42 protein-coding genes, 3 tRNA genes and 1 pseudogene (1 of these 46 running past the window's edge) are annotated in these 57,671 nt (G+C 71.8%); 24 read left to right on the forward strand and 22 right to left on the reverse strand.

What is annotated here, in order from left to right; all coding sequences use genetic code 11:
• The first annotated feature begins 206 nt into the window (after positions 1-206).
• From ACIRFL_RS27010 to ACIRFL_RS27030, 5 genes are all read left to right on the forward strand, one after another.
• Positions 207-611, forward strand: a complete 405-nt coding sequence (locus ACIRFL_RS27010; RefSeq protein WP_404033373.1) for a hypothetical protein — start codon at positions 207-209, stop codon at positions 609-611.
• Between the two features lie 326 nt (positions 612-937).
• Positions 938-1,351, forward strand: a complete 414-nt coding sequence (locus ACIRFL_RS27015; RefSeq protein WP_404033376.1) for an NUDIX hydrolase — start codon at positions 938-940, stop codon at positions 1,349-1,351.
• 484 nt (positions 1,352-1,835) lie between these two features.
• The gene (locus ACIRFL_RS27020) at positions 1,836-2,180 is read left to right on the forward strand and encodes a hypothetical protein (RefSeq protein WP_404033379.1); all 345 of its coding nucleotides are present in this window, start codon (positions 1,836-1,838) and stop codon (positions 2,178-2,180) included.
• 85 nt (positions 2,181-2,265) lie between these two features.
• Positions 2,266-2,949: an ABC transporter ATP-binding protein gene (locus tag ACIRFL_RS27025; RefSeq protein ID WP_404033382.1), complete on the forward strand. Its 684-nt coding sequence runs from the start codon at positions 2,266-2,268 to the stop codon at positions 2,947-2,949.
• Complete coding sequence (locus tag ACIRFL_RS27030) at positions 2,949-5,108, forward strand: permease (RefSeq protein WP_404033385.1); 2,160 nt, start codon at positions 2,949-2,951, stop codon at positions 5,106-5,108. The genes ACIRFL_RS27025 and ACIRFL_RS27030 overlap by 1 nt, the downstream gene beginning before the upstream one ends.
• Before the next feature lie 98 nt (positions 5,109-5,206).
• Here ACIRFL_RS27030 and ACIRFL_RS27035 read toward each other — a convergent pair whose 3' ends face one another.
• The 3 genes from ACIRFL_RS27035 to ACIRFL_RS27045 all read right to left on the reverse strand — a co-directional run bounded on the left by ACIRFL_RS27035 (position 5,207) and on the right by ACIRFL_RS27045 (position 8,193).
• Positions 5,207-5,800, reverse strand: coding sequence for a DUF4291 domain-containing protein (locus tag ACIRFL_RS27035; protein WP_404033387.1), 594 nt, complete (start codon positions 5,798-5,800; stop codon positions 5,207-5,209).
• A gap of 243 nt (positions 5,801-6,043) precedes the next feature.
• Positions 6,044-7,900, reverse strand: a complete 1,857-nt coding sequence (locus tag ACIRFL_RS27040) for a DEAD/DEAH box helicase (RefSeq protein ID WP_404033390.1) — start codon at positions 7,898-7,900, stop codon at positions 6,044-6,046.
• An 89-nt stretch (positions 7,901-7,989) separates the two neighbouring features.
• The gene (locus ACIRFL_RS27045; RefSeq protein ID WP_059194910.1) at positions 7,990-8,193 is read right to left on the reverse strand and encodes a cold-shock protein; all 204 of its coding nucleotides are present in this window, start codon (positions 8,191-8,193) and stop codon (positions 7,990-7,992) included.
• A 281-nt stretch (positions 8,194-8,474) separates the two neighbouring features.
• Here ACIRFL_RS27045 and ACIRFL_RS27050 point away from each other — a divergent pair, with 281 nt between their 5' ends.
• Together ACIRFL_RS27050 and ACIRFL_RS27055 are read left to right on the forward strand one after the other, a co-directional pair.
• Positions 8,475-11,252, forward strand: coding sequence for an SdrD B-like domain-containing protein (locus ACIRFL_RS27050; RefSeq protein WP_404033394.1), 2,778 nt, complete (start codon positions 8,475-8,477; stop codon positions 11,250-11,252).
• A gap of 247 nt (positions 11,253-11,499) precedes the next feature.
• Positions 11,500-14,418, forward strand: coding sequence for a SpoIIE family protein phosphatase (locus ACIRFL_RS27055; protein ID WP_404033397.1), 2,919 nt, complete (start codon positions 11,500-11,502; stop codon positions 14,416-14,418).
• Between the two features lie 32 nt (positions 14,419-14,450).
• Here ACIRFL_RS27055 and ACIRFL_RS27060 read toward each other — a convergent pair whose 3' ends face one another.
• On the reverse strand, positions 14,451-15,128 hold the full coding sequence (locus tag ACIRFL_RS27060) for a vancomycin high temperature exclusion protein (protein WP_404033399.1): 678 nt from the start codon (positions 15,126-15,128) through the stop codon (positions 14,451-14,453).
• Positions 15,129-15,305: 177 nt separating this feature from the next.
• Here ACIRFL_RS27060 and ACIRFL_RS27065 point away from each other — a divergent pair, with 177 nt between their 5' ends.
• The 5 genes from ACIRFL_RS27065 to ACIRFL_RS27085 all read left to right on the forward strand — a co-directional run bounded on the left by ACIRFL_RS27065 (position 15,306) and on the right by ACIRFL_RS27085 (position 22,400).
• The gene (locus tag ACIRFL_RS27065) at positions 15,306-16,175 is read left to right on the forward strand and encodes a sirohydrochlorin chelatase (RefSeq protein WP_404033402.1); all 870 of its coding nucleotides are present in this window, start codon (positions 15,306-15,308) and stop codon (positions 16,173-16,175) included.
• 128 nt (positions 16,176-16,303) lie between these two features.
• Positions 16,304-17,575, forward strand: a complete 1,272-nt coding sequence (locus ACIRFL_RS27070; RefSeq protein WP_404033405.1) for a deoxyguanosinetriphosphate triphosphohydrolase — start codon at positions 16,304-16,306, stop codon at positions 17,573-17,575.
• A 133-nt stretch (positions 17,576-17,708) separates the two neighbouring features.
• Positions 17,709-18,971 carry an NAD(P)/FAD-dependent oxidoreductase gene (locus tag ACIRFL_RS27075; RefSeq protein ID WP_404033408.1) on the forward strand — a complete coding sequence of 421 codons (1,263 nt, stop codon included), beginning with the start codon at positions 17,709-17,711 and terminating at the stop codon, positions 18,969-18,971.
• Positions 18,972-19,121: 150 nt separating this feature from the next.
• The gene (gene dnaG, locus ACIRFL_RS27080; protein WP_404033411.1) at positions 19,122-21,026 is read left to right on the forward strand and encodes a DNA primase; all 1,905 of its coding nucleotides are present in this window, start codon (positions 19,122-19,124) and stop codon (positions 21,024-21,026) included.
• A 90-nt stretch (positions 21,027-21,116) separates the two neighbouring features.
• The gene (locus tag ACIRFL_RS27085; RefSeq protein WP_404033414.1) at positions 21,117-22,400 is read left to right on the forward strand and encodes an RNA polymerase sigma factor; all 1,284 of its coding nucleotides are present in this window, start codon (positions 21,117-21,119) and stop codon (positions 22,398-22,400) included.
• Between the two features lie 305 nt (positions 22,401-22,705).
• Here the strand turns inward: ACIRFL_RS27085 and ACIRFL_RS27090 are convergent, their stop codons facing one another.
• The 4 genes from ACIRFL_RS27090 to ACIRFL_RS27105 form a co-directional block, all read right to left on the reverse strand.
• Positions 22,706-24,634, reverse strand: coding sequence for an ABC transporter ATP-binding protein (locus tag ACIRFL_RS27090; protein WP_404033416.1), 1,929 nt, complete (start codon positions 24,632-24,634; stop codon positions 22,706-22,708).
• Positions 24,634-26,367: an ABC transporter ATP-binding protein gene (locus ACIRFL_RS27095; RefSeq protein ID WP_404033418.1), complete on the reverse strand. Its 1,734-nt coding sequence runs from the start codon at positions 26,365-26,367 to the stop codon at positions 24,634-24,636. The genes ACIRFL_RS27090 and ACIRFL_RS27095 overlap by 1 nt, the downstream gene beginning before the upstream one ends.
• A 198-nt stretch (positions 26,368-26,565) precedes the next feature.
• Positions 26,566-28,017, reverse strand: a complete 1,452-nt coding sequence (locus tag ACIRFL_RS27100; protein WP_404033420.1) for an FGGY family carbohydrate kinase — start codon at positions 28,015-28,017, stop codon at positions 26,566-26,568.
• 101 nt (positions 28,018-28,118) lie between these two features.
• A complete protein-coding gene (locus tag ACIRFL_RS27105) occupies positions 28,119-28,424 on the reverse strand; it encodes a YtxH domain-containing protein (protein WP_404033422.1) in 306 nt (101 codons plus the stop codon).
• A 160-nt stretch (positions 28,425-28,584) separates the two neighbouring features.
• Here ACIRFL_RS27105 and ACIRFL_RS27110 point away from each other — a divergent pair.
• The 4 genes from ACIRFL_RS27110 to ACIRFL_RS27125 all read left to right on the forward strand — a co-directional run bounded on the left by ACIRFL_RS27110 (position 28,585) and on the right by ACIRFL_RS27125 (position 29,996).
• Positions 28,585-28,657, forward strand: a tRNA-Asn gene (locus ACIRFL_RS27110).
• A 5-nt stretch (positions 28,658-28,662) separates the two neighbouring features.
• Positions 28,663-28,735 (forward strand) — tRNA-Asn (locus ACIRFL_RS27115).
• Between the two features lie 178 nt (positions 28,736-28,913).
• Positions 28,914-28,987 (forward strand) — tRNA-Ile (locus ACIRFL_RS27120).
• Between the two features lie 685 nt (positions 28,988-29,672).
• Positions 29,673-29,996 carry a hypothetical protein gene (locus ACIRFL_RS27125; RefSeq protein WP_404033424.1) on the forward strand — a complete coding sequence of 108 codons (324 nt, stop codon included), beginning with the start codon at positions 29,673-29,675 and terminating at the stop codon, positions 29,994-29,996.
• Positions 29,997-30,141: 145 nt separating this feature from the next.
• On the opposite strand, the gene ACIRFL_RS27130 is transcribed toward ACIRFL_RS27125, so the two are convergent.
• The 3 genes and pseudogenes from ACIRFL_RS27130 to ACIRFL_RS27140 form a co-directional block, all read right to left on the reverse strand.
• Positions 30,142-30,657 (reverse strand): hypothetical protein, encoded by a 516-nt coding sequence (locus ACIRFL_RS27130; RefSeq protein ID WP_404033426.1) that lies wholly within the window; start codon positions 30,655-30,657, stop codon positions 30,142-30,144.
• Positions 30,658-31,006: 349 nt separating this feature from the next.
• Positions 31,007-31,197: pseudogene (locus ACIRFL_RS27135) on the reverse strand (histidine kinase); the annotation flags it as partial.
• A gap of 23 nt (positions 31,198-31,220) precedes the next feature.
• On the reverse strand, positions 31,221-32,258 hold the full coding sequence (locus ACIRFL_RS27140; RefSeq protein WP_404033428.1) for a rod shape-determining protein: 1,038 nt from the start codon (positions 32,256-32,258) through the stop codon (positions 31,221-31,223).
• A gap of 486 nt (positions 32,259-32,744) precedes the next feature.
• Between ACIRFL_RS27140 and ACIRFL_RS27145 the strand changes: the two genes are divergently transcribed.
• Positions 32,745-36,356, forward strand: coding sequence for a S8 family serine peptidase (locus ACIRFL_RS27145; RefSeq protein ID WP_404033430.1), 3,612 nt, complete (start codon positions 32,745-32,747; stop codon positions 36,354-36,356).
• 157 nt (positions 36,357-36,513) lie between these two features.
• Here the strand turns inward: ACIRFL_RS27145 and ACIRFL_RS27150 are convergent, their stop codons facing one another.
• Positions 36,514-37,950: an acyl-CoA synthetase gene (locus ACIRFL_RS27150; protein ID WP_404033432.1), complete on the reverse strand. Its 1,437-nt coding sequence runs from the start codon at positions 37,948-37,950 to the stop codon at positions 36,514-36,516.
• Between the two features lie 131 nt (positions 37,951-38,081).
• Complete coding sequence (locus ACIRFL_RS27155; RefSeq protein ID WP_404033524.1) at positions 38,082-39,143, reverse strand: MerR family transcriptional regulator; 1,062 nt, start codon at positions 39,141-39,143, stop codon at positions 38,082-38,084.
• Between the two features lie 153 nt (positions 39,144-39,296).
• On the opposite strand from ACIRFL_RS27155, the gene ACIRFL_RS27160 reads away from it, so the two are divergent.
• The gene (locus ACIRFL_RS27160) at positions 39,297-40,169 is read left to right on the forward strand and encodes a RimK family alpha-L-glutamate ligase (RefSeq protein WP_404033434.1); all 873 of its coding nucleotides are present in this window, start codon (positions 39,297-39,299) and stop codon (positions 40,167-40,169) included.
• 85 nt (positions 40,170-40,254) lie between these two features.
• Here the strand turns inward: ACIRFL_RS27160 and ACIRFL_RS27165 are convergent, their stop codons facing one another.
• A complete protein-coding gene (locus ACIRFL_RS27165; RefSeq protein ID WP_404033436.1) occupies positions 40,255-40,863 on the reverse strand; it encodes a hypothetical protein in 609 nt (202 codons plus the stop codon).
• Positions 40,864-40,988: 125 nt separating this feature from the next.
• Here ACIRFL_RS27165 and ACIRFL_RS27170 point away from each other — a divergent pair, with 125 nt between their 5' ends.
• Both ACIRFL_RS27170 and ACIRFL_RS27175 read left to right on the forward strand, forming a co-directional pair.
• Positions 40,989-41,762, forward strand: a complete 774-nt coding sequence (locus ACIRFL_RS27170) for an IclR family transcriptional regulator (RefSeq protein ID WP_404033438.1) — start codon at positions 40,989-40,991, stop codon at positions 41,760-41,762.
• Positions 41,759-42,604 carry an SMP-30/gluconolactonase/LRE family protein gene (locus ACIRFL_RS27175; protein ID WP_404033440.1) on the forward strand — a complete coding sequence of 282 codons (846 nt, stop codon included), beginning with the start codon at positions 41,759-41,761 and terminating at the stop codon, positions 42,602-42,604. Before ACIRFL_RS27170 ends, ACIRFL_RS27175 begins: the two co-directional genes overlap by 4 nt.
• A 121-nt stretch (positions 42,605-42,725) precedes the next feature.
• On the opposite strand, the gene ACIRFL_RS27180 is transcribed toward ACIRFL_RS27175, so the two are convergent.
• The 5 genes from ACIRFL_RS27180 to ACIRFL_RS27200 all read right to left on the reverse strand — a co-directional run bounded on the left by ACIRFL_RS27180 (position 42,726) and on the right by ACIRFL_RS27200 (position 48,283).
• Positions 42,726-44,123, reverse strand: coding sequence for an FAD-dependent oxidoreductase (locus ACIRFL_RS27180; protein ID WP_404033442.1), 1,398 nt, complete (start codon positions 44,121-44,123; stop codon positions 42,726-42,728).
• Complete coding sequence (locus tag ACIRFL_RS27185) at positions 44,116-45,342, reverse strand: MAB_1171c family putative transporter (protein WP_404033444.1); 1,227 nt, start codon at positions 45,340-45,342, stop codon at positions 44,116-44,118. Before ACIRFL_RS27185 ends, ACIRFL_RS27180 begins: the two co-directional genes overlap by 8 nt.
• Complete coding sequence (locus tag ACIRFL_RS27190) at positions 45,339-45,938, reverse strand: toxin-antitoxin system, toxin component family protein (RefSeq protein ID WP_404033446.1); 600 nt, start codon at positions 45,936-45,938, stop codon at positions 45,339-45,341. The genes ACIRFL_RS27185 and ACIRFL_RS27190 overlap by 4 nt, the downstream gene beginning before the upstream one ends.
• A gap of 513 nt (positions 45,939-46,451) precedes the next feature.
• A complete protein-coding gene (locus ACIRFL_RS27195) occupies positions 46,452-47,030 on the reverse strand; it encodes a GNAT family N-acetyltransferase (protein WP_404033448.1) in 579 nt (192 codons plus the stop codon).
• On the reverse strand, positions 47,027-48,283 hold the full coding sequence (locus ACIRFL_RS27200) for an XRE family transcriptional regulator (protein WP_404033450.1): 1,257 nt from the start codon (positions 48,281-48,283) through the stop codon (positions 47,027-47,029). The genes ACIRFL_RS27195 and ACIRFL_RS27200 overlap by 4 nt, the downstream gene beginning before the upstream one ends.
• Positions 48,284-48,635: 352 nt before the next feature.
• Between ACIRFL_RS27200 and ACIRFL_RS27205 the strand changes: the two genes are divergently transcribed.
• The 3 genes from ACIRFL_RS27205 (at position 48,636) to ACIRFL_RS27215 (ending at position 50,946) form a co-directional block, all read left to right on the forward strand.
• Positions 48,636-49,322: a hypothetical protein gene (locus tag ACIRFL_RS27205; RefSeq protein ID WP_404033452.1), complete on the forward strand. Its 687-nt coding sequence runs from the start codon at positions 48,636-48,638 to the stop codon at positions 49,320-49,322.
• A 133-nt stretch (positions 49,323-49,455) separates the two neighbouring features.
• Entirely contained in the window at positions 49,456-50,685 is a 1,230-nt protein-coding gene (gene fxlM, locus ACIRFL_RS27210) for a methyltransferase, FxLD system (RefSeq protein WP_404033454.1), read from the forward strand.
• A gap of 66 nt (positions 50,686-50,751) precedes the next feature.
• On the forward strand, positions 50,752-50,946 hold the full coding sequence (locus ACIRFL_RS27215; protein ID WP_404033456.1) for an FxLD family lanthipeptide: 195 nt from the start codon (positions 50,752-50,754) through the stop codon (positions 50,944-50,946).
• A gap of 12 nt (positions 50,947-50,958) precedes the next feature.
• Here the strand turns inward: ACIRFL_RS27215 and ACIRFL_RS27220 are convergent, their stop codons facing one another.
• A complete protein-coding gene (locus ACIRFL_RS27220) occupies positions 50,959-53,958 on the reverse strand; it encodes a beta-galactosidase (protein WP_404033458.1) in 3,000 nt (999 codons plus the stop codon).
• 74 nt (positions 53,959-54,032) lie between these two features.
• On the opposite strand from ACIRFL_RS27220, the gene ACIRFL_RS27225 reads away from it, so the two are divergent.
• On the forward strand, positions 54,033-54,491 hold the full coding sequence (locus ACIRFL_RS27225; protein ID WP_404033460.1) for an RrF2 family transcriptional regulator: 459 nt from the start codon (positions 54,033-54,035) through the stop codon (positions 54,489-54,491).
• Positions 54,492-55,164: 673 nt separating this feature from the next.
• Here the strand turns inward: ACIRFL_RS27225 and ACIRFL_RS27230 are convergent.
• On the reverse strand, positions 55,165-57,207 hold the full coding sequence (locus ACIRFL_RS27230) for a pyridoxal phosphate-dependent aminotransferase (protein WP_404033462.1): 2,043 nt from the start codon (positions 57,205-57,207) through the stop codon (positions 55,165-55,167).
• 160 nt (positions 57,208-57,367) lie between these two features.
• On the reverse strand, positions 57,368-57,671 hold the end of the coding sequence (locus ACIRFL_RS27235) for an aldose epimerase family protein (protein WP_404033464.1). 839 nt of this gene lie beyond the right edge of the window; the window shows 304 of its 1,143 coding nt (coding positions 840-1,143); its start codon lies off the right edge, out of view; it ends in the stop codon at positions 57,368-57,370.

Genomic DNA, 57,671 nt, shown 5'->3' on the forward strand with positions numbered 1-57,671 from the left:
CGGACAGAACAGCCGGAGGACAGCCCAGCAGGGCGTCAGTCAGTGCCCGAGCCACGACTACCGGAACCTGAGTATCAGCATCAATGTCAGTGCCGTTGAACCGCAGCCGCCGTGCCATGTCGCCTCCTCGGGACGGGGGTGGCCGCAACCAGCATCACCGTGTGCGCGGGTCCCCTTCAACAGCGTGTCAGACCCGGCCGGGCGGGATGATCCTGGCAACCGTAGGCGGCTGGCTCGCGGCCTCCGAGCTTGCGCGGCTGACGGTCCACGACGACGGGACGGCATCGGGGCCCGTGCTGGGCGGCCAGGTCAGCTTCATGCTCGCGCGCCCGCACCTGCCGCCGCCGCTCGGTCTCCTGCCGGACCTCGGCGCGGGCACGGAGCGCGAGGCCGTCGTCGGGGCCGACGTCCTGGACGACTGGACGACGCGGTTCGTCGTACAGGCCGCCGTCCCCGATGCGCAGCGTCTCACCCTGGAGATGGACGGGCGGCAGCAACACGTCCTGGTCGACGTCGAGTCCGGCTCCTGGGCCGCGCTGTGCGAGGAGAACGGCCGTTGGATCGTGCGACAGGACGGTGAGGTCGCGCTCTGGGACGTGGCCGAGGAGTAGCTGGGGCGCTGGCATGCCGTCGGAAGCCCGGCGGAGTTCACGATCACCGTCACGGCGGACGGGCAGACATGCCACTGGTAGGCCGGCTCCTCCCAGTGGGGCGGGGGCGTGGGGAGGGTGTGGTCGCGGGGTGCAACCCGGTGCCCGCACGGGACGTAACACGGTCGACGCACGCAAACTCTCCGACGACTTCACCTTCACTCTCAAACGAACAGCGACGTGGTTGAGAACGTAGATGTGGCCTGGGCACCGAAGAATGCGGTGGGCCGCTTCATTTCCGCCGACACGATCTACCCGCCGATCCCGGCGGCACTGGAGGAAGACGCATGACCGAGCAGACGACAGAAGAGCGACCGGGCATCGCAGCCGCGATCGTGGTCCGGGACGGTGCCGTGCTCATGGTCCGCCGCCGGGTCGCGGAAGGTCAGCTGTCGTGGCAGTTCCCCGCGGGCGAGATCGAGCAAGGCGAGAGCCCTGAGCAAGCGGCAGTGCGGGAGACCTTCGAAGAAGTCGGCATGACCGTGACCGCGCTCAAACTGCTCGGAGAACGGGTCCACCCCAAGACTGGTCGCAGCATGTCGTACGTGGCCTGCGCCGTAGAGTCTGGGGCCCCCTACGTCGCCGACGAGGAAGAGCTGGCTGAAGTCACGTGGGTCCAACATCCCCAGATTCCCGAGTACGTGCCGTACGGCCTCTTCGCTCCGGTGCAGGCTTACCTTGACGCCGCGCTGATCAGATAGCCTCCCCGCTTTGACCGGTCGCCACCTCAGGCTGCCCGATGCGCGGCGTGGGGAGGGTGTGGTCGCGGGAGTGTAACCGGGGGGCTCTGTGCGGCAAGGGCCGTACCGCTCAGAATCACGCTACCGATCGATTCTCGTCGACAAGCAGTTTGCTGCCTCAGCGGGCCCCCGTGGTCGCGCAGTCGAGACCGGCGCAGGCTCGTGTTCCGTTTTGACTCAGCACAGCAACTGCGGCAAGACGGGCGGCAATTCATCGCTTGTTCCGGTTCCTGCAACTCTCAGCGTCAGTCACCGGGCCGCCATGTCAAACAGGCATGACGCCCAGGACGACATTGAGTCTTCTCCTCGTAACTCGCATGCCTCCTGGACGTCACCCATGCGATTGTTGTGACAACTGGGGCTACAACACAGGGCCGTGACATCAACGCCGCGTCACGGACAACTCGGCTTGTGCGCCAGCCAGATGACCAGGAGGGGAACAGAAATGAACAGAGTCAGATTCATCGCCGCCACGCTGCTCACCGCGGCGCTCGCGGTACCGACGGCCACAGCCGTCGCCGCTGACGCCTATGGGGGCGGCGCTCACGCCTGGTCGCCGGCAGGCGGTGACAGCGGGAAGATATCCGTCAAGGACAACAGCAGTGACGGGGATCCGGTGAAGGCCGAGTACTACCGGGAGGCCAGCCCGGACACGAAGCGGACTTTGTGGAATCACAGCGGGCCGGGCACCACCGCAACTTCCGGCGACGGGTCCAGGATCTACAAGTTCAAGGCGTGCGACGAGAACTACGGCGACCCGGACGACTGCTCCGGCTGGGTCATACCGTAACCCGGTCCGCCACGGATGTTTTTGCCGCATCAGCCCGACCGGGCTGGTGCGGCGCTCTCCTTTCTGACACAAGAGGCCAGATTCTGTGAAACAAAGTGATTCCGCCGGGCTCCGGGTGAGCGGCCTGTGCTATCAGGTCGGGGGACGAACCCTCCTCGACACCGTCAACCTGTCCGTCGCATCCGGCGAGTCGGTTGCGGTGACCGGCCCCAGCGGGTCCGGCAAGTCGACGCTCCTCATGTGCGTCCTCGGGCTGATCAAGCCACAGGCGGGCACGATCACCGCCGGGGGCCGGGAGATCACCGGGCTCGGGTCGGCGCAGCTCGCACAGGTGCGGCGGGAAACCCTGGGCATGGTGTTCCAGTTCGGCGAACTCCTTCCCGAACTCAGCCCGGTGGAGAACGTGGCCCTGCCGGTCCTGCTGAACGGCGGCCGCCACCAGGACGCCTACCGGCGCGCGGAAGAACTCCTCGGTGAACTCGGCGTCCCCACCGGATCCACCCCCACCGGGATGCTCTCCGGCGGCGAGCGCCAGCGGACCGCCGTGGCCCGCGCCCTGATCACCGAGCCTGCCGTCCTTCTGGCCGACGAACCCACCGGGGCCCTTGACCCCGAGGCCAAAGAGGGAGTCGCCCACCTGCTGTTCACCGCCGCCCGCGACCGGGGCTGTGCGCTGCTCCTCGTCACGCACGACCCCTCGGTGGCCGGACGGGCCGACCGCCGCCATGAGCTGCAGGGCGGAATCCTGGCCGAAGCGGGAGCCCTCTGATGCTCACGCGCATGCGTACCGCGGGCACACTGCTCAGGATCGGCCTCGCCGCGGGCCGCTCCAGCCCCGGCGACCGCCTGCGCTGGTGGGGCCTGTTCGGCGCGGCCCTCGCCGTCGCCTTCGCCACCCTGGCCACCGTGGCCACGCTCGCCACGTATGACGGCCGCGAGAGCCGGGCAGACGCCCGAGGAGCGGTGTTCACCGACAGCAGGCATGCCGCACTGCTGTACCGGGAGGGCGCCGACGCCATCGGCAGCCGCCCTGTCTCCGTCGTGTTCCTCCACCCCCTCACGCCCGAAGCCCCCGTTCCCGCCGGCGTGCCCCGCTGGCCCGAACCGGGCGAGGTGTTGCTCTCACCCGAACTCCTGCGTACCGGAGACTCGGAGGGGATCCGCACCCGGTACGGATCGTTCGCCGGAACCATCACCGCCGACGGCCTGGTCTCCCCGTCCGAACGGCTCGCCTACGTCCGGGTCGAGGACGCTCCTCCGAAGGACGATCACCGATGGCGACCGGTAGCCGCTTTCGGAAGCGGCGGAGGAGCCACAGGAGAAATGATCGACCAAGCTCCTGTCACGTCTCCCCTCACCGCGATGTGGGCCCTGGCCGGAGTGCCCGCCGTCGCCCTGACCGTGATCAGCGCGCGGGTCGGCTCCCGCGCGCGTGATCGGCGCAGCAGCCTGCTGCAAGCCCTTGGCGGGACATGGCGGCACCGGATGATCGTCAACATCGGCGAAGCGGCGCTGCCTGCGGCGCTGGGTACCCTCGTCGCGCTCATCCCGTACGCCGTCGCCTCCATGCTGGACATCCGCCTGGCACCCACCGGATACGTCCTCGACCACCGCGACGTATCGGGCGCATGGCCCAGCGCCGTCGCAGCGGCGGCCGTCTCCCTCTGCGCGGTTCTGGGCCTGGTCGTGGCCACGCACCGTGTCCACCGGGACGGCAGATCCACGCGCCCGACCTCGTTCACGTCCCACGTTCCCGCCTGGCGCCTGCTGGCCTGCGGAGCCGGTCTCGCACTGGTCCTGACCAGTCAGTACGTTCCCCGCAAAGCCCAACTGATCGTGTTCACCTTCGGAACCGTCATCATGTGGGCATTCCTGTCCTCCGTCGTCGCCCTCGGCACCCGCCACCTGGGCGCCTGGCTCGCCGACAACGGCAGACGCCGGGGTCATGCCGGACGCATGATCGGCGGACGGTGGACACATGCGCATCCCGGTGTCATCGTTCGACTCGCGCTGGCCATGGTGATCGGCATCGGGATCGTCGCCCAGATGCAGGTGTGGACCAGCAGGCTCGGAGAGCACTCACAAGCGGCGATCGCCACACACCAGCGGGTCAAGGACACCGTGATCGAGCTGAACACCAGCAGCATGACCGCGGCACAGATCGACCGATTCCGTGCCTCCCTTCCCCCCGGATCGCTCCTGCTGACCCGCACCACGCACGATCCAGGACCGCCCGAAGAGCCGTGGGTGTCGATCGAGGGATCCTGTCAGGACCTGCGCGCGCTGCACGTCGCCTGCACCGGCGACACGAAGACCGCGGCAGCACGCAGCGCTCAGGTGGACGAACTGCGCCGCTGGTACGGCGACATCAGGTTCACGCAAGCCTCCCGGATCGCGGTGAAGGCGGACGGCGCCCAGTCCCTCCTCGTCGTGACCCCCACCCCAGGGCATCTCGCCGCGGTCAAGCAAGCCGCATACACGCTCCCCAACCCTTCCGTTCAGGTCACCGAACTGGGTGGTACCTGGCTGGGGTCCTCGCGCACCCGTCTTCCCCACTGGATCCAGCTGTTCGGCATCACCGGCATCCTCTTCCTGCTCGTAGCCGGGGCCGTGAGCGCGGCAGCGGAGTTCGTACGGATCCGCCACGCCCTCGCCCCGCTGTCCGTCCTGACGGGCCGGCGCCGTGTGTTCCGGTCGGTGAGTTCATGGCACCTGACCGTCCCGTTGCTCATCTCCACTGTGGTGGCCGGGGCCGTGACCGCATGGCATTCGGTGTTCTTCATCGCTCTCGTACGGGAGGGCTCCGTGTCCTGGACCGTGCTGGCAGCCGGCATCGCGACATGTGCCGTGGTCTCGCTCGCCGTCGGATTCCTCGGCGCACGCGCAGCGGCACGAGAGGCCGACCAGTGGAGGCCGGCAGCCGACTAAGCGCTCCGCCGGCTGGGCCGCGTTGTGCCGTCGGTCGTCTACGGCAGCGTCGTGGCCGGTCGCGCAGTTCCCCGCGCCCCTTCGGGGCGCTGTCGGGCTCATTGGCGGAGATGAGACAGGGCCCCTTCCTTCACCGGGTAGGGACGTTCGCGGGGCAGGAGTTGCCGCGCGGCGTCCAGGTCTCCGGCCTGTACATGGGCATGGATGGTGCGGGCGAGCGATGTGAAGTCGGTGATGGAGACGGTCCACTCATCGGCGTAGAGACGTGCGGCTTCACCGGCGAGGCCGAGTTGGAGCGACCGGTGGGCAAGGGGCCGAAGGCGCAGGTCGCGTTCGGGGTCCCACTGCACCCGGGCCGGGGCTCGCTTCAACTGGCGCTTCCACGTGGCGCGGTCGGCATGGAGCCCATGCTCGTAGTGGGACAGGCAGGCGTGTTCCAGCGCCCACTCGAAGCCTTCACGCGAGATCTCGATGGCGAGGACGGTCTCCTGTCCTTCTTTCGCCCCCCACCCACAGCGGTACATCATCCACAGGAACGACGGCTTGATCCATGTCATCCGGTCCCGCTGCCACAGGGTCGGGAAACGGCCCTCCTGAGCGGCGGGCAGACCGATTTCCGGCGCGTACGCCTGGTAGACGGTGACCGTGGAGTCCGTGTGCAGGGCTCGAATCTGGTATTTGGGTTCTGCCACGGGGACCAGGGTGGGCACACCGCTGCGCGCGCGCCATCGAATTACCCCGCTCGTAGCGGCGGGGCAAGCGACAGTGTTCCGTGAGTCAGGCCGTTGGGGCGGTCCCGCGCCAGAAGGCTCGCGATGAGGTCCTTTTGCGGATGGTCCACCCGGACCGCCGCCCGCCGGTGGGCACCGCAGGACGTCGAGTCGCCGCCGGCCATGCTTCGGTCGATCGGGGCCCGAGGTTGCCGGACCCCGGGTCTAGGAGGCGGAGTTGCGGCGGCCCGATCCGCGGGCGGTCTTGCCGGGGGCGGCACCGGTCGCCGTACCGGCCGAGGACTGGCGCCCAGAGCCGCGGCCCTGCGCCCCGGCGGCGCCGGTCGTCGCCCCACCGGAACCCGCCCGGCGGGCAGCGCGGCGCCCGCCGTTCGTGGACGTGCCGGCGGAGGCGGTCCCACCGGTCGTGGTCCCGCCCGATCCCGCCCGGCGGGCAGCGCGACGCCCGTCGGCCGCGGACGTGCCGGCAGAAGCTGCCGTCCCGGCGGCACCGCTCGCCGCCCCACCGGATCCCGCCCGGCGGGCAGCGCGGCTCCCGCCGTTCGTGGATGTGCCGGCGGAGGCCGGCGTCCCGGCTGCGCCGCCGGAGGCTGTCGGTTTGGATCGGCGGTCGGCGCCCCGGGCGCCCGTTCCGGTGGCGGCGCCCGCCCCCGGGGACCCGGAGCCGCGGCGGCGGGCGGAGCGGCTGCCGGGCTCGGTGTTGGATTTGCGGGCGGGGCGGGGCGCCGGGTCCGCCGGCTGGGGGACCTCGATGGTGACGGCCACGCCGGACGGCTCACGGGCGCCGGTGATGGTGGCGAGTTCCGCGTCGCTCGATGTGATGCGGGCCGTCTGTGGCCGGATGCCCGCGTCGGACATGAGCCGGGTGACGTCCCGTTTCTGCTCGGGCAGGACCAGCGTGACCACGCTGCCGGAGCCGCCGGCGCGTGCCGTGCGGCCGCCCCGGTGGAGGTAGTCCTTGTGGTCGGCCGGGGGATCGACGTTCACCACGAGGTCGAGGTCGTCGATGTGTATGCCCCGGGCCGCGACGTTCGTCGCCACCAGCGCGGTGACCTGGCCGTTCTTGAACTGCTCCAGGGTGCGGTTGCGCTGCGGCTGGGAGCGGCCCCCGTGCAGCGCCGCCGCGCGGACGCCGACGGCCAGCAGGCGCTTGGCGAGCCGATCGGCCGACCTCTTGGTGTCGAGGAAGAGGATGACCCGGCCGTCACGGGCCGCGATGCGCGTGGTGACCGCCTTCTTGTCGGTCTCGTCCTGGAGGTGCAGCACATGGTGTTCCATGGTGGTCACCGCCCCCGCCGACGGGTCGACGGAGTGCACCACGGGGTCGGTCAGGAACTGCTGCACCAGACGGTCGATGGTGCGGTCCAGGGTGGCCGAGAAGAGCATGCGCTGCCCGTCGGACCGCACTTGCCGGATCAGCTTGGTGATCTGCGGCAGGAAACCCATGTCGGTCATCTGGTCGGCTTCGTCCAGCACGGTGATGCGTACGTCGCCGAGCACGCAGTCCCCGCGCTCCACAAGGTCGTTGAGCCTTCCGGGGCTCGCCACGACCACCTCGGCGCCGCGCCGCAGCGCACCGGCCTGCTTGGTGATGGACAGCCCGCCGACCACGGTGGCAAGCCGCAGGTTCACCGCTGCCGCATACGGGGTCAGCGCGTCCGTCACCTGCTGGGCGAGTTCACGGGTGGGCACCAGCACCAGGGCGAGGGGCGCCTTGGGCTCCGCGCGCAGTCCCGCCGTACGGGCCAGCAGTGCGAGCCCGAACGCGAGGGTCTTGCCGGAGCCGGTGCGCCCCCGTGCGAGTACGTCACGGCCGGCGAGCGAGTTGGGCAGGGTGGCGGCCTGGATGGGGAAGGGGGTGGTCACGCCCTGCGCGGTCAGGGTCGTCAGCAGTCCCGCGGGCATGTCGAGACCGGCGAAGTCCTCGACGGCGGGGAGCGCGGGTGTCGTGCTTTCCGGCAGCCGGAACTCCCTCGGTGACGACGCGGACGGCCGGGGCGATGACGCGGACGGCCGGGGCGACGAGGCGCGCCGGTTCGGCTTCTGGGGTCTGCGGGACATGCAGGGTTCTGCCTTCCTGAAAACAGCACAAACCGGGGTCTGCACCATGACGGTGCGGACCCCGGTGAGAGCGGATACGCGTCCGGCGATCAGGCGGGGACGATGTTCTCCGCCTGCGGGCCCTTCTGGCCCTGCGTGACGTCGAACGAGACCCGCTGGCCCTCCTGAAGCTCACGGAAGCCCTGGCTCTGGATGTTCGAGTAGTGAGCGAAGACGTCGGGGCCGCCGCCGTCCTGCTCGATGAACCCGAAACCCTTTTCGGCGTTGAACCACTTCACGGTTCCCTGTGCCATGTCCTTCTCCTTCTGTAGGCAGAGGGCCCATCCGGAGGTGCCGGAAACGAACAATGCGCCTGCAGGAGAAACATTCCCGTCAGGCGCACATGGGTTCATGGGTACCACAACTGCAACACCGAGACCGTAGCACAGCTCCGCGCCCAAAGGAGCCGGTGAACTCGCCCGTTCGGCTTATCCGCTCGTCATGTAAGGGATGCGTGAAGATCCTACAACTGCGTCATGGTGTGCGAGCGAGTTCGCTCCGGACGCCCATCTATTGGCGAGGAAAGGAACGGGTAGTGGATCAGCGGCAACGCCGGCGGTGGTCCGGCGGCATGTCCTTGGCCCTGTCGGCCGCCTTATCGGCATCACTCGCGGCGACGGGGGTGGTCACGGCGGTGTCCCCGGCGGTGGCCGACTCCGGGGACGGTGACGCGACCATCCGGGTCGTGCGCGAGGTGAACGCGAACGGCAAGTGGGACCAGGTGCTCGAACCGGGCATGGCCGGGGTCACGGTCGTACTGACCGACGACGCCGGGCGGTCGATCACCGGGACCACGCAGGCGGACGGCACGGTGAAGCTCACACCGGGCAACAGCCTGGGTGGCGGCAAGTACCGGGTCGAGGTGAAGAACCCCGACCCGAAGGTGCTCTACCCCGGGTTCGCCTCGGCGCGGCCCAACCTGATCGATCCGACGGTGCTGTCGTCGAACGTGGAGTTCGTGGACCTGTCGGGTGGCAAGAACGTGGAGATCACCACCTCGTTCTGGTCCCCGGAGGACTACTGCCAGAAGAACGCGCCCCTGGTCGCCGCCTGTCAGAACCCCACGATCCCGCCGCCGAACCCGACGCCGCCGAGCAGGCGCACCCTGACGCAGATCCCGTTCAACGCCCGCGGCGTCCAGATGCCGTCCGAGGATCCGCCCAACGCTGACCAGTCGAAGGCGCTGGCCACGGAGGCCCAGACCGGCACGGTGTGGGGCCTGGGCTACAACAAGGTGAACAAGAACCTGTTCTCCGCCGCCTACGCCAAGCGGGGCTCGGCCTACGGCCCGGGCGGTCCCGGCGCGATCTATGTGACCCAGCCCGACGGGCAGACCCGGGTGTGGGCCACGGTCCCCAACGCCGGCGCCACCCAGCACCACCCGGACGTCAACATGGACGTGGCGTTCAACCCCGTGGTGGGCAAGGAGTCGCTGGGCGACCTGGACGTCAGTTCGGACGGCAAGGACCTGTACGTCATCAACCTGCACGACCGCAGGCTCTACCGCTACGACGCCACACAGGCCACCGCCGCCAAGGAGAAGGCGTCCTACCCCATCCCCAACCCGGGCTGCTCAGCGCCGGGTGACTGGCGCCCGCGCGGCCTGGGCATCCAGGACGGCAAGGTCTTCGTCGGCGGCGTCTGCACGGCCGAGTCCACCGGCAACCGGGCCGACCTGCGGGCCGTCGTCTGGCAGTTCGACCCGACCACGGGCCAGTTCACCAACACCGTCATGGACCAGGCGCTGAGCGACTACCGGCGCGGCGGATACGACACCATCCCCTGCGTCGGCAACACGTGGTACGCGTGGTCCAGCGGCCGGCCCACGAGCCAGGTCGACTTCGACGGCGTCACCCACGCCTGCGGCACCGGCGCCCTCCAGAACCCGGAGCCCGAGTTCGACGACATCGCCTTCGAGACCAACGGCGACATGGTCCTCGCACTCGGTGACCGCTTCCCCGACCGCGCCGGCTGGGCCCTGCCCGACTTCCCCGGCTTCCCCGCGACCACCGCGCTCAACGGCGGTGACCTCAACCGGGCCTGCCGCGGCGGCAACCACATGTTCGTCCTGGACACCCACGGCGGCTGTGCCAACCACGCCACCAAGGACAACAACGGCGGTTTCCAGGACCCGAGGGTCCAGGAGTTCTACCCCGGTGAGTGGGGGGCCTTCGGCAACCACCAGGAGGTCAGCCAGGGCGGTCTGGCCCTGTCCAAGGTGGAGACGGTCATGCCCTTCACCGCCATGGACCCCCTGTCCGTCCCGAACAACTGGTGGACGGGCCACGGGCTGATCTGGGTCGACCGCCAGGACGGCACCCGGCTCGGGGACCCCGACGGCGACAAGGTCGACAACGGCGGCGCCTACCTGAACAACCAGTTCGGCAAGGCCCGCGGCATCGGCGACCTCGAAGTCCTGTGTGACCAGGCGCCGCTGCAGATCGGCAACCGGGTCTGGAAGGACACCGACCAGGACGGCGTCCAGGACCCCGGTGAGGAACCGGTGGTGGGTGCCACGGTCAACCTGTACGACGCCGACGGCAAGAAGATCGGCACGGCGGTCACCAACGAGCGGGGCGAGTACTACTTCGACTCGACCGTGACCAAGAACGTCAAGCCGGAGGACTTCCCGTACGGCAAGACGTACACCGTGAAGATGGACAACCCGGCCGACTATCAGGCCGGTGGCGTCCTGGACGGCTGGAAGCCCACCCGGCCCAACCAGGGCGGCAACGACCAGATCGACTCCAGCGGTGAGACGTCCGGCAACCCCTTCCCGGCCGTCCAGGTCACCCCGAAGGGCGCCGGCCAGAACGACCACGGCGCCGACTTCGGCTTCGTGAACCCGCAGGCCGACCTGTCCGTGATCAAGATCGGCCCGGCCCTGGTGGGCCCGGGCAAGGACATCGAGTACCAGATCATGGTCACCAACAACGGGCCGAACACCGCCACGCGCTGGACCGTCACCGACCCGCTGCCCGAGGGGATCACCGACGCCAAGACCTCCAACGCGGACTGCGGTATCGCCGCCGGCCAACTCACCTGCACCGGAGGCCCGCTGGGCGTCGGTGAGAGCCACACCATCACCGTCCGCGCCAAGGCTCCCGTCCCCGAGCAGACGGTCGTGCTGAACAACTGCGTCAAGGTCACGGGCACGGAGCCCGACCCCAACCCCGACAACAACGACTCCTGCGTCGACACCGTGGTCCCCGGGGTCCCGCTCATCGACCCGGCCATCGGTGGCGCGGCCGCCGCGGCGGCCCTCGGCGGCTTCCTCCTGATCCGCCGCCGCCGCAACGGCGCCCTCCTCTGACCGACAACCCTCTCTGGCAACCGGTCCCTCCCCACACCGTGGGGAGGGACCGGCCGTTTCCGCCGTGTCACAGCCGCCGTCGGCCCGGCGCTGACTGGTGCGCTGCCTCCATCGTGCCGATGGCGCTCACCCCGGAGCCCTCACCTGACCGCACGGGGAGTACGCAGGCCACGCGGGGCCCCGGAGCACTCGCGGGCCCCGGCTCACGGGGCGCCCGGGCGCCGGGGCCGAGCGTAAAGTTTGCGGTGTGAACCCGAGACTGACTTTGCTCAGTACGGTGGCTCTCGGAGTCCCGGAGAGCGAAGTCTTCCGGCTGGCGCTCCAGCACACCGTGGGTGAGCTGCGCGCTCTGGGCGGAATGGTTCATCTCTGTGGCCCTACGTCCGTGTTGTGCCTGGCGTCGGCCGTCGGTCTGCCACCCGCCCTCACCCGCCCCTGGGAGATCATCGACCAGCAGAGCCCGCTTGCCCCGGCGCGTGCCCTGCGCCGGGGCACCGCTGTATGGCTGCCGCTGCCCCCCGGCGAAGCCGCCGACGCCCCAGGGCCCGGCACGGGCCTGGCCGCCCTGCCGGTGTCCGGCGGGGGCCAGATCGTGGGCACCCTCACCGTTGTGACAGGCGACCGGAGCGAGCCCACCCCGGAGCACTGGGACTTCCTCCGGACCGTCGTCGCATGGGCCGAGGAGCGCATGTCCCAGGCTCCGAAGATGGCCGAATCCGCGCCGAGGGAGCCCGACAGCGAGCAGCCCTGGCAGGGAGTGCCAGGGCTCAGGGTCGGCTGGTGGGACTGGAACCTCCAGACCGGTGAGTTGATCTGGGACGCGGCGATGATGGAGTTCTACGGCAGCAGACCGGCCGATTACACCGTAGAGGTCCAGGACTGGATGCACGTTCTCCACCCCGACGACCTGGCGCCCACACTGGCGGAGGCGCAGCGGGCGATCCGCGACCACTCGGTGTACGACGCCGCTTACCGGGTACGGCGTCTGGACGGCACGTACGCCTGGTCGCGGGGCCGCGGTCTGCCCATGTACGACGACCGGGGCCGGCCGTTCCGGATGGTCGGCGTGAGATGGGAGAGCAGCGAGTCGCCTTCCGCCCGGGACGCGCTCAGCCGGGCCCTTCGTCAGATGAGCGACGGTTTCCTGGCGGTGGACGCCGAATGGCGCATCATCTTCACCAACCTGGAAGCGGAACATGTGCTGGGTTTCTCCCAGGAGGAGCTTTTCGGGCGTGTGCTGTGGGATCTGCCCGCCGCACGGTGGATCAAGGGCCTGGAGCGTCGCTGTCGGAAGGCCGCCGCCGAGGAGCAGCCCGCCAGCTTTGACGTACGCCTGCCGGACACGGGGCGTCGCTACCGGCTGCGGCTGGTCCCGGGGCCCGTAGGCTGCGTCCTCTATCTGACGGACGTCACCGAGAAACTGCGTATGCAGGAGGAGCGCCGGGCGGCCGACCGTGCCGCGTCCGAGCGAGCGACCCGGATCACGGAGCTGACCGCGGCGCTCGCCAAGGCGACGACATCACAGGACGTGGTGGGCGCGGTCGCGCAGTGGGTACTGCCACTGTTCGACGCCGTCGGACTCATGGTGCAGGCCATCGAGGGAAAGCGGCTCATCGGTGTCGGAGCCGTCGGCTACGCGGACGACTTCCTCGACTTCCTGAACAGCCGCGCCACAGCGGGCACCAGCCCGGCCTGGATGGTGATGCGGTCCGGAACACCGGCGTTCCTGTCCTCGCCGCAGGAATACGCCGCGTACTCGCCTGATCACACCGACCTGCCCGGCATCGCCCACAAGCAGGCCTGGGCGTTCCTGCCGCTGGCGGCGTCCGGTTACACCTTCGGGGTGTGCGTCGTGTCCTGGGACCGTCCGCATCGGCTCAGCGACGACGAGCGCTCATTGCTGACCACGATCAGCGCCCTCGTCGCGCAGGCCCTGGAGCGGGCCCGGCTCTACGACGCCGAGCGCATCCGGTCCCGCGAACTCCAGCGCAGCCTGCTTCCCACCGGCCTGCCCGAGCTGCCCGCATGCGTGACCGCCGCCCGTTACCTCCCCGCCGGGCAGGGCATGGACGTGGGCGGCGACTGGTACGACGTCATCCCGCTCTCCAGCGGCCAGGTCGCCCTCGTCGTCGGTGACGTCATGGGCCACGGGCTGCCCGAGGCGGCCGCCATGGGCCGCCTGCGCACGGCCGTCCACACCCTGGCCGGCCTCGAACTGCCCCCCGACGAAATCATGGGGCACCTCAACGAAATCGTCGGCGGCATGGGCGAGGAGTCGTATGTGACCTGCCTGTACGCGCTCTACGACTCCACCACCCAGGTCTGCTCGATCACCCACGCCGGGCACCCGCCCCCGGCCCTGGTACACCCCGACGGCACCGTGCGGTTCCCGGAACTGGGCGACGACCCGCCTCTCGGTGCGGCCGAGCCGCCGTTCCAGACAGTCGAGCTGACGCTGCCCGAAGGCACCCTGGTCGTGCTCTACACCGACGGCCTCGTCGAGTCGGCGAAACGCGACATCGACGCGGGCATGGCTGACCTGGCCAAGCTCCTGCGTACCGCCCACGAGGATGGCAGCGACGCGGATCTGGAGCGCCTCTGCGACACTCTGACGGCCGGCCTGCTCCCCGCCGAGCACCAAGCGGCCGATGACACAGCGCTCCTCGTCGCCCGCCTCCACGCCCTGAACGCGGACAGGATGGCCTCCTGGCCGCTCACCGAGGACCCGAAGGCGGCCGGCCTGGCCCGCCGCCACGTCCGTGAGCAGCTTTCCGCCTGGGGCCTGGACGACCTGACATTCACCACGGAACTGTTGGCCAGCGAACTGGTGGGCAACGTCGTACGCCACGCCAAGGGCCCTGTCAGCCTGCGTCTGCTGCACGGAGCCGAACTGATCTGCGAGGTCTTCGACGGCAGCCTCACGATGCCCCGTATGCGCCGCGCCGCGGACACCGACGAAGGCGGCCGCGGGCTGCAGCTGATCACGGCGCTCTCGCAACGCTGGGGCAGCCGCTACACGGCGAAAGGAAAGTGCATCTGGACCGAGCAGGCCCTGCCCGGCCCGGACCGCCGCGGGAACCAGTCGCCCGATGCCCTGGAGCTGATGTTCCCGAGCACGGACGGATTCGACGTGGACCCGACCGAGCACTTCGGGGAGGGGGAGTAGCAAGGGCTGCTTCAGGCCCTGGGCCGCTCGTGTCACCGCCCGCTCGCCAGTGCCTCGTGCACTCCGGGTTCCTTCGGGCCGAGGAAGTGGGGGTCCGGTCGGAACGTCGTCTCCAGGGCCGCCTTGCCCGCCGCGAAGATCTCGCGGACGCCGCCGTAGTACCAGGTGACGTCGCGCTCGTCGGCCACGCCGACGCCGTAGGAGTCGATGCCCGCCGCCTCGCACAGCGCCACCGCGCGCCGGATGTGGAAGTCCTGGCTGATCAGCAGGGCCCGGTCGACGCCGAAGATCTTCTTCGCCCGGACACAGGAGTCCCAGGTGTCGAAGCCCGCGTAGTCGCTGACGATCCGCCCGTCGGGCACGCCGTGCCGCGTCAGATACGCGCGCATCGCGTCCGGCTCGTCGTAGTCCTTCCGGCTGTTGTCGCCGGTGACGAGGACGACCTCGATCCGGCCCGCCCGGTACAGCCGCGTCGCCGCGTCCAGCCGGTGCGCCAGGTACGGCGACGGCTCGCCGTTCCACAGTCCGGCGCCGAAGACGACCGCGACCTCGGCGCGCGGCGCGTCCGCGGTGCCGCGCAGCCGGTCGGCCGTGGACAGATGCAGCCAGGTCGCCGGGGACAGGGCCAGTACGCACCCGGCCACCACGCCCTGCACCAGCCGCCGCTGCCCGGCCCGGGTGCGCGGCAGACGCGGCCGACGGATCCTCATGCGGTGCCCCCGTTTCTCCCCGGGGTGGCTTCGCCCCGGTCGGTTCCCGCGGGGGAGGACGCGGCGGAAGAGGAGCCGGTTCGCCTCACCGCGCGCGGCCCGGGGGCGTGATCCGCCGGAAAACGTCCGTGACCGGCAGGCAACGGGCACGCAACCTGCTGCCGTCAGGATCGGTTCATGACGGCGTCGAACCACCCTCGCGACGAGTCCCGTGCCCGCCTCGACAGCACGGCGCACCCCATGCGCAGCATCAGCAGTCACCTGGCCGGTCGGCTCGGCCGCAGCGCGCTCGACGGCAGCCGCCGCCCGGGCCCGCCCGCCCTGGTCCTCGTGGCGCACGGCAGCCGCGACCCGCGCGCGCTGCGCACCGCACACGCGATCATGGAGCGGGTACGGCGGCTGCGTCCCGCCGTGCCGGTCGGGCTCGGCCACATCGAGCTGAACGAGCCGCTGCTCCCCGACACCCTCGCCGGTCTCGACGGCGCCCCGGCAGTGCTCGTTCCGCTGCTGCTCACCCGCGGCCACCACGTCAAGCGGGACATCCCGGAGGCGGTCGCCGCCGCGGCCCCGCACGCGCGCGTGGCCGCCCCGCTCGGCCCGCACCCGCTGCTCGTGGACACCCTGTGCGCCCGGCTCGTCCAGGCAGGCTGGCGCACCCCGACGACCGAGGCCGCCCGCCGCGGCAGTGGGATCGTGTTGGCCGCCGCCGGTTCCCGGGACCCCGACTCGGCGGCCGACACCCGTCGCACGGCCAGCCTCCTCGCCGACCGCCTGGGCGTGCCCGTCGTCCCCGCCTACGCGTCCGCCGCGGCACCGACCGTGCCCGCGGCCCTGCGCGCGCTGGCCGACCGCGGCCGGCGCCGGATCGCGGTGGCCGCCTGCTTCACGGCCCCGGGCCGGTTCGCCACCCAGTGCGCCGAACAGGCCCCCTGGATCGCCTCCGCCCCACTGGGCGCCCACTACGCGCTGGCCCACCTGATCCTGCACCGCTACGACCAGGCACTGGCGACCCCGACGACCACGACCCCGGAACTGGCCTCGGCATGACACCGTAGGCGTCCCCCTCGGGAGGTCACCCGGCGGCGCCCATGACACCCCCGCCCCGACACCCCCCGGCAGACGCGCGGGCGTCCCGTCGTCGTCCGGATGTGCCGGTCGGCGCTTACGGTCTAACCATGGCACCCGCACCCCCTGCCGGCTACGACCCGGCGTCGGCCGACCGCTGGGCCCCCGAACCCGACAAACGCCCGGGCCGCACCGCGTTCCAGCGCGACCGCGCGCGCGTGCTGCACTCCGCCGCGCTGCGCCGCCTGGCCGGCAAGACCCAGGTGGTGACGCCCGGCACCATGGGCCCCGCCTGGGACGCCAGCCCGCGTACCCGGCTCACCCACTCCCTGGAGTGCGCCCAGGTCGGCCGCGAGCTGGGCGCAGCCCTCGGCTGCGACCCCGACCTGGTCGAGGCGGCCTGCCTCTCCCACGACCTGGGCCACCCGCCGTTCGGGCACAACGGGGAACAGGCGCTCAACGAGTTCGCGCGGGACTGCGGCGGCTTCGAGGGCAACGCCCAGTCCCTCAGACTGCTCACCCGCATCGAACCCAAACGGTTCACCCCGGAGGGCTCCGTCGGGCTGAACCTCACCCGCGCGGTCCTCGACGCGGCGACCAAGTACCCCTGGCCGCGCGGCGCCCACCCCAGCGACCCCGCCTCGCCCAAGTTCGGCGTGTACGAGGACGACCGGCCGGTCTTCGACTGGGTCCGCAAGGAGGCCCCCGGCACCCGCACCTGCTTCGAGGCCCAGGTCATGGACTGGTCCGACGACGTCGCGTACTCGGTGCACGACGTCGAGGACGGCCTGCACGCCGGCCATATCGACCCCGGCAGTCTGCGGGCCGGCCCGGAACGCCGGTCGGTGTTCGAGGTCGCCGTCGGCCGGTACGTACCCGCGGACACCGACCACGCCGAACTCGCCGCCGCCCTCGACCGGCTCCAGGACCAGGAGTGGTGGCCGCACGGCTACGACGGCACCGCGGTCGCCCAGGCCCGCCTCAAGGACGCCACCAGCCAGCTCATCGGCCGGTTCTGCCTGGCCGCCGAGGGCGCCACCCGGGCGGCCCACGGCAGCGGGCGGCTGACCCGGTACGGCGCCGAACTCGTCGTGCCCCGGCCGACCCGGATGGAGTGCGCGGTCCTCAAGGCGGTCGCCGACCGGTATGTGATGCAGCGCGCCGAGCAGGAGCGGCTGCGCGCGGACCAGCGCGTCGTCGTCGCGGAACTGGCCGAGGCGCTGACCGCGCGGGCCCCCGACGGCCTGGACCCGCAGTTCCGGGCCCTGTTCGAGGCGGCGGCAGCCGACAGCGCCCGCAAGCGGGTGATCGTCGACCAGATCGCCTCGCTCACCGACGCCTCCGCGCGCTCGTTGCACGCGCGCCTGACGGGACGCACGTGACGAACCCGTGAGACTGATGTGATGCATGTGACACGGACGTGTCCCTCCGTGGCCTGATCGGGTCACTCCCCCTTCCCGCGCCTCGCTCCGTGCGGGAGGCTCATGTGGCGGCACGCTTACGAGGAGGCATCACGTGGTCGACGCGGACCAGACATTCGTCATCGTCGGAGGGGGCCTGGCCGGGGCCAAGGCGGCGGAGACGCTGCGGTCGGAGGGCTTCACCGGCCGGGTGATACTGATCTGCGACGAACGGGACCGCCCCTACGAGCGCCCGCCGCTGTCCAAGGGCTTTCTGCTCGGCAAGGAGGAGCGCGACAGCGTCTTCGTGCACGAACCCGCCTGGTACGCGCAGAACGACGTCGAACTGCACCTCGGCCAGACGGTCGACGCGATCGACCGCGCCGCGAAGACCGTCCGCTTCGGCGACGACGGCACCCTCGTCCACTACGACAAGCTGCTCCTCGCCACCGGCGCCGAGCCCCGCCGCCTCGACATCCCCGGCACCGACCTCGCGGGCGTCCACCACCTGCGCCGCATCGCGCACGCCGAGCGGCTCAAGGGGGTGCTCGCCGCGCTCGGCCGGGACAACGGCCACCTCGTGATCGCGGGCGCCGGCTGGATCGGCCTTGAGGTCGCGGCGGCGGCCCGCCAGTACGGCGCCGAGGTCACCGTCGTACAGACCGCGCCGACCCCGCTGTACGGGGCCCTCGGACCCGAGCTGGGCAACCTCTTCGCCGAACTGCACCGGGAGCACGGGGTCCGCTTCCGCTTCGGCGTACGCCTCACCGAGATCGTCGGCCAGGACGGCATGGTCCTCGCCGCCCGCACCGACGACGGCGAGGAGCACCCGGCGCACGACGTCCTCGCCGCGATCGGCGCGGCCCCGCGTACCGCGCTGGCCGAGTCGGCGGGCCTGGAGATCGCCGACCGGGCGCACGGCGGCGGCATCGTCGTGGACGAGCGGCTGCGCACCTCCGACCCCGACATCTACGCGGCCGGTGACGTGGCGTCCTTCCCGCTCGCGCTGTTCGGCACCCGGCTGCGGGTGGAGCACTGGGCCAACGCGCTCAACGGCGGCCCGGCCGCGGCCCGCTCGATGCTCGGCAGGTACGAGGTCTACGACCGCGTGCCCTACTTCTTCACCGACCAGTACGACCTGGGCATGGAGTACAGCGGGTGGGCGCCGCCCGGCTCGTACGACCAGGTCGTGATCCGCGGGGACGCGGGCAAGCGGGAGTTCATCGCGTTCTGGGTCAAGGAGGGGAGGGTGCTGGCCGGGATGAATGTGAACGTGTGGGATGTCACAGGGCCGATCCAGCGGTTGATCCGTTCGGGGGTGCGGGTGGATACGGAGCGGTTGGCTGATCCGCACGTGCCGTTGGCTGCGCTGGCTTGAGCGGTTCGCCTACGCGTCTGCCTTCGTCTGTCGTCCGGCGGGTGCGGGTTGTTTGTGGCTGGTCGCGCCGTTCCCCGCGCCCCTTTGGGGTGCTGGTCGCGTCGTTCCCTGTGCCGCTTGGGGGCGCGGAGGTGACCGTAGAATCGGGGTGTGGCTGGGCGGATTAATGACGAGGACGTGAAGGCGGTGCGGGACGCTGTCCCGATTGATGCCGTGGTGTCCGAGTACCTCCAGCTGCGCAACGCCGGCGGCGGCAACCTCAAGGGCCTGTGCCCCTTCCACGACGAGAAGTCGCCGTCCTTCCAGGTCAGCCCGAGCAAGGGACTCTTCCACTGCTTCGGCTGCCAGGAGGGCGGCGACACCATCACGTTCGTGATGAAGGTCGACCACCTCTCCTTCTCGGAGGCGGTCGAACGCCTCGCCGCCCAGGCGGGCATCACCCTGCGCTACGAGGAGGGCGGATACAACCCGGCGCACCAGCGCGGCGAGCGCATCCGCCTGGTCGAGGCCCACAAGATCGCCGCGCAGTGGTACGCGGAACAGCTCGCCACCAGCCCCGAGGCCGAGACCGGCCGGATCTTCCTCGCCGAGCGCGGCTTCGACCAGGCGGCGGCCGTGCACTTCGGCGTCGGCTACAGCCCCCAGGGCTGGGACCACCTCACCCGCTATCTGCGCGGCAAGGGCTTCACCGACAAGGAACTGGTCCTCTCCGGCCTGTCCCAGGAGGGCCGCCGCGGCCCCATCGACCGGTTCCGGGGCCGTCTGATGTGGCCGATCCGGGACATCGGCGGCGAGGTCGTCGGCTTCGGCGCGCGCAAGCTGTACGAGGCGGACAACGGCCCCAAGTACCTCAACACCCCCGAGACGGCGATCTACAAGAAGAGCCAGGTCCTCTACGGCATCGACCTGGCGAAGAAGGAGATCGCCAAGAGCAGCCGCGCGGTGGTCGTCGAGGGCTACACCGATGTGATGGCCTGTCACCTGGCCGGGGTCACCACGGCCATCGCCACCTGCGGCACGGCCTTCGGCGGCGACCACATCAAGATCCTGCGCCGGCTGCTGATGGACAACGGCTCGGCACGGGTGATCTTCACGTTCGACGGGGACGCGGCGGGCCAGAAGGCCGCGCTGCGCGCCTTCGAGGATGACCAGAAGTTCGCCGCCGAGACATACATCGCCATCGCGCCGGACGGCATGGACCCCTGCGATCTGCGCCTGGCCAAGGGCGACGAGGCGGTGGCCGACCTGGCCGAACCCCGCACCCCGCTCTTCGAGTTCGCGCTGCGCCAGATCGTCGGCCGCTACGACCTGGACACGCCGGCGGGCCGCGCGGCCGCCCTGGACGAGGCCGCGCCCGTCGTCGCCCGCATCAAGAACAGCGGCGCGCAGCACGAGGTCGCGGTCGAACTGGCCGGCCTGCTCGGCATCCTGGACACCCAGTTCGTGGTCAAGAGGGTGGCCCAGCTGGCGCGTTGGGCGCGCGAACGCGGCGGCGGTCGGTCCCCGTCGCCGGCCCGCGGCCCGCAGCAGTACGAGGCCGCGGCCCCGCGCCGTACCGGAGCAGGACCCGCGCTCAACCTCCGCAACCCGGTGTACGCCACGGAACGCGAACTGCTGAAACTCGCCCTCCAGCGCCCGGAGTTGGTCTCCCCGGCGTTCGACGCGTACGGCGTCGACGAGTTCACCGCTGCCCCATACGCGGCCGTCCGCGAGGCCGTCATGGAGGCGGGCGGCGCCGAGTACGGCGTACAGGACTCGCAGGAGTTCCTGGTCCGGGTGCGGGAGGCGGCCCCGGACGACACCGTCCGCGCGATGGTCACGGAGCTGGCCGTCGAGGCCATCATGCGCCGCACGGTCGACGAGACCTATGCGGGCGAACAGCTCGTGACCGTCCGCCGCCGGGCCGTCGCGCGGCGGATCCAGGAGATCCAGATCACCGTGCGCCGCCTGGAGGCGGGCGGCGACCCCGCCCAACTGGCCGCCGCCCGCAACGAACTGTGGGTCCTCCAGCAGTACGACCAGGCCCTGAAGGTGCACGGCGCGGCAGCGCTGTAGGCCGGGTCACCGCAGGGTCACGCACCGGACGCAAAAAGTCATCGCACGACTCTCGTGGCGGTGATGTGTCTTACCCCACACTGGGGTGCGGTGCCTGAGTCCTCGGAGCGCGGCAGATCCGTCCCCCACGGGTCCCACAACCCCGCGGTTCCGCTCATCTCGTACGGGACGGACAGCGGCAAGGCCGTCGACTCCGCCCCCGACGTACCGCTGCCGCACACCCGGGCAGCGATCATCCTGGAGGTCGCCCCCGTGCAGACCCAGACCCTCGCCCAGACCGACATCAGCACGCCGGACGCGCCGGACGCCGAGACCGATGTCATCGTGGCCGTGCCCCCGCAGAGCCGCGTCGCGCTGCACCCCGAGACGGAGCCGGACGGACCCGCCGAGCCGCCCGCCGAGGCGCTTGCCGCCGAGGCGCCGGAGCCCGTCGAACCGCCCGCCGCGCGCGCCGAGACCGGCGGCCCCACCTCGGACCTGTTCCGCCAGTACCTGCGCGAGATCGGCCGTATCCCGCTGCTCACCGCGGCCGAGGAGGTCGAACTCGCCCGCCGGGTCGAGGCCGGACTCTTCGCCGAGGAGAAACTGGGCAGCACCCCCGACCTGGACAGCCAGCTCGCCCTCGACCTGGACCGGCTGGTGGTGCTGGGCCGGATGGCCAAGCGCCGGCTCATCGAGGCCAACCTGCGCCTCGTGGTGTCCGTCGCCAAGCGGTACGTGGGCCGCGGACTGACCATGCTGGACCTCGTGCAGGAGGGCAACCTCGGTCTGATCCGGGCCGTGGAGAAGTTCGACTACGCCCGCGGCTACAAGTTCTCCACGTACGCCACCTGGTGGATCCGGCAGGCCATGTCCCGCGCGCTCGCCGACCAGGCCCGCACCATCCGGGTGCCCGTGCATGTCGTGGAACTCATCAACCGGGTCGTGCGGGTGCAGCGCCGCATGCTCCAGGAGCGCGGCCACGAGCCCACCCCGGAAGAGGTCGCCGCCCACCTCGACCTGGCGCCCGAGCGGGTCGGCGAGGTGCTGCGGCTCGCCCAGGAGCCGGTGTCGCTGCACGCGCCGGTCGGCGAGGAGGACGATGTCGCCCTCGGTGACCTCATCGAGGACGGCGATGCCGCGAGCCCCGTGGAGTCCGCCGCCTTCCTGCTGCTCAGGGAGCATCTGGAGGCGGTGCTGTCGACGCTGGGGGAGCGCGAACGCAAGGTCGTCCAGCTCCGCTACGGGCTGGCCGACGGGCGGCCCCGCACGCTGGAGGAGATAGGGCGCATCTTCGGCGTCACCCGGGAACGGATCCGGCAGATCGAGTCCAAGACCCTCAACAAACTCCGCGACCACGCCTTCGCCGACCAACTACGCGGCTACCTCGACTGACGCCGGGGCCACCCACCTCAGCGGAGGCCGTCGGCGACGACGCCCCGCGTCCCGCATCGGCGTCGAGGGAACCCACCCCTCTGCCGCCGCCCGCACCGCCGGGCTGCACCGATGCCGGCACCGCGGACCCGCGGGTACCCGCCTCCCGGACCAGCTCACGGCCGCCGTGATCGGCCTCGCCTCGGCGCCTGGACCACCCCCGGACCCGCACCCGGCAGCGCTTCGCCCCGCCGGGCGGCGGCCCGGCGGGGCGAAGTGGTCGGGATCTCGAATCCGCGGGCGGCGGCCCCCGTGGTGGGGTGGGGTCAGTCGACCTCGGCGATCGCCTGGGCGAACTGGGCCTTGTACAGGCGGGCGTAGGCGCCGTCGGCCGCCAGCAGGTCGGCGTGCGCGCCCTGTTCGACGATCGAACCGTTCTCCATGACGAGGATCGTGTCCGCGTCCCGGATGGTGGAGAGCCGGTGAGCGATGACGAACGAGGTCCGGCCGTGCTGGAGCTTCGCCATCGCCTTCTGGATCAGCACCTCGGTGCGGGTGTCGACGGAGCTGGTCGCCTCGTCGAGCACCAGGATCACCGGGTCGGACAGGAACGCCCGCGCGATGGTGATGAGCTGCTTCTCACCGGCGCTGACCCCCGTGCCCTCGTCGTCGATCACCGTGTCGTACCCGTCAGGCAGGGTGCGGATGAACCGGTCGGCGTGGGCCGCCCGCGCCGCCTCCTCGATCTCGCCGCGGGTGACCTCGCGCGCGGCGCCGTAGGCGATGTTCTCCGCGATCGTGCCGCCGAACAGCCAGGTGTCCTGGAGCACCATGCCGATGCCGGAGCGCAGTTCGTCCCGGGACATCCGCGCGATGTCGACGCCGTCCAGGGTGATGCGCCCGCCGGACACGTCGTAGAACCGCATGAGCAGATTGACCAGCGTGGTCTTGCCCGCACCGGTCGGGCCGACGATCGCGACCGTATGGCCGGGCTCCACCTTCAGCGACAGGTCCTCGATCAGCGGCTTGTCCGGGTCGTAACGGAAGGACACGCCCTCCAGCGCCACCCGGCCGCGCAGCTCGGCCGGCCGCTCGCCGGGCACCGGATCCGCCTCCTGCTCCTCCGCGTCCAGGAGTTCGAAGATCCGCTCGGCCGAGGCGACACCCGACTGCACCAGGTTCGCCATCGAGGCGACCTGGGTCAGCGGCATCGAGAACTGCCGCGAGTACTGGATGAACGCCTGCACATCACCGATGGACAGCGAGCCCGAGGCGACCCGCAGACCGCCGACGACCGCCACCAGTACGTAGTTGAGGTTCGAGACGAACATCATCAGCGGCTGCATGATCCCGCTGTTGAACTGCGCCTTGAACCCCGCCTCGTACAGCGCGTCGTTCTGCTCGGCGAACTGCCGCGCCGACTCCTCCTGCCGGCCGAACACCTTCACCAGGGTGTGCCCGGTGTACATCTCCTCGACGTGCGCGTTCAGTTTGCCGGTCGAGCGCCACTGCTGCACGAAGTGCGGCTGGGAGCGCTTGCCGACCCGGGTGGCGACGACGAACGACAGCGGCACGGTGACGAGCGCGACCAGCGCCAGCAGCCACGACACCCAGAACATCATCGCCAGCACGCCGATGATGGTGAGCAGCGAGTTGATCAGCTGCCCCATCGACTGCTGGAGCGTCTGCCCGATGTTGTCGATGTCGTTGGTGGCCCGGGACAGCACCTCGCCGCGCTGCCGCTTGTCGAAGTACGACAGCGGAAGCCGGGACAGCTTCGTCTGCACGTCCTCGCGCATCCGGAACATCGTGCGGTTGACGGACCGGTTCACCAGCCGGGTCGCCACCGCCATCAGCAGACCGGCCACCAGGAAGGTGCCCAGCGCGAACAGCAGGACATTGCCGACGGCGCCGAAGTCGATGCCTTGGCCCGGGGTGAAGTCGGTGCTCTTCAGCATGTCCGCGACGGCGCCCTCGCCCCGCTCGCGCATGGACTGGAGCACCTGCTCCTTGGTGGCCCCGGCCGGCATCTGGCGGCCGATGATGCCCGCGAACACCAGGTCGGTGGCCCTGCCGAGGATCTTCGGTCCGATCACGCTGAGGCCCACGCTCACGACCACGCACAGCAGCAGCCCGTAGATGGTGAGGCGTTCGGGCCGGAACTGGGCGATGAGCCGCTTGCCCGACTTCGTGAACTCCATCGACCGCTGGTCCGGTCCTGCCCCGCCCATCATGCGTCCCATGGGACCGGCCATCAGGCAGCCTCCGCTTCCGTGAGCTGGGAGAGCACGATCTCCCGGTAGGTCTCGTTGCCCGCCATCAGCTCGTTGTGCCGGCCCGTGCCGACGACCCGGCCCTCGTCCAGGACCACGATCCGGTCGGCGTCCCGGATGGTCGCCACCCGCTGCGCGACGATCACCACGGTGGCCTCGGCGGTCTCCCGGGCGAGCGCACCGCGCAGGGCCGCGTCGGTGGCGTAGTCGAGGGCGGAGAAGGAGTCGTCGAAGAGATAGATCTCCGGGCGCTGGACGAGCGTACGGGCGATGGCCAGCCGCTGGCGCTGACCGCCGGAGACATTGGTGCCGCCCTGCGCGATCGGTGCGTCGAGGCCGCCCTCCAGCTGCCGCACGAACTCCTTGGCCTGCGCCACCTCCAGCGCCTGCCACAGCTCCTCGTCGCTGGCGTCCGGATTGCCGTACCGCAGGTTGGTGGCGACCGTGCCGGCGAACAGATACGGCTTCTGCGGCACCAGACCGACCGTCCTGGCGAGCAGCGCCGGATCGACGCTCGCCACGGACACGCCGTCCACGAGCACCTCGCCCTCGGTGGCGTCGAACAGCCGCGGCACCAGTCCGAGCAGCGTCGACTTGCCGCTGCCCGTGGAGCCGATCACGGCGGTCGTCTCGCCCGGCAGGGCCACCAGGTCGACGGACCTCAGCACCGGCTCCTCGGCACCCGGGTAGCGGAACCCGGCCCCGCGGATCTCCAGGTGCCCGTGCCGGCGCAGCTCGGTGACCGGCGCGGTCGGCGGCACCACGGACGACTCGGTCCCCAGCACGTCCTGGATGCGCTCGGCGCACACCTCCGCGCGCGGCACCATCATGAACATGAAGGTGGCCATCATCACGGACATCACGATCTGCATCAGATAGGCGAGGAACGCGGTCAGGTCACCGATCGCCATGCCGCCGCTGTCGATGCGGTGGGCGCCGAACCACACGACCGCGATCGAGGAGACGTTCACCACGGTCATCACGATCGGGAACATCAGCGCGAGCATCCGCCCGGTGGCCAGCTGCATGTCGGTCAGCTCGCCGTTGGCCTTGCGGAACCGGTCCTGCTCGTAGGTGTCCCGGACGAAGGCGCGGATGACCCGGTTGCCGGTGATCTGCTCGCGCAGCACCCGGTTCACCGTGTCAAGGCGCTCTTGCATGGACCGGAACAGCGGACGCAGCCGGCGCACGATCAGCGTCACGCAGATGCCCAGCACCGGTACGACCGCGACCAGTACCGCGGACAGCGGGACGTCCAGGCCGAGGGCGAGGATGATGCCGCCCACGCACATGATGGGCGCGGACACCATCAGCGTGAACGACATCAGGACCAGCATCTGGACCTGCTGCACGTCATTGGTCGTACGGGTGATCAGCGAGGGCGCCCCGAAGTGGCCCACCTCACGCGCGGAGAAGGACTGCACCCGGCCGAAGACGGCCGCCCGCACGTCCCGGCCGAGCGCGGACGCGGTCTTCGCGCCGTAGTACACGGCACCGATGTTGCACACGACCTGAGCGAGGGAGATGCCGATCATCAGCGCGCCGAAGGACAGGATGTAACCCGTGTCACCCTTCACGACGCCGTTGTCGATGATGTGCGCGTTGAGCGTGGGCAGATAAAGAGTGGCGCTCGTCTGCAGGAGTTGCAGCAGCACCAGGAGAACTATGGGTTTCTTGTAGGGCCTCAGAAAGGTCCGCAGAAGTCGTATGAGCACGCTGGGTCTCTTCGGGTCGGCGAGTGGGGGCCGGTCGATGCGCCCTTGGCCCCTATCGTCGGACACTCCACCCGCGTTACCTCAACCGATTAACCCGATAGCGGGGGCAGCGCCCCGAAGGGGCGCGGGGAACTGCGCGGCCGGCCACGATGGTGCCGCAGCCGACCGACGACGTTCCACGGCCCTTCCCGCGGAGCGCTACGCCTGGAACGCCCCGGGATGGGTCTGTTCCCGTACCGACACGAACTGCTGGCGCACCGCCTGCCCCACGGCCAGATCGTCCCCCGGCTCCAGCACCTGCGCCGCCGCGCCCTGCCAGGCGGGCGGGGTACGCGGGTCGAGCGAGCCCTGCGAGACACCCAGCGCCCAGGCGGCCTGCCGGGCGGCACCGATCGCGGCGTAGTCGGCGGGCTGCGGCACCACGACCTGCGCGCCGAACAGCGAGGGCGCCGCCGCCTGCACCGCGGGCAGCTCGGCCGCCGGACCCAGCAGAAAGACCCGGCGCACCTCCACGCCCCGCCCGCGCAGCACGTCCAGCGCGTCCGCGAGAGAACACAGCATCCCCTCGAAGGCGGCCCGCGCCAGATGCTCCGGCCGCATCGACTCGCGCCGCAGCCCCGCCAGGGTCCCGGCGGTGTGCGGCAGGTTCGGGGTCCGCTCGCCCTCCAGATAGGGCAGCAGCACCAGACCGTGCGACCCCGGCGTCGACTTCATCGCCAGCTCGGACAGCCCCTCCAGGTCGGGCAGGCCGAGCAGTTCGGCGGTGCCGCGCAGGGCCCGTACGGCGTTCAGGGTGGTGACGACCGGCAGGTGCAGGCCGGTGGCGTCGGCGAGCGAGGTGATCATCCCGGACTGGTCGGTCAGCGCCTCCGGATGGACCGCCATCACGGAGCCCGAGGCGCCCAGCGACACCACGGCGTCCCCGAGACCGATACCGAGCCCGAAGGCGGCGGCCATCGTCTCCCCGGTCCCGGCGGAGATCAGCAGCCCCTCCGGCGTCGTACCGGCCGCGTCGGCCGGGCCGATCACCTCGGGCAGCACGGCCTGGTGACCGAGCGCCAACTCGATCAGATCGGGCCGCCAGGCGCCGGAGGCCGCCGACCAGTACCCGGTGCCGGAGGCCCCGCCCCGGTCGGTGGTCCGCCGCACCGGCCGGCCGAGCAGCTGCCACACCAGCCAGTCGTGGGCCTGGAGCAGCAGGGCCGTGCGCAGCGCGTTCTCGGGTTCGCTGCGGGCGAGCCAGCGCAGCTTGGTCACCGGCTGCGCGGCCTGCGGCACACTGCCCACCGCCCGCGCCCACGCCTCCCGCCCGCCGAGCGCGTCGATCAGGTCGGCCGCCGCGACCTGCGCCCGCTTGTCGCCGCCCACCAGCGCCGGACGCACCGTGTTGCCCTGAGCGTCGAGCGGGATCAGAGCGTTCTGCTGCGCGGAGACGCCGATCGCCTGCACGCCCTCCAGCAATCCGCCGCCGGCCGCCTCGCCCAGGGACAGGAGCCAGGCCTGCGGGTCGATGTCGGAGGGGCGCCCGCCGCCGGGACTCTCCACGGGGTGCGGCGCATAGCCCTGCCGGAGCACGGCCCCCGTGTCCGTGTCGCAGACGACGATGCGAGTGAAATCGGGCGAGCTGTCCAACCCGGCGACTATCCCCATGACCGAAATTCTGCCGTATCGCGGCGTCTGCTTCGGCCGTGGGCGGTGCATCGCCTCTCGGGTGCCCGGCCGGGCACCCGAGAAGCGGCCGACTACGCCGACTACGGGGCGCTGGTGCCCCAGTCGTCCCCGCCGGAGCCGCCGGCCGTGCGCTCCCGCAGGGTGCGCACCCGGTGGGCCACCGAGTCGGGCATGCGGTCCCCGACCTTGTCGCTCACGGTGTGCAGCGCCCGGCCCGCGAACTGCCGCCCCTGCTGGGCCGCCGTCTCCGCGGTGTTGCGGACGGCCGGGTTCTGCGCGAACTGCAGAGCGGACTTCTTCAGCTGCTCGTAACGCTCGCGTCCGGCCCTCGTCCCCAGTACGTAGCCCAGGGCGAGTCCGGCGACGAACGTGAGCCGGTAGCGCATGACGGCCACCCTTTCCTTGCGTAGGTCTGCTGGTACGACATCGGCGCGAGGAGAGTACCGATTGGCGGAGCACCCCCCTGCTTGCGCTAATGTATGTGTCGCAGCGAGCGCGCGCCCCCTGGCGGATACCCAGGGAGGTACGTCCGATGCACTGAGGCATTCCTCCGTAGCTCAATTGGCAGAGCAGCCGGCTGTTAACCGGCAGGTTACTGGTTCGAGTCCAGTCGGGGGAGCTCGGTCCTCCGTAGCTCAATTGGCAGAGCAGCCGGCTGTTAACCGGCAGGTTACTGGTTCGAGTCCAGTCGGGGGAGCATGCTGAACGAGGACCCCGTAGGGGTCCTTTTTCATGTCCGTATCGCATCCCGGGAACCAGCCGGCGCGGGGTGGAGTCCTCAAGGTCATGTGGAGCCGACCATCCGAGGCAGGAGATCGTATGAGCGGCTATGCTGCGGCAGACGGCGCGCACACTTGTACGCGACACGCCGCTATGGGGCGGTAGCTCAGCCGGTTAGAGCAGCGGACTCATAATCCGTCGGCCGTGGGTTCGAGTCCCACCCGCCCCACCGAGGCAGGAACGTTTTCACCTGCGGCAGAGCGTCGGCCCCTCCGTGCTGGAGGGGCTTTCGTCGTGCCTGAGGATCGTTGGCTGGGCCTTTGTTCGCCCGAGGGCCAGGCGATCATGTTGCCGGTGGATCACCAAGCAACCCGCCGCCGTGTCGGCGGAGCAACGCTCCGATGGCCGAACGACGGCCATCCTGGGACGCCGAACACGAAGCGGCCCGTACATGAGGGCATGGCTCGCCCGGCTCGGCCCTCGCAGGCGCACCCCGAGTACTGGGCGTAGGTCGGCGACACGACGGGCGGCGCCTCCGGGCGCATAGCCATGCCCGGTCGGCGAGCGGAACCAGGCGGTCCCTCGTCCGGCACGGGCCGCAGGCGCCCGCGCGGTCATCCCGGCCCCCGTCGGCCAGGGTGAGCAGTTCCCTGCGGGCCGAGCAGGCGCGGGGTCGTGGCAGGTGGAGCAGGCGCGAACGTGGAGGGTGGCGACGCGGTGGGCTTCGCCGGGCACGCACGTCGTGCTTGCTGGCTCGGAGTGCCGACAGAAAGGCGGTGTGGCGTTGACAAAGGTGTCAACGCCACGATGCTTGGCGGGAGTTCACCCGTGCGCTATAGGCGGGTTGCGTGCCCTATATGTCTGAGTAGGCTGGAAATACCGAAATGACCAATAAATGGCAAAGGGGTGTGGTCATGATCGGTAACTACTCGAAGCGGTCCATCGTTTCGGCTTCAGCTCTGCTCCTCGCCTTCGCGCCGGTCGGCCTTCAGCAGGCGGTGGCGGTCACGCCCAGCCAGACTCACAGCAACGCGTCAGCAGCGGTATCCAGTACGGATGACTACCGGAGGGGCTTCCAGGCCGGCTTCCGGAGCGGGTACTCGGACGCCAGGGACGACTGCAAGATGGAGCGCGGCCGACAGTACGGGCACGGGTTCAGCAGGGCGGGCGACTACACCCGCGGTTGGGCCAATGGCTACAGTGCGGGATTCGCCAGGGCAGAAGCCCGGTACTGCTGAGCCTGAGTCAACGCTTTGGCCGCGGGCGGTGGTTGCAAGGCGCTCGGCTGGGGTTTCCCAGCCGAGCGTTTTGCGTGAGCGGCCGTTGTGCCGGCCGGCCCGTCGCCGAACCGGTGTCTCCTCGCCCTCACTGTCTTCGTAGTGGTCAGGGTGTTGCGGTGACACCTTGGGCGATGATGTCGTCGACGGCCTGGCGCAACTCATCCTCGGTCAGGGTGGTGCACGCGCCCGCCCCGGCGGTGCCGCTGTCTGCGTCCGTGGAGTCGAGGAGCGTCTGTTCGATCCAGGCCCGGCAGGCGGCGAAGACGCCGGTGGACGTGGTCGGCGTGGGCTCGGCGGCGCCGGGCGTGGGAAGGTCGGAGACCCGGATGCCGTCGCCGAAGGCGTCCTTCAGGGCGTCGCCGGCGACCTTGTCCGCCTCGTCGCTCTTCAGCCATTCCGTGATCACTTCGCCGGTCAGGCGTCGCATTGTCCTGTCGTCGAGGCCGTCGCACGCGGCGGGCCGCACGCCTTCTTCGTCGTTCTTCGCGGCTTCGGACTGCTGCTCCTTCAGCGCGGCCCGGCAGGCTTCCGGGTCGGCCTCGGTGTCGCCGCTGCCGCATCCGGCCGTGAGGGCGGTGAGCGCGAGCAGGGCAGCGCACAGGACGGTACGGATCCTCATGTGTTCCCCCCAGTTGTCGCTGAGGGGGCATCATCCGTCGGGCGGCGATGCCGTGTGGGCTTCGTGGCCGTGTTGTGACCAGGACGGGGGGCTGTGTGGAGGCGGGTGGGAATGATGACGCCCCCTGCGTCTGCGGTGCGGAGTGCAGATCTCGGGTCCGACGGGCTTGGGCAGGGGCCGGGCTGGGCAGGACGATCAGGACGAGGCACCGGGAAGCATGAGGAGGGCGCCATGGACCGCCGGATCCGTGTTCGTGTCAGCCGTCGGCCCGCCGCCCCCCGCGGCCAGGAGATCGACCGCAGGACCCCCTCGGGGCGGATCCTGCCGTACTGAACGGCGTGGCCCGGCGCCGTCCGTTTCCCCGCCGTCCGTCTGCTCTCCCCGGTCCGAACCGGTGCCGCACCCGCGGGGTCATCCGCGGGTCCGTTGCCAGTCGTCGATGAACACCGGTTCTCCGCCGACCAGTTGCTTCAGTACGGCGCTGCCGGGTTCGACGGTCGTGCCGACGATGCCCGCGGGGCGGGGCAGGGGATCGTCGGTCGTACGGCCGTGGCGGGCCCGGTTCAGGCGGCCAGTGGGTCCAGGACCAGCGGCTCGATCTTGCCCTCCAGCATCGCGCCGATGCCCTGGACGGCGCACACGTCGGGCCGTTCGGCGATGTTCACCGGCATCCCGGTCGCCTCCCGCAGCATCTGGTCCAGGCCGGGCAGCAGCGCGGAGCCGCCGACCATGACGATCCCGACGTCGGCGAGGTCGGCGACCAGGTCGGGCGGGCAGTCCCGCAGCACCTTGCCGATGCCGTCGAGTACGGCGGTCAGCGGGGTGTGGATGGCCTCGCGCACGGCGGCGGTGTCGATCTGCACGCTGCGCGCGAGACCGGTGGCCACGTCCCGGCCGTGGATCACGGTGGACACCGGGCCGTGCGGGGTCAGGCCGTTGCCGGACAGGGCCAGTTGCAGCGGCCGTACGGACTGGCTGGGCAGCACCAACTCATGTGCGTGCCGCAGGTGTTGCACGATCGCATGGTCGACGGCCTCGCCGCCGACCGGGATCCGTTCCGCCGTGACGATCGAGCCGAGGGAGAGGACGGCGACCTGGGTGGCGGCGGCACCGCATACGACGATCATCGTGCCCTGGGCGCGTTCCACGGGCAGACCGCAGCCGACGGCGGCGGCGATCAGGGTGTCCACGAGTTCGACGCGGCGGGCGCCGAGGCCGGCGAGCGTCTCGATCGTCGCCCGCTGGGCCAGCGGATCGGCGTCGTGCGGGGTGCAGGCGGCGGCCCGCAGCCGCGCCTTGCGGCGCAGCGCGCGGCGGATCTTGTCGCCGAGGAGATGGCGCAGCATCCGCTGGGCCATCTCGATGTCGACGACGGTGCCACCGGAGACCGGCCGTACGACGCGGATGTAGCCGGGGGTGCGGCCCGTCATCCGCTCCGCCAGCTCGCCCACGGCGATGAGCGCGCCGGTGCGGGTGTTCACTGCGGCGGCGGACGGCTGGTCCACGACGAGGCCGACGCCCTTCACATAGACGCGGGTGCGGGCCGCGCCCAGATCGACGGCGAAGTGGCAGCGGCGCAACTGCTCCAGACTGACGGTCACGGCAGATCCTCCCGAGTGCGCAGGCCGTGGCGGTGCCGCCGGTTGGCGGGCCTCTTACGTATCCTCCGCCCCCGGCGCCCCGCACGCCTCCCGAGAGGGCCGACCGGGTTACCCCCGAACGGACACTCGGCCTGCGGCCCAAGGCCGACGACTCCGACCGGGAGGACAGCGTTACGCCGATCGGGTGGCATGCGGCCCGGCCGGGTGGCGGCGGTGAGGGTCGGTCGGTCGGGTCCCGGCCGGTGGTCACTCCCCGAGTGCATCTGTGGCGCGGGCCGGCCGGGGAGTGCGCCCCGGTGAGGGCTTTACGGAGTTGGGGCCGGTTTGGGGGGTGCCCCGGGGGTGGGTGGGGTTGGCGGGTTCATGCCGGGGCAGGTTTCCGCCCGGGCCTGGGTAACTCCGGGGCGACACAAGGTCCGTGACACTGCTGGGCAGCGTTCGACATGCACGTACGTACTCGACGCACGCGAACGAGAAGAGGCGTGGATGACCAGAGGACCAGTCAGACAGGGGGCGCCCCTCCTGGCGGCCGGGCTCGTGATCGCCCTGCTGCCTGCGGCCCCGGCGGTCGCGAACTCCGCCACCGCGGCCCCGCGTTCCCCGCACGCCGCCACCACCGTCACCCTCGTCACCGGCGACCGGGTGATCGTCACCGACGTCGGGCAGGGGAAGAAGACGGTCACCGTGCGGCGGCCGGCCGGCGCCACCGGGGCGGTACGGACCCAGCGCAGCGGCGGCGACATCACCGTCGTACCCGACGAGGCCCTGCCCCATCTGCGGGCCGGCACCCTGGACCGGCGGCTGTTCGACGTCAGCGGGCTGATCCGGCAGGGGCTCGGCGACGCCGGGACCGACGCGCTGCCGCTGATCGTCACCTACGACAAGGGCGTGCGGGCGGTCACACCGCGCGGCACCGAGCGGACCCGTAGCCTGACGAGCCTGCGGGGGGCCGCCGTCCGGGCCGGCAAGGGCCGTACCTTCTGGCGGGAGTTCACCGCGGGCGACGGCATCGACAAGGTCTGGCTGGACGGCCGGGTCACCGCCGACATGGCCGAGAGCAACGCCCAGATCGGCACGCCGGCCGCCTGGGACGCCGGGCTGACCGGCAAGGGCGTCACCGTCGCCGTCCTGGACACCGGGGCCGATCTGAGCCACCCCGACCTCAAGGACCGGGTCACCGCCGCCAAGAGCTTCGTCGACGGCCAGGAGGTCGCCGACCGCGACGGCCACGGCACCCATGTCGCCTCCACCGTCGGCGGCAGCGGAGCGGCCTCGGACGGCCGGGAGAAGGGCGTCGCCCCCGACGCCACCCTGGCGGTCGGCAAGGTGCTCAGCGATCAGGGCTCGGGCAGTGAGTCCCAGATCATCGCCGGCATGGAGTGGGCGGCCCGGGACGTCAACGCCAGGATCGTCTCGATGAGCCTCGGCTCCACCGAGCCCGGCGACGGCACCGACCCGATGTCCCAGGCCGTCGACGCCCTGTCGAAGGAGACCGGCGCCCTGTTCGTCGTCGCGGCCGGCAACACCGGCGCGCCCTCCTCCATCGGCTCGCCAGGCGCCGCCGACGCGGCCCTGACCGTCGGCGCGGTCGACTCCGCCGACCAGGCGGCCTACTTCACCAGCGCCGGACCCCGGTACGGCGACAACGCCCTCAAGCCCGACCTGTCGGCGCCCGGTGTCGACATCCTCGCCGCCCGCTCCGGTCTCGTCCCCGGCAGCGGCCCGTACACCACGATGAGCGGTACGTCGATGGCGACCCCGCACGTCGCCGGGGTGGCCGCCCTGCTCGCGCAGCAGCACCCCGACTGGAGCGGCGCCCGGATCAAGGACGCGCTGATGTCGACCTCGCGGCAACTCGACGCGTCCGCCTATGTGCTGGGCGCGGGCCGGGTCAGCGCGCCCGCCGCGGTGACGGCCGAGGTGACCGCCACCGGCAGCACCGACCTCGGCTTCTACGCCTGGCCGTACCCGGCGAACGAACCCGTCACCAGGACGGTGACCTACACCAACTCCGCCGACACCGATGCCGAGTTGACGCTCTCCGTGCGGGGCGCGCCGGACGGTGTGGTCTCCCTCGCCGACACCGCGCTCACCGTCCCCGCGCACGGCACCGCGTCCACCACCGTGACCGGTGACGGCACGGGCGCGCCGGTCGGCACCAGCAGCGGACAGATCGTGGCCGTCGACGCGGCCGGCACCACGGTCGCGCACACCGCGTTCGGGCTGGTCAAGGAGGAGGAGCGGTACACGCTCACCGTGCACGTGAGGGACCGGGACGGCGCGCCGGCCGCCGCCGACCTCACCGTGCAGCGGCTCGCCGCGGGCGCCGACGCCCTCCCCGCCTCCGTCGGCGACTCCGGCACCCTGAAGCTGCGGCTCCAGCCGGGCACGTACGCCCTGGCCTCCTTCCTGGACGTGCGCGGCGGCCACGGCGCCGACTCGCTCGGTCTCGGCTTCCTCGCCGCACCCGAGGTCGTCCTGGACCGGGACCGTGAGATCACCCTGGACGGACGGAGGCTGCGCGAACTGCGCACGGAGGTCCCGCGGCGCACCGAGACCCGCCAGCTGGTCATGGAGTACGACCGGCAGGCGAACGGCGCCGACCTGTTCGGCGCGGTCCAGGTGCCGCTGACCTACGACAGCGTCTTCGCCGCGCCCACCGACCCGGTCACCGAGGGCGGCTTCGAGTACCGCACGGTGTGGCGGCTCGCCAAGCCGCAGCTCGACGTCAAGGGGATCGGGGAGGCCACCGTCCAGTCCGGCGGCACCCTGATCGAGGGCCGCACCCGACTGCCGCTGGTGGACGTCGGCGACGGCCCGGTCACCGGGGTCGCGGGCAAGGCGGTGCTCGCCCGGCTCGCCGACGGCGCCGACCCGGCCGCGCTCGCCCGGGCCGCCCAGGACGCGGGCGCCGAGGCGCTGTTCGTCACCGATGACACGCCCGGACGGCTGATGGCCTGGTGGGGCACGGACGACAACGCCGACCGGCCGCTGCAGATCGCCACGGTGAACGCCGCCGACGCGGCGAAGCTGCGCCTGGCGGGCCGCGTCGACATGACGGGGACGCGTAACTCGCCGTATGTGTACGACCTTTCCGAGGGCCACCGGGGCGCGGTCCCGGACCGGGACCTGACCTACGCGCCGAGTGGCCGCCAACTCGCCGCGCTCGACGTGAAGTTCCATGCCGGCAGGGCGCTCGACGGCAGCGAGTACCGGTACTCGATCACCGACGCCTTCCCGATCGGCCTCGGCTTCCAGGAGCGCGTCGACCTGCCCGCCGAGCGTACGGACTATGTGTCCACCGGGCCGGGACAGCGGTGGCAGGAGTCGGTGACCGCCGACGGCGGGGCACTGGAGGAACGCGGCGGGCCGGTGCGCTACTCGGGCGGATCGCGCCCGACGCTGAACTGGTTCCGCCCGGTGTGGCATCCGTGGCTGGGCACCGGGCTCGGCTCCGGTCAGCAGCGCTCCGGCAACCAGCTCCAGTTCAACACCCCCGGCTGGGGCGACTCCGGGCCCGACCACACCGGCTTCGGCGACGTGTGGAGCGAGGGCACCGGCATGACCCAGTACACCGAGGTGTACCTGGACGGCACCCGGGTGGACCGGCGCAACGGCTCCGCCGCGTACGTGTGGGACGCGCCCGCCGACGAGCACACCTACCGGGTGGTCACCGACACCGCCCTGGACGCCGACCGCTGGCTGCCGGCCACCCGGGGCCACGCCGAGTGGACCTTCCGGTCGGCGGCGACCCCCGAGGACCGCTGGACCCGCCTCCCGCTGATCAACCTCTCCTTCGACATCGACACCGACCTCGCGGGCAGGGTGCGCGACGGCCGGGTGCCGGTGCGGCTCGGCGCCTCGTACGTGGCGGACGCGGTCGGCACCGGGAGGCTCGGCGGCGGCACGCTCGACGTGTCGTACGACGACGGCGCGTCCTGGCAACGGGTCGGGCTCACCCCAGACCGCGGCCCCACCTGGCACGGCACGCTGACCGTACCCCGCAAAGCCACCCACATCTCCCTACGAGCCTCGTCCCACGACAACCAAGGCACCTCGGTGACGCAGGAGATCATCCGAGCGACGGCGGTGAGATAACAGCACCCCGCGCCCCATAGGGGCGCGGGGAACTGCGCGACAAGCCACGACGGCGCCGCAGCCGAAGATGGCACCGCAGCCACCATGGCGCTGCAGTCGACGGTGCTGTAGCCGACGGTGCCGCCACAGCCCCGCCCTCCCCGCGGAGCGCTCGGTGTTAAAGCGAGCGCTTCATGATCTTGCCCAGCTCATTGCGGGGAAGCGCGTCCAGATGCCGGACGACCCGCGGCCGCTTGTGCGGGGCCAGGCGGCGGGCCACATGGTCGGCCAACTCCTCCGCTCCGGGCGGGAACTGGGGATCCACGGGCACGATCCAGGCCACGATCCGCTCGCCCAGATCCGCGTCCGGCTCCCCGGTGACGGCCGCCTCGCTCACCCCCGGATGTTCCAGCAGCGCGTTCTCGACCTCCCCGGCGCCGATCTTGTAACCCCCGCTCTTGATCAGGTCGGTGGCCTTCCGGCCGACGATGCGGATATAGCCGTCGGCCTCGCGCACCGCCATGTCGCCGGTGCGGAACCAGCCGTCCGCGGTGAACGCGGCGGCGGTGGCGTCGGGCCGGTTGAGGTACCCGGTGAACAGGTTCGGCCCGCGCACCTGGATCTCGCCGATGGTCTCCCCGTCGTACGCAGCGAGGACCGTGCCGTCCTCCTCCACCAGCCGCAGCTCCACGCCCGGCAGCGGCACCCCGACCGTGCCCGCGCGCCGCGCACCGTCGGCCCGCACGCTCGTGTTCATCAGCGTCTCCGTCATGCCGTACCGCTCGATCACCCGCTGCCCGGTCGCGGCCGTGATCCGCTCGTGGTCGTGCACCGGCAGCGGGGCCGAGCCGGAGACCAGCAGCCGGGCCCGGCCCAGCGCCTTGGCCAGCCCGGGGTCCTCGGGCAGCGCCTCGGCGATGCGGTGGTACATGGTCGGCACCCCGAAGAACATGGTCGCGCCGTCGTTCAGCTCCCGGGTCACGCCCTGGGTGTCGAACCGCCCCAGGTGCCGCACCGAGCCGCCGCGCCGCAGCGGGCCGAGGACGCCCAGCACCAGCCCGTGCACATGGAACAGCGGCAGCCCGTGCACCAGGACGTCGTCGGCGGTCCACCGCCAGGCGTCGGCCAGCGCGTCCAGGGTGGCGGCGAGCGCGCGCCGGGGCAGCACCGCGCCCTTGGGCGGGCCGGTGGTGCCGGAGGTGTAGACGATCAGCGCGGGGTCGCCGTCCGCCGCACGGTCCTCGGGGACCTCGCCGCCGCCGTGCGCGTCCACGTCGAGCCGGGTCAGCGCGTCCAGGGGGGCCGGGAGCCGGGTGCCGGGCGCGGCCAGCACCAGGGAGGGCGAGCTGTCGGAGAGGATGTGGGAGAGTTCGGCATTCCCGGACTTCGGGTTGAGCGGTACGGCGGCCACCCCGGCGAGCAGCGCGCCCACCACCCCGACGGCCGTCTCGGGCTCCGGCGTCGCCCAGACGGCGACCCGGCCCGCGCCCCGGAGGCGGGCGGCCACGGCACCCGCGGCGGCGCCCAGTTCCGCGTACGTGAGTGACCGCTCGCCGAACCGCAGGGCGACGCGCTCGCCCGGACCGCCCGCCAGGGCCGGAAAGAGAAGGGACACGCGGCGCACTCCTTACCCGTCGGGGAGCACCGGCAACAGCGCTCCGCACGCTCCTGTGCCCCCGACGGTAGAGGATCGGACCGCCGGTGAGGACGCGGTCGGTGCGGGAGCGGCGGGACGCGGCGGCGCGCTCAGGCCGCCGTCCGGACCACGTCGGCGACCACGCAGCTGACGTTGTCCGGGCCGCCGGTGGCGTTCGCCTCGCCGATCAGGGCGCCGACCGCCGCGTCGGGGGTCGCGGCCGTGGCCAGCACGTGCGCGATCCGCTCGTCCGCCACGACCCCGGACAGGCCGTCGGAGCACAGCAGATACCGGTCGCCGGGCAGCGCGTCACGCAGCTTCAGGTCGGGGGCGGTGCCGGCGTCACCGCCGAGTGACTTCAGGAGCAGGGCGCGCTGCGGATGCGCGGTGGCCTCCTCCGGGGTCAGCCGGCCCTCGTCGAGCAGCGACTGGACCACCGTGTGGTCGTGGGTGATCCGGAACAGCGAGCCGTCGCGCAGCAGATACGCGCGCGAGTCCCCGATGTGCACGAGGGCCAGCCGTGAACCCGTCAGCAGCAGCGCGGTCAGCGTGGTGCCGGCCTCCGCCGCGCCGCCGGCCGCGTCCCGCACGGCCTGGTGCGCGCCCTGGACGGCGTCCTCCAGCAGGTTCAGGACGCTGCCCCCGGACGCTTCCGCGCCCTCCAGGAACTTCAGCGCCTCCACCGCGGCGCTGCTGGCCGGCGCCCCGGCGGGCCCGTACCCGTCGGCCACGGCGAGCAGACGCGCGCCCGCGTACGCCGTGTCCTGGTTGGCGGGCCGCACCCGGCCGGTGTCGGAGCGGGCGCAATGACGCAGTTCCAGCATGACGGTGTCCTTCCTCGGGTCTGCGCTCAGATGGTGGACGAGGAACGCGGCGAGGTCCCGGCGCGCGGCCGTCTCGGCCTCCACCCGCGCCCAGTGGGCGCGGATCTCCCGTGCGGCGGCGGCCGGTTCCAGCGCGCTCACCGCGCGGATCCCGGTGAGCGGCATGCCCAGCCGGCGCAGCCAGGCCACCAGCCGGGCCCGCTCCAACTGCTCGACGGCGTAGTACCGGTACCCGGTGTCCGGGTCGACCCGCGCGGGCCGCAGCAGGTCCAGCTCGTCGTAGAGCCGCAGCGCCTTCGGTGAGAGTCGGCTGGCCCTCGCGAAGGCGCCGATCGTCAGCATCTCCATGCCCCACCCCCGGGTGCCGCCGTGCTCGTCGTCCCGCCACCGATGCTGCGGCTTCACCGAGGGTGAAGGTCAAATCGGTTGCCGCGGTCGGTGTCGTGATGGTTAGCCTGCGATCCGATCATCCGCCGCATACGTACGCAGAGGGAGCCCGCCGTGCCCCGTATCGCACTCGCCACCTACGACCCCGGAACCGAGCCGAACCGGGACCGCGACCTGCCGGTCCTGCTGCGCGCCCTGACGGACGCCGGGGCCGAGGCCGCCGCCGTGCACTGGGACGACCCCGGCGTCGACTGGAGCGGATTCGATCTCGTCGTCATCCGGTCCACCTGGGACTACGCCTGGCGGGCCGAGGAGTTCGTGGCGTGGGCGGAGCGGGCCGGCAAGGCGACACGGCTGGCCAATCCGGCCGCCGTCGTGCGCTGGAACACCGACAAGCGGTACCTGGGGGACCTCGCGGCGGCGGGCGTGCCCGTCGTGCCGACCCGTTATGTCGCGCCCGGGTCCGCGGCCGAACTCCCGGACGACCGGGACTTCGTCGTCAAGCCGACCTTCGGCGCGGGCGCCCGGTACGCCGCGCGGTATGCGCCCGGCGAGCGCGGCACGGCGCTGCGGCAACTGGCCCGCATGCACGAGGAGGGGCTGACCGCGATGGTGCAGCCCTACGTCCGCGGCATCGACGTAGGCGGGGAGCGGGCCCTGCAGTTCTTCGGCGGCCGGCTGCTGCACGCCAGCCGTAAGCGGGCCGTGCTCGCGCCCGGCACGGCGTACGACGCGGAGAAGGTGGCCCACCCCGACCTGGAGCCGTGGCTGCCGACACCGGCCGAACTCGCCGTCGCCGAGCGCGCGCTGGCCGCCGTACCCGACGCGCCCGAACTGCTCTACGCGCGCGTTGACCTGGTCGACGGCGAGGACGGGACCCCTCAGGTCATGGAACTGGAACTGATAGAACCCAACCTGTTCCTCTTCCTGCACCCCGCATCGCTGCCCCTGGTGACGGAGACGATCCTGAAGGAATGCGCCCCGTAGGGGCGCGGGGCTGTATCGATATGCGGCTCCGCCGCGTGGGCGCGACCAGCCACAACGCACCCGCACCCGACCAGCTACCGGCGCGTCACCCCAAGGCGCCGTAGGCAACCCGTTGCAACAAGCCCCAAGTGAACTCGGCGACCACCCCCCGGCGGACGCCGCCCGCGTCGGGGGCCGTGAAGGCGAGGCCCCAGCGGGTGGGGGCCGTGCCCTCCAGCGGTCGGGCCGGGGCGAAGGCGCGGGCCGCCTCGTCGACTGTGCACGACCAGGGGGTGAGGTCTTCGAGGCGGGCGAGGCGCGGCGCGGCGGCGCCCGGCGCGCGGACCAGCCACTCGGTCCAGACCGTGCCCGTGCCGGCGACCAGCACCTCGAAGCGCAGGTCGGGCCAGAGCGGGACGGGCCACTGCCACACCGCGCACTCCAGGTCGCCGATGGTGCGCTTGCCCTCCGACTCGGGCGGGCCGAGCACCGAGCGGTACCGGGAGGCCGCCGGGCGCGGCCTGGGGGAGCGGACCATCGCCTGCCAGCGTTTGTTGGCCTCGCGCATGTCCGCGAGGGACACGCCCAGCTCGCGCCGGGCGTCCTCGACCAGGTCGGGGTTGTGGTCGGCCATGCGGCGCAGCAGCACCAGCTGGAAGTCGAGCGGGCCCAAGGGGGCGGCGGGGCGCTTGGCGGAGGACGGCATGGGCACCATCGTCGCCCACCGGCCCGGTACGCACCCATTGCCGGGGCAATCCTCCATGACTAGCCTGTGTTCGTCATGCCGATCGCCTGTTGAAATCTCGAACACAGGCGCTGATCAAGGGAGGGGACCGGAGGATGGGACGCCTCGTACCCGCCGTGACCCGGGCTCTCGACATACTTGAGCTCTTCCTCGACGGGGACGGCACGCTCTCCGCCCCCGACATCGTGCGCAGGCTCCAGCTGCCGCGCACCACCGTGCACGAGCTGGTCACCACTCTCGCCGCCCGCCAGTACATCGTGCCCGTACCCGGACAGCCCGGACGATACCGGCTCGGGGTGCGCCCCTACCAGCTCGGCAGCCGCTACGCCGAGCAGCTTGACCTGGCCGCCGAGGGCCAGCAGGTCGCCCGCTCGGTCGCCGAGACCTGCGACGAGACCGTGCACGTGGCGATCCTGGACGGCACGGACGTCATCTACATCGCCAAGGTCGACTCCACGCACGCGGTGCGCATGGTGTCCGCGGCCGGCCGCAGGCTGCCCGCCCACTGCACCTCGGTCGGCAAGATGCTGCTGGCCTCGCTGCCCGAGCCGGAGCTGGCCGCGCGCATCCCGGACGGCGCCGAGCTGGCCGCCATGACCCCCAACAGCATCACGGACCCCGGCGCGCTGCGCGCGGCACTGGCGGGGATCCGGGAGCGCGGCATCGCCGTGGAGAGCCGCGAGTCCAACCCGGACGTCAGCTGTGTCGCGGCCCCGGTCCGCGACCGCACCGGCCAGGTGGTCGCCGCGCTGTCCATCTCCGTGCCCATGATCCGCTGGAGCGACGAGCGGCTGGCCGAACTGGAGAACCTGGCCGCCAAGGGCGCGGTCGAACTGTCGGAGCGCCTGGGACATCGGAGCGTGGCATGACCGGGTACGAGGTGGCGGTGCGGGCCGAGGCGGCGCTCGGCGAGGGACCGACCTGGGACCCGGTGACGGGCCGGCTGCTGTGGATCGACATCCTCGGCATGCGGGTGCACGGCTACGATCCGGCATCCGGCCGCCGCACGGTCCGCACGACCGAGCAGCACGTCGGCGCCGTGAAGCCGCGCGCGGGCGGCGGCATGGTGCTGAACCTCCGGGACGGGATCGCCCTGCTGGACCCGGACGGCGCCTTCCGCTGGCTGCACCACGAGCCGGTGCCGGGCCGTCGCGCGAACGACGCCGCCGTCGCGCCCGACGGCGCGCTGTGGGCAGGCACGATGCGCTACGACGAGACGGCGGGCGGCGGCACGCTGTCCCGGGTCACCGGCGCCGGTGAGGTCCGCACGGTCCTACCGTCCGTCACGGTGAGCAACGGCACGGGCTGGAGCCCCGACGGGCGTCTGATGTACTACGTCGACACTCCCACGCGCCGCATCGACGTCTTCGACTTCGACGGCGAACAGGCCCTGAACCGGCGCCCGTTGGCCGAGATCGAGGAGGGTGCCGGCTTCCCCGACGGCCTCACGGTCGACGCCGACGGCTGTGTGTGGGTGGCGCTGTGGGACGGCGCGGCGGTACGCCGCTACACGCCCGGCGGCGTCCTGGACCGCGTACTCACCGTACCGACGGCACGCCCCACGGCGTGCGCCTTCGGCGGCACGGACCTCACCGACCTGTACATCACCACAGCCCGCACGGGCCTGAACACCCCCCACCCCCTGTCGGGTTCACTCCTGGTGATCCCCACAGCAGGCAAGGGCCTCCCTCAACCCCCGTTCACCGGTTAAAACGAAGCCGAGGGGCAGCGCCCCGTCAGGGGCGCGGGGCTGTATCAATATGCGGCTCCGCCACGTGGGCGCGAGCAACCACAACGAACCCGCAGACGACCGACAACGCATCACGCCCCCCTCAGCGAAGGCCGACCTTTTTCAACTCCTCGGCTGTCAGGGGCGGCAAGCCCAACGCCGGTTTCAAAGGACCCACCGCCGCCGCAGCCACCACGCTGGGAGCCAGTAGCACCCCCGAGCCACGCTCAAGCGAGGTCACGTCCGTCACTCGCCGCGCGATACGCCCGTTGCCCGTCGCGGTGTGCAGCAGCCGTCCCACGTAGGCCGCAGTGATCCGCTCCCGCAGCGTCGGTCCGGTCTCGGTGGCCCCCGGGTAGAAGACGTCCGCCCCGGTCGACAGGTCCCAGGCCGCCCGCACGGGCCGGCTGACCGCCCGCTGGACGCGCCGGGCGAGCCCGGGCGTGCCCAGGTGGTGACGCCCCATCACCTCGCGCAGGGCGAGCGCCCCTTGGGCCGCCACCGACATGCCGTGCCCGTACACCGGGTTGAGCGCGCACACCGCGTCGCCGAGCACCACGAAGTTCTCCGGCCACATCGGCATCCGCTCGAAGTAGTGCCGGCGGTTGGCCGTGGTCCTGGTGAACGCGACTTCCTCGCCGAGCGGTTCGGCCCGTGCCAGCAGTTCGGCGATGATCGGGTGCCGCAGCTCTTCCCGGGCGTACCGGAGGAAGTCGGCGGCGTCGGTGGTGGGTTCGTGGCCCCGGCAGCCATGCAGGGTGACCATCCACCTGCCGTCCTCGATCGGCATCAGGACACCGCCCCGCCCGGGCCGCGGGCCCCGCGGACCCGCCTGCACGTTGACGATCGGGAATCCGTCGCGTGCCTGTTCCGGCGCCCGGAACAGGCGGGTCGCGTACGCCAGCCCGGGGTTGACCTCACGCCGTTCGGGCGCGGGCAGGCCGAGCGAGGCCAGCCACCGGGGTGCGCGGGAGCCGCGCCCGGTGGCGTCGACGACGAGGTCGGCGGGCAGGGTGCGCTCGGTTCCGTCCCGGTCCCGGATCCGCGCCCCGGTGACGGCCGTGCCGGTGCCCACAGGACCCAGCGCCTCGGCCCGTTCGACCAGTTCGATCCGCGGGTCGGCGAGGATCCGGGTCCGCACCACCCAGTCCAGCAGGTCGCGGCTCGCGGGCAGCAGGAACGCCGACTCGGCCCAGCGCCGGAACCAGCCGTGCGGCGACAGCACGACCATGTCCGTGGTCACCGGCAGCCGGGTCACCCCGGCCGCCCGCAGCCGTTCGCCGACGCCCGGCACCAGCCGCTCCAGCGCCCGGGCCCCGCCCGACCACAGCTGGTGCACATGCCGGGCCTGCGGCAGCCCCTTGCGCGGCTCGGGCCCCGCGGGCAGCGTGTCCCGTTCGATCACCACGACCCGGTCGGCGAACGAGGTCAGCGCACGGGCGGCGAGCAGTCCGGCGAGGGAGCCGCCGAGGACGACGGCGACGGTGCTGCGATCACTCATGTGCGGGAACGCTCTCTGCTGGGGCGGAGGCACTCGCGCGCACCGCCTCGATCCGGTCGGGGTGGCGGAGGGCTCGGGAGACGGCTCCGATCTCCTGGAGCAGGCGGGTGGTGTCCGGCCCGGCGGCCGTGTCGTACGGGTCGGGTGCGCGCTGCCGGCCGACGGCGTCCAGGATGCTCACCGCGGAGGCCAGCGCCCTGGCCCGGGCGGGCGGGTTGCCCAGCTCCAGGGCGGCGTCGTACGCCCGCGCGCCCAGGTCCACGTCGATGCGCCGGGCCAGTTGCAGCAGTACGTCCCGGATGAAGGTCTCCCGGCGGGTCAGCCTGAGTTCGGGCGTGGCGCGCAGGGCGTAGCGCACGCCGTCGCCGCTGACGGTCCGCATCAGCTGGTACAGGGGGCGCAGTTCGTGGTGGGCGAGCCGGACCCGCCAGCGGTCGTGCAGGTACTGGCCGGCGTGCGGCAGGATGAAGCCGACCGCGATCAGGATGGCGGACAGGGCGGCGACCGGCGGCGCCAGGTCGGTGCTCAGCCAGTCCAGGTCGCGCCCGAACCAGCGGGCGGCGACGGCGGTCAGCTTGGACCCGTCGAAGATCAGGTTCAGTACGTAGCCGGCGCCGAGCAGCTTCAGTCCCCAGCGCAGCCAGGCGTCCAGGCCCTCGGTGCGCACCCAGTTCCAGATCAGCCTGGACGTGATGAGGCAGGCCACGAAGTGCGCGAGCAGATAGAGCAGGATCTCCTCGCGCATGAACGGGGTGGTGGCGTAGTACGTGTCCAGGTCCCGCAGCCGCTCCTCGGGCGCGTCGGCGAGCGCGAAGAGCACCCACAGGGCCACGATCACCCCGCAGTAGGCGCGGATCACCCAGCGCATCGCGCGGCGCGTGGCGGCCGAGCGTTCCGACAGGCCGCCACGCCAGACGATGATCAGCAGCAGGCAGGAGCCGCAGAACGCGGTGAGCAGCGAATAGCACCAGGGCGCCGAGATGTTGGGCACGCCGGTGACCCGGTTGGTCCAGGCGATCGTGGACGGGGTCACGAAGACGAACACCGCGCAGGCGAGCAGCAGCAGACCGCCGACGGCGCGCAGCAGCGGGTCCCGCCACAGCCGGATGATCGTGGGCAGCTTGATCAGCAGGGCGGCGGTGAGTACCGCGGTGGGGATCCAGAAGGAGATGTAGAACTCGCCGAGGATTCCCGACGGGTTCAGCGCCAGCGGGGTCATCGGGGTACTCCGCGGCGGCCGCGGTAGCCGAGGGACCGCTGGAGCGGGTCCGGGGCGGCGCCGGTGCCGGCGACGCAGGGACGGCACAGGGTGGCCAGCCGGTGTCCGAAGTCGTCGGCCTCTGCCTCGTCGGTCTCCCGGGAGCCGTTGCGCGCGGCCACCGTCAGGGCCGCGTCACGCAGCCCCGGCGTCTCGGCGAGGGCACGGGCCGCCTGTGCGCCGGGCAGCCGGTGGTGCCGGTGCCCGGCGTGCATGTGCCACAACTCATGGCCGAGTATGACGAGTTGCTGCACGGCCTCGGCGCGCTCCTCGACGATGACCAGGTCGAAGTCGGCGAACTCCACCCATAGTCCGGTGACTTCGATCTCGTCGGGGAACCGCTCGAAGCGCAGCTCGACGGGCCTGCCGCCGCGCCGTGCGCTCATCTCCTCGCACAGGGCCCGGCACAACTCGCCGATGTCGTAGGGGGGACGGGGTCTGGCGCGCACCGCTCGGGCCAGAGCGGCGGCGAGCGTGCGCTGGGCCGAGCCGGGCCGAAGGCTCCGCAGCCGCGTGGCGATCCGGGCCGCCCGCTGCCGCGCGCCCGCGATGTCCATCGCCTCCCCCTTCACACCGCCGGACGGCGGCTCGTCCGAGATTACGCGTCCTGATGCGTCCGCGTCAGTCAATCGAACGAGCGTGGTTCAACCTGGAACGATCGCGGATTCCGCCGCACCGCGAAAGGGCCCCGGCCTCAAACGTTCCCGAAGTGTCCCCGTGCGATCCCCGCGTTCTGGCGGTCGTCGTAATACCCCAGCCCAGGGTGTGCGATGGACTTTCGGGACAGAGCGCGGTCACATGGCTGACGGCGTCGGCACACCTCTCCGGGGGCGGGGCCCTTCCATCTGACCCGTATGGACGCGTCCGACCTCGACGCGCTGCTCGCGCGGCTCTTGCCCGGTCAGCGGCTGGCGCGCGTCCGGCCGGACCGTCGGCGATGCACGACACGTCGGTGAGACGGTTGTGAGGGTACGGCGTACGGCGCGGGCCCGCTCCACGATCCGCCCGGACCGGTACGTCAGACCGGTGTCGAGGGCGCGCGAGGCGAGGGCGAACGTGGTTCGTTGACGTCATTGAGGGCAGGCGTCACCTGGCCGTGAGGCTGGTCCGTTCCGATCTGTCTGGGAGGCGCGCAGGTCGCGAAGCATGACTGCGAAGTTCGGGGAGTCAGGGAAGGGCTGACGGTTCCCGACCTTCCGGTACCCCCATGTTTCATAGAGCGCTTGCACCTTGGGGTGGTCGGGGTCGACGAGGAGCACGACAAGGGCCTCGGGGCGGTCGGCGAGCAACGCTTCATGGAGCCGTGCGGCGGTTCCGGTCTTGCGCCACTTGTGGCGGACCATCAGTTCGGAAAACGCGAACGTCGAGTCGTCCGTCGGCGCGACCTTCAGGTGTTCGCGCCACCATTCGCGGCCCGGGGTTGCGGGGGCCCCGTAGGCGAAGCCGGCCGGCTCGGCGCCTTCGTAGCCGATCACGCAGGAGAAGCCGGGGTGTTTGCCCCAGTGGTCGACGAACCAGGGGAACCGCTGGTTGAACTCGTCGTCCATCTCATCCGCGTAGGCGTCGGCGTGGATGTCGAGGAGGGTCTGCCGGATCTTCGGCAGGTCGTCGTGGCCGAAGCGGCGGAGTTCAACGGTGGCCGTGGTCATGCAGTGCTCCATTCGCTCCGGTAGCGGTCGGCCCACTCGTGCGCGATGCGGGGAGGGGCAAGGGTGATCAGGTCGCGGTGGAAGTCGCCGAGGAGTTGACGCATGCGGCCGGGAAGCGGGTCCCCGGCCATGATCTCGAAGACCTCTGCGCCGGTGTCGCATGCCTGCTCGACGTCGCCTTGATGGAGCTGCGAGAGCGCGAGGCGGGCAGTGGTGTGCGCGCGGTTGCGGCGGTAGGTCTCGGGCAGCGCGGCGAGTGCCCTGTAGGAGGCGGCTTCGGCTTCTGCCGGGTCGCCGACCCTGTCACGGACGATCGCCGTGAGGGAGTGCAGCTCCGCGGGGCTGTAGAAGGCGATCCAGGCAGGCCGCGGCGCTGTGGTGTCGGCCTTTGCCATGGCGTCCTCGGCGCGGCCGAGGGAGCGCAGAGCCGCGCGCCGGTCTCCGGCGTTGGCGAGTCCGACGGCGGTTCGGGCGTGGGCGAGTGAGGCGTGCAGGGGGCTGCGGCGTGCGGCCCATGTGGCCTGCGCGGCCTGCGCGGCGGCCACGGCTTCGCCGAAGTCCTTCTGTTGGCGGGCGAGCATCGCGCGCAGATTCCAGACCTTCATGGTCATTTCGGGGTCCTGGACCATGACCGCCAGGGTCAGGGCGCGGTCGAGGTGTCGGCTGGCGCCGTCGAGCTGGCCGGCGTCGATCAGGGACCATGCGGCGGTTGAGGTGAAGTCTGAGGCGAGGGCGAACAGGCGCGCTCGTACGCGCTGGGTGGTGGACCGCTGTTGCAGGTCCAGGGCTTCGGCAGCTCCCGCCAGAGCAGCTCGTTCGAGGGTGGTGTGTCCTCCGCGTTCATCGTCGAGGGCGATGAGCCTCTCGATGCTGTCGCGAAGTCGGATCACCTCCGAGGTGCCGACGCTGGACGGACGAACGGAAACGAGGGGCATGGCAGCGGCGGCGGTGCCTCCGGCGTCGGCCAGAAAGCGTCGGCGGATCACTTCGGGGTCCTCCTGCGGCGGTGCTGGCGATCCTGGCGGGTAGAACCCAAGGGTCTCGATGGTGCACCGAAATACTGCCTCCAAGGCGTTGCGCTTCGCACGGTGAGGCCAGGTGGTTCTTCCGGTCAGCCACGTCCGTACGGTGCGCTCTCCTACGCTGTCCCGCTCGCCTGCGGCCAGTAACTGGGCATTGACGGCCTGGGCCAACTCGGCTTGCTGAAAGCCTCGTTCCGCCATCGCGGTCTTGAGACGGAAATTTCCGGTCACCTACTCACCGTAGCTCTGCGGTGATGCTCGGCGAACCTGGCGACCGGAAATTTCCGGTCGGCCACGACCATCAACCCCGCGTTTTTCCTGCCCTTTACGGGCTCCTTTCCGTTGGACTGGACACGCATCGCGCCGACTGCCATCCCCGGCCGGTGCAACGGGCTCGTCCCCTGACCGGCTCCGGTCGCCCGCGCCCCAGGGGGCGACCGGAGCCACCCGGCGCCCGCCGGCTTCCCGCACCCGACTCTCCCCCGCGGGGGCCGACGGGCCCGGCCCGGCACACCCGACCCCGTGATGCCCCGCGGTGTGCCGGGGCGTCACTCTCTCGTCTCGAACAGGAAGGTTCTCGATCGTGTTGCCTCCGGCACCGCCAGGCGTCATTCCCTACATCGCCGGATGGAGTGAGGAACGGCTCCTGAAGTGTCCGATCACCCGCCGCCGCGTGGCCCCGGGGATCGCGTACGTGGATGAGACGCCGTACGACCGCGACAGTTTCGGCGTGCTCTGGGCCCGCTACGCCCTCCGACCGAAGCAACGCAGGGGCAGCCCACAGCTCCGCAACGTCCACCCCTATCGGCAGCGCCGGGCCATGCTGAACATGATGTGCCAAGTCTGCTCCCGCACGCCGACCGACCCCCACGGCCCCCACCTCTTTCTCCTCCGGGACTCCTGCGGCGCGGTGCGCGAAGGGGAACGCACGACGAGCCCGCCTGTGTGCGTGCCGTGTGCCGGGATCTCCATCCAGCTCTGTCATGCCCTGCGGGGTGGGCGGTTCGTGGCGGCGTGGGCGAGGCGTGTGCCCGCGTGGGGTGTCGTCGGTCCGATTCATCACCCCGTGACGCTTCAGCCGATCCCGGGGTGCCACATGGAGCAGGTGAAGTACGGGTCGGAGTGGGCTCCGTGGGTCCGTGCCGCTCGCACGATGGTGGAGTTGCGCGGGGTGACACCGGCGGACCTGGACCGCGAGTTCGCAGCCCTCGGACGCGACCGCCTGGAGGAGGAGTTCACCCGGGTCGCGGAGCTGACGGCGGTCGCCTGACGGCCGCATAGCCCATGCCGCCCCGAGGCAGGTCTGTCACGCCCCGGCCCGTCGGCCTGCGTCAACATCACTCCCCAACCGCCTCGGCACGCAGGCGCCGAGAAGGAGATCGTTCGTGGATAGCGTCCCCAGCATGATGACTGACAACAGCAACAGGCCCTCTGCCTCCGAGCGGGAGTTGCGCAACAAGATGGTGGAGCGGCTTGTCGCACGCGGCGCCGCGCGCAGCGCCCGCGTCGTGGCTGCATTCCGCTCGGTTCCCCGCCACCTGGCCACGCCCGGTGAGGACATGGCCAAGGTCTACGAGCCCGAACAGGCCGCGATCACCAAGACCGGTGCCGACGGCACACACATCAGCTCGGTGTCGGCCCCGCGTATCCAGGCCATGCAGATCGAACAGGCCGACATCCAGTCGGGGATGAGCGTCCTGGAGATCGGCTCCGGCGGTGTGAACGCCGCCTACCTCGCCGAGCTGGTGGGTGATCAGGGCCACGTTGTCACGATGGACATCGACCCCGAGGTCACCCAGCGCGCGAAGGACTTCCTGAAGACGACCGGCTACCGGAACGTCACCGTCATCACCGCCGACGCCGAGAACGGCGAAGGTGCGCACGCCCCGTACGACCGGATCATCGTCACCGTGCAGGCCGCCGACATCCCGCCCGCCTGGATCCACCAGCTCACCGAAGGCGGCCGGCTCGTCGTCCCGCTGCGCATGCGCGGCATGACCCGGACCATCGCCTTCGTACGCGACGGCGAGCGCCTGGTCAGCGATGGGTTCGAGCTGTGCGGCTTCGTACCGATGCAGGGCGCCGGCGAGAATCGCATGCGCGTGGCCCTCATCCACGACACCGAGGGCGAAGAGATCGGCCTGCGCCTGGACGGCCACCCCGAACCCGACACCGAAGCCCTGAGCGCCGCCCTGCAAACGCTCCGCACCACGGCCTGGTCTGGCGTGACCCTTGCGGGCGACGAGTCCAACGAGCACCTGGACCTGTGGCTGACGACCGCCCTGGACAACCTCCCCCTGATGGCCGCGAAGCCCGCTGCCCGGCAGCGCGGCCTGGTCGCCTCCGCCTCACCGCTCGGCGTGCCGACCCTCGTCGACGGCGGCAGCCTCGCCTACCGGACCGTCCGCGCCACCGACGACCCTGACCGGTTCGAGCTGGGCGCGATCGGCCACGGTCCCCAGGGACAGAGGGTCGCCGAGCGCTTGGTCCGGGAGATCCAGTCCTGGGACCGCGGTCACCGCGAGGACAGGGCGCGCATCGAGGTCTACCCGGCCGGAACGCCGGACGACCAGCTTCCCGCGGGCCGAATCATCGACCGGCCGCACACGCGGGTCACGATCGCCTGGCCGTGACGCCTCCAGTGTCCCGACCAGGTCAGCAACGCACATCCACCCACCCTCTGTAGCGAGGAGAACGAGATGGCACCGCAGATCAACGGCACCCTCCTGAAGGCCGCCACGGACTTCACGGTCGATGGAGACTCGGACTTCGACCTCAACACCGAGACCGTTGCCTCCGCCCCGATCGTCGGCGCACTGCTGAACGACACGGGCGACGGCTGCGGCTCCACCTGCCAGTCCGCCTGCTCCAACAGCACCTGCATCGGCAGCTGACGTACCTGAACCTCAGCGGCCCGGGGAGGCCACCTGGGTCACCGGGACGCCGCCGGACGCGCTGCCCAGGAGGGTCAGCCGTGCCTCGCCCGGTCCCGACTCCGTGGTGCCGTCGGACAGCACGGCCAGGGCCAGGGTGTTGGTGCCACGGGTGTTCAGGATGCCGTTCGGCAGCACGAAGGTGTGCTGCGGGCCCACGTCGTTGATGTACTGGCCCAGATTCCAGCCGTTCAGGAAGACCTGCACCCGGTAGGCGCGGGCCGGATCGTCGTCCAGGACAAGTCCGACCGAGGCGTCGACGCCGCCGGGCACCGTCAGCCGGAACGTGGTCCGGTACCAGGCCACGCCCTGCTCCCGGCCGCGGTACGGCAGTTCGACCGGACGCCAGCCGCCGTCCGCGAACCCCGGCAGATGCCAGCCCTCCCGCTCCCCGTACAGTCCGCCGTTGTTCATCGGCCCGCGCGCCGCGTCCGGCGCGAGCGCACCCTGGATGCGCCACCGCACCGTCGGCGCGGCCCCCTCGAAGCCGGCCCCGGTCAGCCCGCGCGCCGCCTTGTGCGTGTCAGCGGCCCCGCCGTCCCGGTCGTGCTGCATGCGCCGGACCAGTACGGACAGCACATGCCCGCCGGGCGCCGCAAGGCCGCGGCGCAGCCGCTCGCGCCGGTGGCGGGGCAGCGCGGACAGGGCGAACACCGCCGTGTCCGTCCAGGTGCCCCGGCCGGACGTGCCCTCGTCCGGCACCGGCATCCGGTGCACCCCCAGCGGCTCGCCGTCCAGCCAGGCCATCAGCATGCCCTGGGTGCCGGTGCTGTAGCCGAGGGTCACCTTCTCCAGACCGGCCGCGCCGGTCAGGTGCCCCCGGTACCAGACGTCGCCGTAGTGGAAGCCGTAGTCGTCGGCGAACAGGACAGGGCCGCCCTTCGGCACCGGTGTCGTGCTGTGCGACGTCCGCTTGTCGGCCACCCGCCACGCCGAGTCGTCGAAGCCCGGCGCGGACTCGGGGTTCTCCGCCGCCCGGCGCCAGCCGCCCAGCGCGGGCAGCGTGACGTCCGGCACCCCCGGCAGCAGCGCCTCGGCCGTCAGGCTGCCGGACAGCGTGACGCGCGTGCTCACCGGGCGCCCGTTCCACTCCACGGCGTCGATCCCGCGCGGCCCCCACACCTCAAGACCGGTCTCCTGGACGGTGTCGCCGGTCAGCCGGACCGTGGAGCCGTCCAGGACGGCCTCGCGCAGCAGCGCGGGGCCGTACACCAGCACCGTCCCGGACGGGGTGTCGTACGGAAACAGCCGCACCGCGGTCGCCTCGTCGGCGAACAGCAGCAGCAGCGGCGTCTCGCTCTCGCCGTGCTCGACCATCACCCGGGTGAGCCCGCCCTCGCCGAGCGGCACGGACACATGCAGGGCGCCCTGCTCGTACACCCAGGCGCCCTCCGGGTCCAGGCGGTTGACCAGCGGCTCGCTCGGGCAGTCCAGCACCAGGCGGGCCATCTCACCGCGCGGCCCGGTGAACAGCGCGATGTCCAGGCGGCCGGCGGTGAGCCGGAACATGGGCGGGACGGTGCTGTACCGCAAGGTCCGTCTGCCGAGGGAGAGTCCGGTGGTCACCAGCCGGGCGTCCCGGGCCGGGACGGTGACCTCCACGCCGCCCGCCGCGGTCGGCAGCGCCGAGGTGACCGCCTCGGCGCCGTCGTTGCGCGCCACATACACATGGGACCCGGTGTCCGGGTTGGTGAGGTGGTAGACCTTGAGGCCCTTCGCCGTCACGTCCGCCGCCCGGTCCAGCTTGGCGAAGTCCGGCACCCGTTGCAGGAGATGACCCAGCTGGTGCATCGGGGCGATCTTGGGGGTGACGTTGCGGGCCTCGTCGATGGCCGCCCCGTAGTCGTACGACGTGTAGACGACCGGCGCGGGCAGCCAGCCCCACGAGGTGCCGCCGAACGCCATGCGGACGTTGTGCAGGGTCAGGCCGTTGGCCACGTTCGTGAGGTGGAAGCGGCGTTCGAAGGCCGCGTCCCGGGTGCGCCGCGCCTCGGCGTACCCCTTGCCGTCGAAGGCGGCCCCGCCCCACGGGTCGTACCGGCCGTCGCCGAACCCCGCGACGAAACCCGGCGTGCGCGGGCTCGCACCGGCGCCGGCCGCCCTGCCGCCGGTGCCGAACCGCCCCCGATCCTGCGGGGTCCGGGACGGCTCGGCGAAGTCGTCGAAGCCGTACAGCCAGCCGCCCTTGTCCCCGCCGGTGTCGAACGACCCCGCCACCCAGTGGGCGCTCGGGCCCCTGTCGTTGTGGAACAGCGGTACGTCGATGCCGTCCGCCCGCACCTTCCGGTACAGGTGGGACATGTACGCCCGGGCGGTCGGCTCGTCCGCGCGGGCGTCGTACTCGTGCTCGATCTGGTACAGCAGGACCGTGCCGCCGCCGTCGGTGAACTGGTGCCGGCGGGCGATCCGGTTCACCGCCGTGAACCACTCGTCGACATGCGCCAGATAGGCGGGATCGGCGGTACGCGCCGTTCCCCCGGTGACCGCGAGCCAGCCGGGGAAGCCGCCGGCGTCCACCTCCGCGTCGATGTACGGGCCGGGGCGCAGGATGACGTACAGCCCGGTCTCGGCGGCCGTACGCAGGAACAGGTCCAGGTCGCGGACGCCGCTGAAGTCGTAGCGCCCGGGGGCGGTCGAGTGGTGGTTCCAGGCGACGGGGACGCTCACCGTGTTGTGGCCGTGCGCCCGCATCTTCTGCAGCACGTCCCGCCACAGGGACGGGCTCGGCAGCCGGAACGGGTGCATCTCACCGGACCAGACCACGAGCCGTCTGCCGTCCACGAGCAGGGAGTGCCGGTCGTAGCCGACCGTGTGCCGGCGCCGGTCCGCGCTCGGCGGGGCCGGCGCCGGGCCGGTCGGCACACTGCGCGCCGCGTACGCCGAGAGCGCCCCCGGGCCGCCGCTGCCGCCCAGGGCGAAGCCGAGCGCGGCGGAGCCCGCGAGGGCACTGAAGGTACGTCTGCTGAGCGCCAAGGGGTTCCTTCCGGGCGGTCCTACGGGGGCGCGGTCCGGCCATTCTCCCCGGCGGTACGCCCCACAATGGACCCATGAGGATCTCGGCACGGGCGGATTACGCGGTGCGGGCGGCGCTGGAGTTGGCCGTACGGCAGGGTAACGGCCCGGTGAAGGCAGAGGAAATCGCCTCTGTACAGGACATCCCCCACAAGTTCCTCGAGGGCATCCTGGGCGATCTGCGGCGCGCCGGCATCGTGTCCAGCCGGCGCGGCGGGGGCGGCGGGTACCGGCTGGCCCGCCAGCCGGCGGAGATCACGGTCGCGGACGTCATCCGGGCGGTGGACGGCCCGATCGTCTCGGTACGCGGAGAACGTCCGTCGAGCCTCACCTACACGGGCACCGCCGAACCCCTGCTGCCGCTGTGGATCGCGCTGCGCGCGAACGTCCGCAGGATCCTGGAGGGCGTCACCCTGACCGACCTGGCCACGTCCCGCCTCCCACCCCTGGTGAACCACCTGGCAGCAGACCCAGCATCCTGGCAAAACCCCTGACCAGCCCCTCCGGGAGCCCAGCGGGATCATTCGGGGGCGGGCGGCGGACCGGGGACGGTTGCAGCGGGCGCCGACGAGGGCGGTTGTTCGGGTTTATCCCGATTGGGCCAGCTGGTGGCCGGGGCCGCGTCGGTCGCGGGGTGATCGGCGCGGGAACCGGGGCGGGCGGCGGGCTGAGTTTCTGCGACCGTCCGGCGGGACGGGCACGCGGTTTGGTCCCGCGGGGCGTTGAGGGGTGGGGCCTGCTCGGGGGGTCCCGTCTCGCCCGTGCCCGCGGGCGCTGGGCCCGGAGGTGGCTGGAGCCGTGGTCGGGCCCCGCGCGCCGGGGCGCCGGGCGAGGGCGGGTCGACGCGGTACTGGCGCCGGTAAGGCGCGGTGGGAGTGCCGCCGGGCAGTGGTGGGCTGGAGGTGTTCGGCTGCCGGGTGGGGTAAATGCGTCGATCGCCCCTTCTGCCCAGGTGTCGGTAGTCGAAGTCCCGTCGCTTGCCCGCAGGCCGGGGTTGGTCATGCCGTGGACCTGGGCCGCGGTCAGGTCCACGGCATGCCGGGATGTCGGGCGGGCGCCGGCGGCGGTTGGGGCGATGGGCGTCGTTGGCCCGGGGCCGCGTCCGGTGGGGCCAACGTGCCGATCGCTTCCTGGTTGGCGTCGGGGGACAGGCGGGGGTCGCTCGGGTTATCCCGCCTGGCCCATGCCTGCGGCGTTGGGCCAGCTTTGGGCGTTGGGCCAGCCGGTGGCCGGGGCCGGGGTCAGGGGTGGGGCGGGGGGTGGGCCGGTCATGCCGCGGACCTGCGCCGCCGTCAGGCCACCGCGCGCCGGGACGCCGGGCGGGGTCGGGCCGATCGTGGCGGCGGCCGGGGCGGGCACCGGCGCCGGGAAGGGCGCGGGGGCCGGGACCGGCGCCGTCGGCTGGGGTGCGGGTGCCGGGGTGGGGGTGGTGAGCGGTGGCACGGTCGGTACCGGGGTCGGGGCGGGGGCCGGGTGGTGGGGGAGCAGTTGGGGTGGTGCCGTGGGCGACGGTGCCGCGGGCGCCGGGGGCTGTTGTGGCGCCGCCTGGGCTGCCGCCGGCATCGGCATCCCGCCGCCGGTCGGCTGACCGGCGGCGGGGAGCGGCATGCCGATGCCGGCGGCAGGGGCGGCGGCCGGTGCCGGGGCGGACCCGGTGCCGCCCGCCGGGGCGGGGCTGCTGCCGAGCGCTTGGTTGAAGCCGGCGCCGACCGCCTGGCTGGGACCGGCGCCGACCGCCTGGTTGCGGCCGGAGCTGAGTGCCGGGCCGGCGGCGAGCGCTTGGCCGGTCCCGAGTGCCTGGGCGGTGCCGGGTGCCGGGGACTGGACGGGGGCGGTGGCCAGTGCCGGACCGATGCCGAGTGCCGGGCCGGCGGCAAGTGGCTGGGCCGGGGCGGTGCCGAGTGCCTGGGCGGGGGCGGCGGTGAGTGCCGGTGCCGGGGTGGCGGCGAGTGCGTGGGCTGGGGTGGTTGCGAGGGCCTGGGCGGCTAGGCCCGGTAGGCCCGTGCCGTTGGTTTCGTTCACCAGGCGGTCCACCGCCGCCGTGCCCGAGCTGTAGCCGGTCCGGGCGGCCGGCTCGGGCACGGCGGCTCCCCTCCCGGACCCGTAGAGCACCGACTCCAGGCCGGACACCAGGCGACGCACGTCCACCTGGGGGCGCACCACGAGCCGCAGGAAGCGGCTGGACGAACCGATCTTGTTGCCGCACTCGCGGACCAGGATCCGGTGCTCGGTGAGCATCCGGTCCCGGACCACGGTGCCCTCGGCACCGACCGGCAGCCGTACGAAGAGGAAGTTGCCCTGGGAGGGATAGACCGTGAGACCCGGCAGCGCGGACAGCCGGCTCGCCATCTCCAGCCGGTCCCGGCGCACCTGGAGCAGGCTCTGCGCGTACTCGGCGCCGTGCTCCTTCAGCATGAACACCACGTGCTCCGCGAAGGAGTTGAGATTCCACTTCGGCAGCATCGAACGGATCCGCCCGGCGAGCGCCGGATTGGCGACCAGGTAGCCGAACCGTATGCCGTGCAGCCCGAAGTTCTTGCCGAGGCTGCGCAGCACCACCACGTTGGGGCGCAGCATCGCCTCCTGCACGACGCTGGGTTCGGCCTCGGCGTCGGCGAACTCGAGGAACGACTCGTCGATCACCACCAGATCCAGGTCGGTCATGGCGTCCATGAACTGCACGAGCGCGTGCCGGTGCAGAAAACCGCCGTCGGGGTTGTTGGGGTTGCAGACGACGGCGACCCGGGTGCCGCGCGCCCGGATGAACTCCGCGTACTTGGCGAGGTCCAGGGCGAAACCGCCGGACTCCTGGAGCGGGAACATGTCGACCCGCTTACCGGTTTCCATCGGCTGGTCGGTCCAGCGGCCGAAGGTGGGCACCGGTATGGCCAGCGACTCACGGACCAGCAGATGGTCGATCCAGGTGATGAGTTCCGTGGAGCCGTTGCCCATCGCCACGCACTGCGGCGGCAGTTGCAGCAGGGAGCACAGCTCGGCGGTGATGGTGTCGGCGCTGCTCGGGTAGTACGTGATGATGTCCCGCAGCCGGCCCGCCAGTTCCTCGAACATCGCCGGGGTGGGGAAGTAGGGGTTGCAGGGGATGCAGAAGTCCACCGGCCCGACCCCGTCGCCGCCCTCCCGCGTCAGCGCCGCCATCGACGGGCTGTGTGCCGCAGTGCCGCGGAACAACGAGGTGACGTTGTCGGCCATGGAACCTCCGTAGGGGGCGAGCCCGCGGGGACGACCGGGCTCGTCGTCTTGGGTGGCCCGCGCGGGGGAGCACGGGCCACCCTTGGATACGGAGACGGCGGCGGCGCTGTTCACCGCATGTGAAAGAAGTGTGTGCGCGTGACGCTCCGGGTACGCGGGCTCACACCCCGAACGAGTGGATCGTCGTGGTCCGGTAGGTCTGCCCGGGGCGCAGCACGGTCGACGGGAACGACGGCTGGTTGGGCGAGTCGGGGAAGTGCTGGGTCTCCAGGCACAGTCCGTCGCCCTGCCGGTAGGTGCGGCCGGAGGTGCCGACGAGGGTGCCGTCGAGGAAGTTGCCCGAGTAGAACTGCACGCCCGGCTGGTCGGTCGCGATCTTCAGGGTGCGGCCGGATGCGGGGTCGCGCAGCGTGGCGATGTGCTCGGGGCGCGTGGTCACGCCCTTGTCCAGGACGAAGTTGTGG

This window comes from Streptomyces sp. NPDC102462 (genome assembly GCF_044765425.1).
GTDB lineage: Bacteria > Actinomycetota > Actinomycetes > Streptomycetales > Streptomycetaceae > Streptomyces.

Bases quoted from the DNA above. Each gene is read 5' to 3' on its own strand.
- ACIRFL_RS27230 (WP_404033462.1), bottom strand. From the start codon at position 57,207: ATGGCCGACAACGTCACCTCGTTGTTCCGCGGCACTGCGGCACACAGC.
- ACIRFL_RS27100 (WP_404033420.1), bottom strand. From the start codon at position 28,017: ATGGGGATAGTCGCCGGGTTGGACAGCTCGCCCGATTTCACTCGCATC.
- ACIRFL_RS27020 (WP_404033379.1), top strand. From the start codon at position 1,836: ATGAACAGAGTCAGATTCATCGCCGCCACGCTGCTCACCGCGGCGCTC.
- ACIRFL_RS27040 (WP_404033390.1), bottom strand. From the start codon at position 7,900: ATGTCCCGCAGACCCCAGAAGCCGAACCGGCGCGCCTCGTCGCCCCGG.
- ACIRFL_RS27065 (WP_404033402.1), top strand. From the start codon at position 15,306: ATGACGGCGTCGAACCACCCTCGCGACGAGTCCCGTGCCCGCCTCGAC.
- ACIRFL_RS27045 (WP_059194910.1), bottom strand. From the start codon at position 8,193: ATGGCACAGGGAACCGTGAAGTGGTTCAACGCCGAAAAGGGTTTCGGG.
- ACIRFL_RS27195 (WP_404033448.1), bottom strand. From the start codon at position 47,030: ATGACCACGGCCACCGTTGAACTCCGCCGCTTCGGCCACGACGACCTG.
- ACIRFL_RS27180 (WP_404033442.1), bottom strand. From the start codon at position 44,123: ATGAGTGATCGCAGCACCGTCGCCGTCGTCCTCGGCGGCTCCCTCGCC.
- ACIRFL_RS27145 (WP_404033430.1), top strand. From the start codon at position 32,745: ATGACCAGAGGACCAGTCAGACAGGGGGCGCCCCTCCTGGCGGCCGGG.
- ACIRFL_RS27170 (WP_404033438.1), top strand. From the start codon at position 40,989: ATGGGACGCCTCGTACCCGCCGTGACCCGGGCTCTCGACATACTTGAG.
- ACIRFL_RS27130 (WP_404033426.1), bottom strand. From the start codon at position 30,657: ATGAGGATCCGTACCGTCCTGTGCGCTGCCCTGCTCGCGCTCACCGCC.
- ACIRFL_RS27165 (WP_404033436.1), bottom strand. From the start codon at position 40,863: ATGGTGCCCATGCCGTCCTCCGCCAAGCGCCCCGCCGCCCCCTTGGGC.
- ACIRFL_RS27060 (WP_404033399.1), bottom strand. From the start codon at position 15,128: ATGAGGATCCGTCGGCCGCGTCTGCCGCGCACCCGGGCCGGGCAGCGG.
- ACIRFL_RS27105 (WP_404033422.1), bottom strand. From the start codon at position 28,424: ATGCGCTACCGGCTCACGTTCGTCGCCGGACTCGCCCTGGGCTACGTA.
- ACIRFL_RS27175 (WP_404033440.1), top strand. From the start codon at position 41,759: ATGACCGGGTACGAGGTGGCGGTGCGGGCCGAGGCGGCGCTCGGCGAG.
- ACIRFL_RS27190 (WP_404033446.1), bottom strand. From the start codon at position 45,938: ATGGACATCGCGGGCGCGCGGCAGCGGGCGGCCCGGATCGCCACGCGG.
- ACIRFL_RS27010 (WP_404033373.1), top strand. From the start codon at position 207: ATGATCCTGGCAACCGTAGGCGGCTGGCTCGCGGCCTCCGAGCTTGCG.
- ACIRFL_RS27125 (WP_404033424.1), top strand. From the start codon at position 29,673: ATGATCGGTAACTACTCGAAGCGGTCCATCGTTTCGGCTTCAGCTCTG.
- ACIRFL_RS27015 (WP_404033376.1), top strand. From the start codon at position 938: ATGACCGAGCAGACGACAGAAGAGCGACCGGGCATCGCAGCCGCGATC.
- ACIRFL_RS27070 (WP_404033405.1), top strand. From the start codon at position 16,304: ATGGCACCCGCACCCCCTGCCGGCTACGACCCGGCGTCGGCCGACCGC.
- fxlM (WP_404033454.1), top strand. From the start codon at position 49,456: ATGATGACTGACAACAGCAACAGGCCCTCTGCCTCCGAGCGGGAGTTG.
- ACIRFL_RS27185 (WP_404033444.1), bottom strand. From the start codon at position 45,342: ATGACCCCGCTGGCGCTGAACCCGTCGGGAATCCTCGGCGAGTTCTAC.
- ACIRFL_RS27030 (WP_404033385.1), top strand. From the start codon at position 2,949: ATGCTCACGCGCATGCGTACCGCGGGCACACTGCTCAGGATCGGCCTC.
- ACIRFL_RS27215 (WP_404033456.1), top strand. From the start codon at position 50,752: ATGGCACCGCAGATCAACGGCACCCTCCTGAAGGCCGCCACGGACTTC.
- ACIRFL_RS27090 (WP_404033416.1), bottom strand. From the start codon at position 24,634: ATGGCCGGTCCCATGGGACGCATGATGGGCGGGGCAGGACCGGACCAG.
- ACIRFL_RS27225 (WP_404033460.1), top strand. From the start codon at position 54,033: ATGAGGATCTCGGCACGGGCGGATTACGCGGTGCGGGCGGCGCTGGAG.
- ACIRFL_RS27155 (WP_404033524.1), bottom strand. From the start codon at position 39,143: ATGGAGATGCTGACGATCGGCGCCTTCGCGAGGGCCAGCCGACTCTCA.